This is a genomic window from Pseudomonas sp. NFPP25 (assembly GCF_900116505.1).
In the GTDB taxonomy this organism is placed as follows: domain Bacteria; phylum Pseudomonadota; class Gammaproteobacteria; order Pseudomonadales; family Pseudomonadaceae; genus Aquipseudomonas; species Aquipseudomonas protegens.
In genome coordinates, this window is record NZ_FPBG01000009.1 from 1 (window position 1) to 43,544 (window position 43,544).

The 43,544-nt window shown below is 60.5% G+C and carries 49 protein-coding genes and 1 pseudogene; 35 read left to right on the plus strand and 15 right to left on the minus strand.

Features of this window, described 5'->3' with window-relative positions; all coding sequences use genetic code 11:
* From BM382_RS28950 to bfr, 31 genes and pseudogenes are all read left to right on the plus strand, one after another.
* Nucleotides 1-372 (plus strand): annotated as a pseudogene (locus tag BM382_RS28950) (elongation factor Tu); the annotation flags it as partial.
* A 140-nt stretch (nucleotides 373-512) separates the two neighbouring features.
* The gene (gene rpsJ, locus BM382_RS28955; protein ID WP_003186070.1) at nucleotides 513-824 is read left to right on the plus strand and encodes a 30S ribosomal protein S10; all 312 of its coding nucleotides are present in this window, start codon (nucleotides 513-515) and stop codon (nucleotides 822-824) included.
* 80 nt (nucleotides 825-904) lie between these two features.
* Entirely contained in the window at nucleotides 905-1,540 is a 636-nt protein-coding gene (gene rplC / locus BM382_RS28960; RefSeq protein WP_007924205.1) for a 50S ribosomal protein L3, read from the plus strand.
* Between the two features lie 12 nt (nucleotides 1,541-1,552).
* A complete protein-coding gene (gene rplD / locus BM382_RS28965; RefSeq protein WP_007924200.1) occupies nucleotides 1,553-2,155 on the plus strand; it encodes a 50S ribosomal protein L4 in 603 nt (200 codons plus the stop codon).
* Entirely contained in the window at nucleotides 2,152-2,451 is a 300-nt protein-coding gene (gene rplW / locus BM382_RS28970; RefSeq protein ID WP_002555488.1) for a 50S ribosomal protein L23, read from the plus strand. The genes rplD and rplW overlap by 4 nt, the downstream gene beginning before the upstream one ends.
* Before the next feature lie 14 nt (nucleotides 2,452-2,465).
* Nucleotides 2,466-3,290 carry a 50S ribosomal protein L2 gene (gene rplB, locus BM382_RS28975; RefSeq protein WP_011063775.1) on the plus strand — a complete coding sequence of 275 codons (825 nt, stop codon included), beginning with the start codon at nucleotides 2,466-2,468 and terminating at the stop codon, nucleotides 3,288-3,290.
* Between the two features lie 16 nt (nucleotides 3,291-3,306).
* A complete protein-coding gene (rpsS, locus tag BM382_RS28980; protein ID WP_002555486.1) occupies nucleotides 3,307-3,582 on the plus strand; it encodes a 30S ribosomal protein S19 in 276 nt (91 codons plus the stop codon).
* Between the two features lie 13 nt (nucleotides 3,583-3,595).
* Nucleotides 3,596-3,928: a 50S ribosomal protein L22 gene (rplV, locus tag BM382_RS28985; RefSeq protein ID WP_003103908.1), complete on the plus strand. Its 333-nt coding sequence runs from the start codon at nucleotides 3,596-3,598 to the stop codon at nucleotides 3,926-3,928.
* A gap of 13 nt (nucleotides 3,929-3,941) precedes the next feature.
* Nucleotides 3,942-4,628, plus strand: coding sequence for a 30S ribosomal protein S3 (rpsC, locus tag BM382_RS28990; protein WP_007924192.1), 687 nt, complete (start codon nucleotides 3,942-3,944; stop codon nucleotides 4,626-4,628).
* Nucleotides 4,629-4,640: 12 nt separating this feature from the next.
* Complete coding sequence (gene rplP, locus BM382_RS28995; RefSeq protein ID WP_003228729.1) at nucleotides 4,641-5,054, plus strand: 50S ribosomal protein L16; 414 nt, start codon at nucleotides 4,641-4,643, stop codon at nucleotides 5,052-5,054.
* Entirely contained in the window at nucleotides 5,054-5,245 is a 192-nt protein-coding gene (gene rpmC / locus BM382_RS29000; protein ID WP_002555481.1) for a 50S ribosomal protein L29, read from the plus strand. Before rplP ends, rpmC begins: the two co-directional genes overlap by 1 nt.
* Before the next feature lie 2 nt (nucleotides 5,246-5,247).
* Nucleotides 5,248-5,514 (plus strand): 30S ribosomal protein S17, encoded by a 267-nt coding sequence (gene rpsQ, locus BM382_RS29005; protein ID WP_003194644.1) that lies wholly within the window; start codon nucleotides 5,248-5,250, stop codon nucleotides 5,512-5,514.
* Nucleotides 5,515-5,537: 23 nt separating this feature from the next.
* On the plus strand, nucleotides 5,538-5,906 hold the full coding sequence (gene rplN / locus BM382_RS29010) for a 50S ribosomal protein L14 (protein ID WP_011063774.1): 369 nt from the start codon (nucleotides 5,538-5,540) through the stop codon (nucleotides 5,904-5,906).
* Nucleotides 5,907-5,917: 11 nt separating this feature from the next.
* A complete protein-coding gene (gene rplX, locus BM382_RS29015) occupies nucleotides 5,918-6,232 on the plus strand; it encodes a 50S ribosomal protein L24 (protein ID WP_010443924.1) in 315 nt (104 codons plus the stop codon).
* 20 nt (nucleotides 6,233-6,252) lie between these two features.
* Complete coding sequence (rplE, locus tag BM382_RS29020) at nucleotides 6,253-6,792, plus strand: 50S ribosomal protein L5 (RefSeq protein WP_003210069.1); 540 nt, start codon at nucleotides 6,253-6,255, stop codon at nucleotides 6,790-6,792.
* A 13-nt stretch (nucleotides 6,793-6,805) separates the two neighbouring features.
* Entirely contained in the window at nucleotides 6,806-7,111 is a 306-nt protein-coding gene (rpsN, locus tag BM382_RS29025; RefSeq protein WP_003228726.1) for a 30S ribosomal protein S14, read from the plus strand.
* Nucleotides 7,112-7,318: 207 nt separating this feature from the next.
* Nucleotides 7,319-7,711, plus strand: coding sequence for a 30S ribosomal protein S8 (rpsH, locus tag BM382_RS29030; RefSeq protein ID WP_011063773.1), 393 nt, complete (start codon nucleotides 7,319-7,321; stop codon nucleotides 7,709-7,711).
* A gap of 12 nt (nucleotides 7,712-7,723) precedes the next feature.
* Nucleotides 7,724-8,257: a 50S ribosomal protein L6 gene (gene rplF, locus BM382_RS29035; RefSeq protein ID WP_007924185.1), complete on the plus strand. Its 534-nt coding sequence runs from the start codon at nucleotides 7,724-7,726 to the stop codon at nucleotides 8,255-8,257.
* A gap of 10 nt (nucleotides 8,258-8,267) precedes the next feature.
* The gene (gene rplR, locus BM382_RS29040; RefSeq protein WP_003186037.1) at nucleotides 8,268-8,618 is read left to right on the plus strand and encodes a 50S ribosomal protein L18; all 351 of its coding nucleotides are present in this window, start codon (nucleotides 8,268-8,270) and stop codon (nucleotides 8,616-8,618) included.
* A 3-nt stretch (nucleotides 8,619-8,621) separates the two neighbouring features.
* A complete protein-coding gene (gene rpsE, locus BM382_RS29045; RefSeq protein ID WP_007924184.1) occupies nucleotides 8,622-9,122 on the plus strand; it encodes a 30S ribosomal protein S5 in 501 nt (166 codons plus the stop codon).
* 2 nt (nucleotides 9,123-9,124) lie between these two features.
* Complete coding sequence (gene rpmD, locus BM382_RS29050; protein ID WP_003176408.1) at nucleotides 9,125-9,301, plus strand: 50S ribosomal protein L30; 177 nt, start codon at nucleotides 9,125-9,127, stop codon at nucleotides 9,299-9,301.
* 3 nt (nucleotides 9,302-9,304) lie between these two features.
* A complete protein-coding gene (rplO, locus tag BM382_RS29055) occupies nucleotides 9,305-9,739 on the plus strand; it encodes a 50S ribosomal protein L15 (protein WP_007924183.1) in 435 nt (144 codons plus the stop codon).
* Entirely contained in the window at nucleotides 9,740-11,068 is a 1,329-nt protein-coding gene (gene secY, locus BM382_RS29060; protein WP_003210064.1) for a preprotein translocase subunit SecY, read from the plus strand.
* A gap of 24 nt (nucleotides 11,069-11,092) precedes the next feature.
* Complete coding sequence (gene rpmJ, locus BM382_RS29065; protein ID WP_002555468.1) at nucleotides 11,093-11,209, plus strand: 50S ribosomal protein L36; 117 nt, start codon at nucleotides 11,093-11,095, stop codon at nucleotides 11,207-11,209.
* A 130-nt stretch (nucleotides 11,210-11,339) separates the two neighbouring features.
* Nucleotides 11,340-11,696 carry a 30S ribosomal protein S13 gene (gene rpsM / locus BM382_RS29070; protein WP_003186020.1) on the plus strand — a complete coding sequence of 119 codons (357 nt, stop codon included), beginning with the start codon at nucleotides 11,340-11,342 and terminating at the stop codon, nucleotides 11,694-11,696.
* A 30-nt stretch (nucleotides 11,697-11,726) separates the two neighbouring features.
* Nucleotides 11,727-12,116 (plus strand): 30S ribosomal protein S11, encoded by a 390-nt coding sequence (gene rpsK, locus BM382_RS29075; protein ID WP_007924177.1) that lies wholly within the window; start codon nucleotides 11,727-11,729, stop codon nucleotides 12,114-12,116.
* A gap of 18 nt (nucleotides 12,117-12,134) precedes the next feature.
* Nucleotides 12,135-12,755: a 30S ribosomal protein S4 gene (gene rpsD / locus BM382_RS29080; protein WP_011063772.1), complete on the plus strand. Its 621-nt coding sequence runs from the start codon at nucleotides 12,135-12,137 to the stop codon at nucleotides 12,753-12,755.
* A 22-nt stretch (nucleotides 12,756-12,777) separates the two neighbouring features.
* On the plus strand, nucleotides 12,778-13,779 hold the full coding sequence (rpoA, locus tag BM382_RS29085) for a DNA-directed RNA polymerase subunit alpha (protein ID WP_007970428.1): 1,002 nt from the start codon (nucleotides 12,778-12,780) through the stop codon (nucleotides 13,777-13,779).
* A 42-nt stretch (nucleotides 13,780-13,821) separates the two neighbouring features.
* Nucleotides 13,822-14,208 (plus strand): 50S ribosomal protein L17, encoded by a 387-nt coding sequence (rplQ, locus tag BM382_RS29090; protein ID WP_007924175.1) that lies wholly within the window; start codon nucleotides 13,822-13,824, stop codon nucleotides 14,206-14,208.
* A 176-nt stretch (nucleotides 14,209-14,384) separates the two neighbouring features.
* Complete coding sequence (locus BM382_RS29095; RefSeq protein WP_019094236.1) at nucleotides 14,385-15,833, plus strand: catalase; 1,449 nt, start codon at nucleotides 14,385-14,387, stop codon at nucleotides 15,831-15,833.
* A 155-nt stretch (nucleotides 15,834-15,988) separates the two neighbouring features.
* Nucleotides 15,989-16,453, plus strand: coding sequence for a bacterioferritin (gene bfr, locus BM382_RS29100; protein ID WP_011063770.1), 465 nt, complete (start codon nucleotides 15,989-15,991; stop codon nucleotides 16,451-16,453).
* Between the two features lie 118 nt (nucleotides 16,454-16,571).
* Here bfr and uvrA read toward each other — a convergent pair whose 3' ends face one another.
* Entirely contained in the window at nucleotides 16,572-19,406 is a 2,835-nt protein-coding gene (uvrA, locus tag BM382_RS29105; RefSeq protein WP_019094235.1) for an excinuclease ABC subunit UvrA, read from the minus strand.
* Between the two features lie 178 nt (nucleotides 19,407-19,584).
* On the opposite strand from uvrA, the gene BM382_RS29110 reads away from it, so the two are divergent.
* Complete coding sequence (locus BM382_RS29110) at nucleotides 19,585-20,979, plus strand: MFS transporter (RefSeq protein ID WP_011063768.1); 1,395 nt, start codon at nucleotides 19,585-19,587, stop codon at nucleotides 20,977-20,979.
* Nucleotides 20,980-20,988: 9 nt separating this feature from the next.
* Nucleotides 20,989-21,498: a single-stranded DNA-binding protein gene (locus BM382_RS29115; protein WP_011063767.1), complete on the plus strand. Its 510-nt coding sequence runs from the start codon at nucleotides 20,989-20,991 to the stop codon at nucleotides 21,496-21,498.
* A gap of 97 nt (nucleotides 21,499-21,595) precedes the next feature.
* Here the strand turns inward: BM382_RS29115 and BM382_RS29120 are convergent, their stop codons facing one another.
* The 13 genes from BM382_RS29120 to BM382_RS29180 form a co-directional block, all read right to left on the minus strand.
* Nucleotides 21,596-22,648 carry a hypothetical protein gene (locus BM382_RS29120; RefSeq protein ID WP_072444860.1) on the minus strand — a complete coding sequence of 351 codons (1,053 nt, stop codon included), beginning with the start codon at nucleotides 22,646-22,648 and terminating at the stop codon, nucleotides 21,596-21,598.
* Nucleotides 22,649-22,662: 14 nt separating this feature from the next.
* Entirely contained in the window at nucleotides 22,663-24,489 is a 1,827-nt protein-coding gene (locus BM382_RS29125; RefSeq protein WP_019094233.1) for a hypothetical protein, read from the minus strand.
* A gap of 3 nt (nucleotides 24,490-24,492) precedes the next feature.
* Entirely contained in the window at nucleotides 24,493-25,779 is a 1,287-nt protein-coding gene (locus BM382_RS29130; protein ID WP_072444862.1) for a hypothetical protein, read from the minus strand.
* Nucleotides 25,780-25,792: 13 nt separating this feature from the next.
* Nucleotides 25,793-26,734, minus strand: coding sequence for a hypothetical protein (locus tag BM382_RS29135; protein ID WP_011063763.1), 942 nt, complete (start codon nucleotides 26,732-26,734; stop codon nucleotides 25,793-25,795).
* Between the two features lie 66 nt (nucleotides 26,735-26,800).
* Nucleotides 26,801-29,212 carry a hypothetical protein gene (locus BM382_RS29140; RefSeq protein ID WP_072444864.1) on the minus strand — a complete coding sequence of 804 codons (2,412 nt, stop codon included), beginning with the start codon at nucleotides 29,210-29,212 and terminating at the stop codon, nucleotides 26,801-26,803.
* Nucleotides 29,213-29,222: 10 nt separating this feature from the next.
* A complete protein-coding gene (locus tag BM382_RS29145; RefSeq protein WP_019094230.1) occupies nucleotides 29,223-30,404 on the minus strand; it encodes a hypothetical protein in 1,182 nt (393 codons plus the stop codon).
* On the minus strand, nucleotides 30,383-31,828 hold the full coding sequence (locus tag BM382_RS29150; RefSeq protein WP_072444866.1) for an alkaline phosphatase family protein: 1,446 nt from the start codon (nucleotides 31,826-31,828) through the stop codon (nucleotides 30,383-30,385). Before BM382_RS29150 ends, BM382_RS29145 begins: the two co-directional genes overlap by 22 nt.
* The gene (gene eboE / locus BM382_RS29155) at nucleotides 31,818-33,056 is read right to left on the minus strand and encodes a metabolite traffic protein EboE (RefSeq protein ID WP_072444868.1); all 1,239 of its coding nucleotides are present in this window, start codon (nucleotides 33,054-33,056) and stop codon (nucleotides 31,818-31,820) included. Before eboE ends, BM382_RS29150 begins: the two co-directional genes overlap by 11 nt.
* A complete protein-coding gene (locus BM382_RS29160; RefSeq protein WP_011063758.1) occupies nucleotides 33,053-33,937 on the minus strand; it encodes a TatD family hydrolase in 885 nt (294 codons plus the stop codon). The genes eboE and BM382_RS29160 overlap by 4 nt, the downstream gene beginning before the upstream one ends.
* Before the next feature lie 51 nt (nucleotides 33,938-33,988).
* Nucleotides 33,989-34,756 (minus strand): EboA domain-containing protein, encoded by a 768-nt coding sequence (locus BM382_RS29165; RefSeq protein ID WP_072444871.1) that lies wholly within the window; start codon nucleotides 34,754-34,756, stop codon nucleotides 33,989-33,991.
* Nucleotides 34,753-35,637: a UbiA family prenyltransferase gene (locus BM382_RS29170; protein ID WP_015637217.1), complete on the minus strand. Its 885-nt coding sequence runs from the start codon at nucleotides 35,635-35,637 to the stop codon at nucleotides 34,753-34,755. Before BM382_RS29170 ends, BM382_RS29165 begins: the two co-directional genes overlap by 4 nt.
* The gene (locus BM382_RS29175; protein ID WP_072444873.1) at nucleotides 35,634-37,517 is read right to left on the minus strand and encodes a 3-dehydroquinate synthase; all 1,884 of its coding nucleotides are present in this window, start codon (nucleotides 37,515-37,517) and stop codon (nucleotides 35,634-35,636) included. Before BM382_RS29175 ends, BM382_RS29170 begins: the two co-directional genes overlap by 4 nt.
* Nucleotides 37,518-38,247: 730 nt before the next feature.
* Nucleotides 38,248-38,814 (minus strand): cysteine hydrolase family protein, encoded by a 567-nt coding sequence (locus tag BM382_RS29180; RefSeq protein WP_072444875.1) that lies wholly within the window; start codon nucleotides 38,812-38,814, stop codon nucleotides 38,248-38,250.
* Between the two features lie 102 nt (nucleotides 38,815-38,916).
* On the opposite strand from BM382_RS29180, the gene BM382_RS29185 reads away from it, so the two are divergent.
* Entirely contained in the window at nucleotides 38,917-39,915 is a 999-nt protein-coding gene (locus BM382_RS29185; protein WP_011063753.1) for a GlxA family transcriptional regulator, read from the plus strand.
* A gap of 16 nt (nucleotides 39,916-39,931) precedes the next feature.
* On the opposite strand, the gene BM382_RS29190 is transcribed toward BM382_RS29185, so the two are convergent.
* On the minus strand, nucleotides 39,932-41,143 hold the full coding sequence (locus BM382_RS29190) for an MFS transporter (protein WP_072444877.1): 1,212 nt from the start codon (nucleotides 41,141-41,143) through the stop codon (nucleotides 39,932-39,934).
* A 213-nt stretch (nucleotides 41,144-41,356) separates the two neighbouring features.
* Between BM382_RS29190 and BM382_RS29195 the strand changes: the two genes are divergently transcribed.
* Nucleotides 41,357-43,462: a mechanosensitive ion channel family protein gene (locus tag BM382_RS29195; RefSeq protein WP_041120721.1), complete on the plus strand. Its 2,106-nt coding sequence runs from the start codon at nucleotides 41,357-41,359 to the stop codon at nucleotides 43,460-43,462.
* Nucleotides 43,463-43,544: the final 82 nt, after the last annotated feature.

Consider the following 43,544-nt stretch of genomic DNA (forward strand, 5'->3'; position numbering starts at 1 on the left):
GGCGAGAACTGCGGCGTTCTGCTGCGTGGTACCAAGCGTGACGACGTTGAGCGTGGCCAGGTTCTGGTTAAGCCAGGCACCGTTAAGCCGCACACCAAGTTCACCGCTGAAGTTTACGTTCTGAGCAAGGAAGAAGGCGGCCGTCATACTCCGTTCTTCAAAGGCTACCGTCCACAGTTCTACTTCCGTACTACTGACGTGACTGGTAACTGCGAGCTGCCAGAAGGCGTTGAAATGGTAATGCCAGGTGACAACATCCAGATGACTGTCACTCTGATCAAAACCATCGCGATGGAAGATGGTCTGCGTTTCGCTATCCGTGAAGGCGGTCGTACCGTCGGCGCTGGCGTCGTAGCCAAAGTCATCGAGTAATCGACGACTCATGAAGAAGCCCCCGCTTGCGGGGGCTTTTTTATTGGGTTGACACTCTGTGGGGCCGTCTATAGAATTGCGCCTCCTTTTAACGGGCGTATTGCGCCCGGTGGGAATAGCAGCCTGGAGTCTGAAATCCAATGCAAAATCAGCAAATCCGTATCAGGTTGAAGGCTTTCGACCATCGCCTGATCGACCAATCCACCCAGGAAATCGTGGAAACCGCGAAACGTACTGGTGCTCAAGTGCGTGGTCCAATTCCACTGCCTACCCGTAAAGAGCGGTTCACCGTTCTGGTCTCCCCGCACGTCAACAAAGACGCGCGTGACCAGTACGAGATCCGTACTCATAAGCGCGTACTGGACATCGTCCAGCCAACGGATAAAACCGTTGATGCTCTTATGAAGCTTGATCTTGCGGCAGGTGTGGAAGTGCAGATCAGCCTCGGCTAAGACTCGGTCTTAGTCGTGTAACGCTCTGAAATGGGCGGCCATAGCGGGTGAAAGCCCCGTACACTCATGAGGTTTACAACATGACTATTGGTGTAGTCGGTCGTAAATGCGGTATGACCCGTATTTTCACCGAAGAAGGTGTCTCCATTCCGGTCACGGTCATTGAGATCGAGCCGAATCGCGTCACCCAGTTCAAAACTGAAGAAACCGATGGCTATCGTGCAGTGCAGGTCACTGTAGGTGAGCGTCGTGCTTCGCGCGTGACTGCTGCTCAAGCAGGTCACTTCGCTAAAGCGAACGTTGCTGCCGGTCGTGGCGTTTGGGAATTCCGTCTTGAAGAAGGCGAGTACCAAGCTGGCGATCTGATCAATGCAGAAATCTTCGCTGCTGGCCAACTGGTAGACGTTACCGGTCAGTCGAAAGGTAAAGGCTTCGCCGGTACCATCAAGCGTTGGAATTTCCGCGGTCAAGATAACACCCACGGTAACTCCGTTTCCCACCGCGTCCCGGGCTCTATTGGCCAGTGCCAGACTCCTGGTCGTGTATTCAAGGGCAAAAAAATGTCCGGTCATATGGGCGCTGAGCGCGTGACCGTGCAGTCCCTGGAAGTAGTGCGCGTCGACGCTGAACGCAATCTGTTGTTGGTCAAGGGTGCTGTTCCTGGCGCTACTGGCGGCAACCTGGTTGTACGTCCGGCGGCCAAGGCTCGCGGTTAAGGGGAAGCTGACATGCAATTAAATGTAAATGACGCTCAAGCGATCGAAGTTTCCGAACTGACATTTGGCGGCGAATTCAACGAGACGCTGGTTCACCAAGCAGTCGTGGCCTACATGGCCGGCGGCCGTCAAGGTAGCAAGCAGCAAAAGACCCGTTCCGACGTTTCCGGTGGCGGCAAGCGCCCATGGCGTCAGAAAGGTACTGGCCGTGCTCGTGCCGGTACTATCCGTAGCCCAATCTGGCGTGGCGGCGGTACCACTTTCGCAGCTCGTCCTCAGGATCACTCCCAGAAGCTGAACAAGAAGATGTATCGCGCAGCAATGCGTTCCATCCTTGCTGAGCTGGTGCGTACTGATCGTCTGGTCGTGGTTCAGGATTTCGCTGTTGAAACTCCGAAAACCAAAGATCTGCTGGGCAAGCTGAACAACATGAGCCTGACCGACGTTCTGATCGTGTCGGACGCTGTTGATCAGAACCTGTACCTGGCTGCTCGTAACCTGCCACACGTTGATGTTCGTGACGTGCAAGGTTCCGATCCAGTTAGTCTGATCGCATACGACAAAGTGTTGATCACTGTGTCGGCCGTGAAGAAATTCGAGGAGCTGCTGGGATGAACCAGGAACGCGTATTTAAAGTTCTGCTTGGCCCGCACGTTTCCGAGAAGGCTACGGTTCTGGCAGACAAGAAAGGCCAGTTCGTTTTCAAGGTTGCTACTGACGCAACCAAGCTGGAAATCAAGAAGGCCGTCGAAAGCCTGTTCAGCGTGAAAGTGGAACGCGTTACTACCCTGAACGTTCTGGGTAAGAGCAAGCGTACCGCTCGCGGTCTGGGCAAGCGTAATGACTGGAAGAAGGCAGTTATCTCCCTTCAGCCAGGCCAAGATCTCGATTTCAGCAGCAGTGCTGAGTAAGGAAGGGGTGCATCATGGCAATCGTTAAATGCAAACCGACTTCCCCTGGCCGCCGTTTTGTGGTCAAGGTGGTCAACCAGGAGCTGCATAAAGGCGCTCCTCACGCACCGCTGCTCGAGAAGAAATCGAAGTCTGGTGGTCGTAACAACAATGGCCGCATTACCACTCGTCACGTTGGTGGTGGTCATAAGCAGCATTACCGTCTGGTCGACTTCCGTCGCAACGACAAAGATGGCATCGCTGCCACTGTCGAGCGTATCGAATACGATCCAAACCGTACTGCTCACATCGCTCTGCTGCTGTACGCAGATGGCGAGCGTCGCTACATCATCGCCCCTAAAGGCGTGAGCGCTGGCGACCAGCTGATCGCAGGTGCTCTGGCACCGATCAAGCCGGGCAACGCTCTGCAACTGCGCAACATTCCAGTTGGTAGCACCGTACACGGCATCGAACTGAAGCCAGGTAAAGGCGCGCAAATCGCTCGTTCGGCTGGTGCTTCGGCTCAGCTGGTCGCTCGTGAAGGTGTCTACGTGACCCTGCGTCTGCGTTCTGGTGAGATGCGTAAAGTGCTGGCTGAATGCCGCGCGACCCTGGGCGAAGTCTCGAACTCCGAGCACAGCCTGCGTTCGCTGGGTAAAGCTGGTGCCAAACGCTGGCGTGGCGTTCGCCCAACCGTTCGTGGTGTTGCCATGAACCCGGTTGACCACCCACATGGTGGTGGTGAAGGTCGTACCTCTGGTGGTCGTCATCCGGTATCGCCATGGGGCTTCCCGACTAAGGGCGCGAAGACTCGTGGTAATAAGCGTACCGACAAAATGATCGTCCGTCGTCGCAAGTAAATAGAGGGATACGACAGTGCCACGTTCTCTGAAAAAAGGTCCTTTTATTGATCTTCACCTACTGAAGAAGATCGAAGTGGCGGCGGAAAAGAACGATCGCAAACCAGTTAAGACCTGGTCGCGCCGTTCCATGATCCTGCCACAAATGGTCGGTCTGACCATTGCTGTGCATAACGGTCGTCAACATGTTCCAGTTCTCGTGAACGAAGACATGGTCGGCCACAAACTGGGCGAGTTCGCCGGTACCCGTACATATCGCGGGCACGTGGCTGACAAGAAAGCCAAGCGTTAAGGGGTAAGGAATGATGGAAGTAGCCGCTAAGTTGTCGGGCGCTCGAATCTCCGCCCAGAAAGCCCGCTTGGTCGCCGACCAGATCCGCGGGAAGAAGGTGGGCGAAGCGCTCAACCTGTTGGCTTTCAGCAGTAAGAAAGCCGCCGAGATCATGAAGAAAGTGCTGGAGTCGGCCGTAGCCAACGCCGAGCATAACGAAGGCGCAGACGTTGATGACCTGAAGGTCTCCACCGTTTTCGTCAACGAAGGGCGTTCGCTGAAGCGCATCATGCCACGTGCCAAAGGCCGTGCTGATCGCATCGTCAAGCGGTCTTGCCATATCACTGTCAAGGTTGCTGACAAGTAACGGAGTCGAAGAGATGGGTCAGAAAGTACATCCCATTGGCATTCGCCTGGGAATCGTCAAGGAGCACACCTCCGTCTGGTACGCAGACGGTCGGACTTATGCGGACTATTTGCTCGCAGATCTGAATGTGCGTGAGTATCTCCAAGACAAACTAAAAAGCGCGTCCGTAAGCCGTATCGATATCCATCGTCCGGCTCAAACTGCACGCATCACCATCCACACCGCTCGTCCCGGCATCGTGATCGGCAAGAAAGGTGAAGATGTTGAGAAGCTGCGTCAGGACCTGACCAAGCAAATGGGTGTGCCTGTGCACATCAATATCGAAGAGATCCGCAAGCCGGAGCTCGACGGTATGCTGGTTGCGCAGAGCGTAGCTCAGCAGCTGGAGCGTCGCGTAATGTTCCGTCGTGCTATGAAGCGCGCCGTACAGAACGCCATGCGCATTGGTGCCAAAGGCATCAAAATCCAAGTGAGCGGTCGTCTCGGCGGTGCTGAAATCGCACGTACTGAATGGTATCGCGAAGGTCGTGTGCCACTGCACACCCTGCGTGCCGATATCGACTATGCCACCTACGAAGCTCACACCACTTACGGTGTGATCGGTGTGAAGGTTTGGATCTTCAAAGGCGAAGTAATTGGTGGTCGCCAAGAAGAGCTGAAGCCGCAAGCACCTGCGCCTCGTAAAAAAGCTGCTAAGTAAGGGGTACGCCAAATGTTGCAACCAAAGCGTACGAAGTTCCGCAAGCAAATGACCGGCCACAACCGTGGTCTGGCATTGCGCGGTAGCAAAGTCAGCTTCGGCGAGTTCGCGCTGAAGTCTGTTGCTCGTGGTCGTCTCACCGCTCGTCAGATCGAGTCAGCGCGTCGTGCTCTGACCCGTCACGTAAAACGTGGTGGCAAGATCTGGATCCGTGTATTCCCGGACAAGCCTATTTCCAAAAAGCCTCTCGAAGTTCGGATGGGTAAAGGTAAGGGTAACGTCGAATACTGGGTAGCCCAGATTCAGCCAGGCAAAGTCCTGTATGAAATCGAGGGTGTTTCTGAAGAGCTGGCGCGTGAGGCTTTCGCCCTGGCTGCTGCAAAGCTGCCGCTCGCCACCTCCTTTGTTAAACGGACGGTGATGTGATGAAAGCGAATGAACTTCGTGAAAAATCCGCACAGCAGCTGAACGAGCAACTGCTCGGCCTGCTGCGCGACCAGTTCAATCTGCGTATGCAGAAAGCAACTGGCCAGTTGGGGCAGTCTCATCTGCTCTCGCAAGTTAAGCGTGACATCGCTCGCGTGAAGACTGTGCTCAACCAGCAGGCAGGTAAGTAATCATGGCTGAAGCCGAAAAAACTGTCCGTACGCTGACTGGCCGTGTTGTCAGCGACAAGATGGACAAGACCATCACCGTTCTGATCGAGCGTCGCGTTAAGCACCCTATCTACGGTAAATACGTTAAGCGTTCGACTAAGCTGCACGCGCACGACGAAACCAATCAGTGCCACATCGGCGACAAAGTCACTATTCGTGAAACTCGTCCGATGGCCAAGACCAAGTCTTGGGCCCTGGTTGATGTTCTCGAACGCGCTGTGGAAGTCTAAGGGCTAGGGGTCGGAGAAATTATATGATTCAGACTCAATCCATGCTCGATGTGGCCGATAACAGCGGCGCTCGCCGCGTTATGTGCATCAAGGTGCTGGGTGGCTCCCATCGTCGTTACGCTGGTATCGGTGACATCATCAAAGTTACCGTCAAGGAAGCAATTCCTCGCGGTAAGGTGAAAAAAGGCCAAGTGATGACTGCTGTTGTAGTCCGCACTCGCCATGGTGTTCGTCGTGCAGACGGCTCCATCATCCGCTTTGATGGCAACGCTGCTGTTCTGTTGAACAACAAGCAAGAGCCGATCGGCACCCGTATCTTTGGGCCAGTGACCCGTGAACTTCGCAACGAGAAGTTCATGAAGATCGTCTCGCTCGCCCCAGAAGTGCTGTAAGGAGATCCGACATGCAAAAGATTCGTCGTGACGACGAGATCATCGTGATCGCCGGCAAAGACAAAGGTAAGCGCGGTAAGGTGCTTAAGGTTCTGGCTGACGACCGTCTGGTCGTCGGTGGCCTGAACCTGGTCAAGCGTCATACCAAGCCTAACCCGATGTCGGGCGTACAGGGCGGTATCGTCGAGAAAGAAGCGCCACTGCACGCTTCCAACGTCGCCATTTTCAACAGCGAAACCAACAAGGCTGACCGCGTTGGTTTCAAAGTAGAAGACGGCAAAAAAATTCGTGTCTTCAAGTCGACCCAAAAAGCGGTTGATGCTTGAACACTGCTAGGTAGAAGACCATGGCACGACTAAAAGAGATTTACCGGAAGGAAATCGCTCCGAAACTTAAGGAAGAACTTAAGCTTTCGAACGTGATGGAAGTTCCGCGCGTTACCAAAATCACCCTGAACATGGGTCTGGGCGAAGCAATCGGCGACAAAAAAGTCATCGAGCATGCTGTTGCTGACCTGGAAAAGATCACCGGCCAGAAAGTCGTTGTGACCTACGCTCGTAAATCCATCGCTGGCTTCAAAGTCCGCGAAGGATGGCCGATCGGCGTCAAAGTGACCCTGCGCCGTGAGCGTATGTACGAGTTCCTGGATCGTCTGCTGTCGATCTCCCTGCCTCGGGTTCGCGACTTCCGCGGCCTGAATGCCAAGTCCTTCGACGGTCGTGGCAACTACAGCATGGGCGTTAAAGAGCAGATCATTTTCCCGGAAATCGATTACGACAAGATCGATGCTCTCCGCGGTCTGGACATTACCCTGACCACCACTGCTAAGAACGATGATGAAGGCCGCGCTCTGCTGCGTGCTTTCAAATTCCCGTTCCGCAACTGATTGGAGTAGGAAAATGGCCAAGAAGAGCATGAAGAACCGTGAGCTGAAGCGTCAGCTCACCGTTGCCAAGTACGCCACCAAGCGTGCAGCGCTGAAAGCTATCATCGTGGATCTGAACGCAAGTCCAGAAGCTCGTTGGGAAGCTACCGTAGCTCTGCAGAAGCAGCCACGTGATGCAAGCGCTTCGCGCATGCGTAACCGCTGCCGCCTGACTGGTCGTCCGCACGGCGTTTACCGCAAGTTCGGCCTGGGCCGTAACAAGCTGCGTGAAGCTGCAATGCGTGGTGACGTACCAGGTCTGGTTAAAGCCAGCTGGTAATAGCTATCAAAGTCTCGGTGTTCGGGCTCGCAAGATCCCGATCGCCGGTGGCCTTGAACGTGAATCAAGCCCCTTTTGGGGCTTGATTCATTTCTGGGGTGTGTCTAGAATGACCGGCTCGCCTGAGCCCGTGTTTTTTGCCCGGAATTTCTCGGCGACAGTTGTAGCCGCAAGGCTAATTCTTTTTGTATCAGGAGCATCTAGCCCATGAGTATGCAGGACCCGTTAGCGGACATGCTAACTCGAATCCGTAATGCCCAGATGGCTGAAAAGTCCGTCGTAAGCATGCCGTCTTCCACGCTGAAGGTGGCTGTAGCAAAAGTCCTGAAGGACGAAGGTTACATCGCGGGTTATCAGATCAGCAGCGAAATCAAACCTCTGCTGTCCATCGAGCTGAAGTACTTCGAAGGCCGTCCGGTCATCGAAGAAGTGAAGCGCGTTAGCCGTCCAGGCCTGCGTCAGTACAAGTCCGTTGAAGAACTGCCGAAAGTACGTGGCGGTCTTGGCGTGTCTATCGTCTCCACCAACAAAGGTGTGATGACTGATCGTGCTGCGCGCGCTGCCGGTGTCGGCGGCGAAGTTCTTTGCACTGTGTTCTAAGGGGGGATAAGCATGTCTCGCGTCGCTAAGAACCCCGTTAAGCTGCCAGCTGGTGTCGAAGTCAAATTCGCCGGCCAACAGCTTTCGGTGAAGGGTGCCAAGGGCACTCTCGAACTGAACGTACACTCGTCCGTTGAAATTGTTCAGGAAGCTGGTGAGCTGCGTTTCGCTGCTCGCAACGGCGACCAACAAACTCGCGCAATGGCCGGTACCACTCGTGCTCTGGTAAACAACATGGTCCAAGGCGTAAGCCAAGGCTTCGAGCGTAAGCTCCAGCTGGTCGGTGTTGGTTACAAGGCACAGGCAAAAGGCACAGTGCTGAACCTGGCCCTCGGCTTCTCGCATCCAGTGGATTACGAACTGCCGGAAGGCATCACCGCTGAGACTCCTAGCCAGACCGATATCCTGATCAAGGGCATCGATAAGCAGCTGGTAGGTCAAGTGGCCGCTGAGATCCGCGACTTCCGTCCACCAGAGCCTTACAAAGGCAAAGGTGTGCGCTACGCGGACGAAGTCGTCCGTCGTAAAGAAGCCAAGAAGAAGTAGGGCATAGCAAATGACCGACAAAAAAGTTACTCGACTGCGTCGCGCTCGCAAAGCACGCCTGAAAATGCACGAACTCGAAGTCGTGCGTCTCTGCGTGTTCCGCTCTTCGCAGCACATCTACGCCCAGGTCATTTCGGCCGACGGCAACAAAGTCCTGGCAAGTGCCTCGACTTTGGATAAAGAACTGCGTGATGGCGCCACTGGCAACATCGACGCGGCCACTAAGGTTGGCCAGCTGGTCGCTACGCGTGCGAAAGCCGCTGGCGTCTCGCAGGTGGCTTTCGACCGCTCTGGCTTCAAGTACCACGGCCGCGTCAAGGCGCTGGCTGATGCTGCTCGTGAAGCTGGGCTGGAGTTCTAAGTTATGTCAAATAACGACCAAAAGCGCGACGAAGGCTACATCGAGAAGCTGGTTCAAGTTAACCGCGTAGCCAAAACCGTAAAAGGCGGCCGTATCTTCACTTTCACCGCGTTGACCGTGGTTGGTGATGGTAAGGGCCGTGTTGGCTTCGGCCGTGGCAAGTCGCGTGAAGTGCCTGCTGCGATCCAGAAGGCAATGGAAGCTGCTCGCCGCAACATGATCCAAGTTGACCTGAACGGCACCACTCTGCAGTACGCAATGAAGTCCGCTCACGGCGCTTCCAAGGTGTACATGCAGCCTGCTTCTGAAGGTACCGGTATCATCGCTGGCGGCGCTATGCGTGCTGTCCTCGAGGTAGCTGGCGTTCAGAACGTTCTGGCCAAGTGCTACGGCTCGACTAACCCAGTAAACGTGGTTCACGCCACTTTCAAGGGTTTGAAAGCAATGCAGTCCCCTGAATCCATTGCCGCCAAGCGTGGCAAAAGCGTCCAGGAGATCATCTGATCATGGCTACCGTAAAAGTAACGCTGATCAAAAGCATGACCGGCCGTATCCCTAACCACAAACTGTGCGTTAAGGGTCTGGGTCTGCGTCGCATCGGTCACACTGTAGAAGTCCAGGATACTCCCGAGAATCGCGGGATGATCAACAAGGCTTACTACATGCTGCGTGTCGAGGGTTAATCGATGAAACTCAATGATCTGAGTCCAGCGCCGGGTTCCCGTCGCGAAAAGCATCGTCCGGGCCGTGGTATCGGTAGTGGTTTGGGTAAGACTGGTGGCCGTGGTCACAAAGGTCAGACTTCCCGCTCCGGTGGCACCATTGCTCCAGGCTTTGAAGGCGGTCAACAGCCGCTGCATCGTCGCCTGCCGAAGTTCGGTTTCGTTTCCCTGAAGGCCATGGATCGCGCAGAAGTGCGTCTGTCCGAGCTGGCTAAAGTGGAAGGCGACATCGTCACCGTGCAGTCCCTGAAAGATGCCAACGTGATTAACCAAAACGTTCAGCGTGTGAAAATCATGCTGTCCGGCGAAGTTACTCGCGCTGTGACCATCAAGGGTATCGCAGCCACCAAAGGTGCGCGTGCGGCTATCGAAGCAGCTGGCGGCAAGTTCGAGGAATAAATGGCTAAGCAAGGTGCTCTCTCTGCGCTCGGCAAAGGCGGTATGTCTGAACTTTGGGCTCGTCTGCGTTTTCTGTTCTTGGCGATTATCGTCTACCGAATAGGCGCACACATCCCGGTTCCAGGTATCAACCCTGACCGACTCGCGGACCTGTTTCGACAGAATGAGGGGACCATTCTTAGCTTGTTCAACATGTTTTCCGGCGGCGCGCTGGAACGGATGAGCATCTTTGCACTGGGGATCATGCCGTATATCTCGGCATCGATCATCATGCAGCTGATGACAGCCGTCAGCCCGCAGTTGGAGCAGTTGAAGAAGGAAGGTGAAGCTGGCCGTCGCAAGATCAGCCAGTACACCCGCTACGGCACTGTCATCCTGGCCCTGGTTCAAGCTATCGGCATGTCCGTTGGCTTGGCGGGTCAGGGTGTTGCGTTCACTGGTGACTTTGGCTTCCATTTCGTCGCGGTATCCACTTTTGTGGCTGGTGCGATGTTCATGATGTGGCTGGGTGAGCAGATTACTGAGCGTGGTGTTGGCAACGGTATCTCGATGTTGATTTTCGCAGGTATCGTCGCCGGTCTTCCGAGAGCGATCGGGCAGTCTTTCGAGTCTGCACGTCAGGGTGATATCAACATTTTTGCCCTGGTTGCGATCGGTTTGCTGGCAGTAGCGATTATCGGTTTTGTGGTGTTCATTGAGCGTGGTCAGCGTCGTATTGCTGTTCATTACGCCAAGCGTCAGCAGGGCCGCAAGGTATTTGCTGCGCAGACCAGCCACTTGCCGCTGAAAGTGAATATGGCCGGTGTTATTCCTGCTATCTTCGCGAGCAGCATTTTGCTGTTTCCGGCTTCGTTGGGTGCCTGGTTCGGTCAGTCTGAAGGTATGGGCTGGTTGCAGGACATCTCGCAGTCGATCGCTCCTGGTCAGCCGTTGAATATTCTGCTGTTTAGTGCAGGGATTATTTTCTTCTGCTTCTTCTATACGGCGTTGATGTTCAATCCGAAAGACGTAGCGGAAAACCTGAAGAAGTCCGGTGCCTTTATTCCGGGCATCCGTCCAGGTGAGCAGTCGGCGCGCTACATTGATGGCGTTCTGACTCGTTTGACCATGTTCGGTGCTCTATATATGACGGCCGTCTGCCTGTTGCCCCAGTTCCTGGTGGTTGCTGCAAACGTTCCGTTCTACCTTGGCGGGACCTCGTTGCTGATCGTGGTCGTGGTTGTTATGGACTTTATGTCGCAAGTACAATCGCACCTCGTTTCCCACCAGTACGAATCCCTGATGAAGAAAGCCAACCTGAAGGGTTACGGCAGCGGCATGCTGCGCTAATCCATAAGGTTCGAGGAGTTGGTGATGAAAGTTCGTGCATCGGTGAAAAAGCTGTGCCGTAACTGCAAGATTATTCGCCGCGAAGGTGTTGTTCGAGTAATTTGCAGCGCGGAACCGCGTCACAAACAGCGCCAAGGCTGAGTGTGATTGTGCTTCAAGCCCGGCAGCTAGTGCGCTGCCGGGTTGATTATTTGTTATTACAGCGATATTATCTCGCGCCCTATTTCTTGGCTTCCGGGGCGTAGGTAGCTGTCAATTGGAGTCCCACTGAATGGCCCGTATTGCAGGCGTTAACATTCCAGATAACAAGCATACTGTTATCTCGCTGACCTACATCTATGGTGTTGGTCGCACTACTGCGCAGAAAATCTGCGCGGTGACTGGGGTCAACCCAGCTGCGAAGATCAAGGATCTGAGCGACGAGCAAATTGAACAGCTGCGTGGCGAAGTGGCGAAGTTCACCACTGAAGGTGACCTGCGTCGCGAAATCAACATGAAAATCAAACGCTTGATGGATCTGGGCTGCTACCGCGGTCTGCGCCATCGTCGTGGTCTTCCAGTGCGCGGTCAGCGTACCAAGACCAACGCGCGTACTCGCAAAGGTCCGCGTAAGCCGATCCGCAAGTAATCGCACCAGCGAATCGACAGGAATTTAGTCATGGCAAAACCTGCTGCTCGTCCTCGTAAAAAGATTAAAAAGACAGTGGTTGATGGCATCGCCCACATCCACGCGTCTTTCAACAACACCATCGTGACCATCACCGACCGTCAAGGTAACGCTCTTTCCTGGGCAACCTCCGGTGGTTCGGGTTTCCGCGGTTCTCGCAAGTCCACCCCGTTCGCTGCTCAAGTAGCTGCTGAGCGTGCTGGTCAAGCTGCGCTGGAATATGGCCTGAAAAACCTCGACGTCAACGTCAAGGGTCCAGGTCCAGGTCGTGAATCCGCAGTCCGCGCTTTGAACGGCTGTGGCTACAAGATCGCCAGCATCACCGACGTGACGCCAATCCCGCACAACGGGTGCCGTCCGCCGAAGAAGCGCCGCGTGTAATCCAGGAGATTGTAAAGAATGGCTCGTTACATTGGTCCAAAATGCAAACTGGCTCGTCGCGAAGGCACCGATCTCTTCCTGAAGAGCGGCGTGCGCGCTATCGAATCCAAGTGCAACATCGAAGCAGCTCCTGGCATCCACGGCCAGCGTCGCGGTCGTCAATCCGACTACGGCACCCAGCTGCGTGAAAAGCAAAAAGTTCGTCGTATCTACGGCGTACTCGAGCGTCAATTCAGCGGCTACTACAAACAAGCAGCTGGCAAGAAGGGCGCAACCGGCGAAAACCTGTTGCAACTGCTCGAATGCCGTCTGGACAACGTTGTGTACCGCATGGGCTTCGGTTCTACTCGTGCCGAATCCCGTCAGCTGGTATCGCACAAGTCGATCAGCGTAAACGGTCAGACCGTTAACGTTCCGTCCTACCAGGTTCGTGCTGGTGACGTGGTCGCTGTTCGCGAGAAAGCAAAAAATCAACTTCGCATTGTCCAAGCTCTCGATCTGTGTGCTCAACGTGGCCGCGTAGAATGGGTAGAAGTAGACACTGAGAAGAAGTCGGGCGTTTTCAAGAACGTTCCAGCTCGCAGTGATCTGTCCGCCGACATCAACGAAAGCCTGATTGTCGAGCTCTACTCCAAGTAAGGGCTAGAAAATAGGTGCATCCATGCAGATTTCGGTAAATGAGTTCCTGACACCCCGCCACATTGATGTGCAGGTTGTCAGTCCAACCCGCGCCAAGATCACCCTCGAGCCTCTCGAGCGTGGTTTTGGCCACACCCTGGGCAACGCGCTGCGCCGCATCCTGTTGTCCTCAATGCCCGGCTGTGCAGTAGTCGAGGCCGAGATTGACGGTGTGCTCCACGAGTACAGCGCCATCGAAGGTGTACAGGAAGACGTAATTGAAATCCTGTTGAACCTTAAAGGTCTGGCTATCAAGCTGCACGGCCGTGACGAAGTTACGCTGACCTTGTCGAAGAAGGGTTCGGGGGTGGTTACCGCTGCCGATATTCAGCTGGATCATGATGTCGAGATCGTTAATCCCGATCACGTAATCGCTAACCTGGCGTCTAACGGCGCCCTGAACATGAAGCTCGTAGTAGCTCGTGGTCGTGGTTATGAACCGGCCGACTCGCGTCAGAGCGATGAAGACGAAAGCCGCAGCATTGGTCGCTTGCAGCTCGACTCTTCGTTCAGCCCGGTTCGCCGTATCGCATACGTGGTGGAAAACGCCCGTGTCGAGCAGCGTACTAACCTGGACAAGCTGGTTATTGATCTGGAAACCAACGGTACTCTGGATCCTGAAGAGGCTATCCGTCGTGCTGCAACCATCCTGCAACAGCAGTTGGCTGCGTTCGTCGACCTCAAGGGTGACAGTGAGCCAGTGGTAGTCGAGCAGGAAGACGAGATCGATCCGATCCTGCTTCGCCCGGTTGACGATCTGGAACTGACTGTACGTTCGGCTAACTGCCTTAAGGCGGAAAACATTTACTACATCGGCGACCTGATTCAGCGTACCGAAGTAGAACTGTTGAAGACTCCGAACCTGGGCAAGAAATCCTTGACTGAAATCAAGGACGTTCTGGCCTCCCGCGGTCTGTCCCTCGGCATGCGCCTCGACAACTGGCCGCCTGCAAGTCTTAAGAAGGACGACAAGGCGACTGCCTGATCGTCGTAATCACCGAACGTTGTGTTTGGTAAGGAATGAACCATGCGTCATCGTAAAAGTGGGCGTCACCTGAGCCGCACCAGCTCGCACCGCAAGGCCATGTTCCAGAACATGGCGGTGTCGCTGTTCGAGCACGAGCTGATCAAAACTACACTGCCGAAAGCTAAAGAACTGCGCCGCGTTGCCGAGCCGCTGATCACTTTGGCCAAGACAGACAGCCTGGCTAACCGCCGTCTGGCTTTCGACCGTACTCGTTCGAAAGCTATCGTTGGTAAGCTCTTCAACGACCTGGGCAAGCGCTACGCTACCCGTGAGGGTGGCTACCTGCGCATCCTCAAGTGCGGTTTCCGCGCTGGCGACAACGCTCCTATGGCGTACGTTGAACTGGTTGATCGTGCTGTCGGCGGTGAAGCTGTATCCGCTGAGTAAGACGTCAGTCTGAAACAAGGAACCGGGCCTAGCGCCCGGTTTTTTGTGTCTGCCTATATTGGATATTTCTATCGTTAGCTAATGTGTAATGCATTGGATGTTGTAACACTGGTGGTCAATACTCTTTGTCAGCCGATTAGCCGGCAGTTTCACAGACTGACAGAGGAAGATTGAGCATGAGCCAGACCAAAACTCTTACTACCGCAAGTGGCGCTCCTGTCGCTGATAACCAGAACTCTCGTTCCGCCGGCCCCCGGGGCCCTCTGCTTCTCGACGATTTTCACCTGATCGAAAAGCTCGCCCATTTCAACCGCGAGAATATTCCCGAGCGTCGCGTGCACGCCAAGGGTTCAGGCGCCTATGGCACTTTCACCGTTTCTCGTGATATCACCGAGTACACCAGCGCCAAGTTGTTTGAGGCGGTAGGCAAGAAGACTCCGACCTTCCTGCGTTTTTCCACGGTAGGCGGCGAGCGTGGTTCGGCAGACACCGAGCGGGACCCACGCGGCTTTGCCCTCAAGTTCTACACCGAAGAAGGCAACTGGGACATCGTAGGCAACAACACCCCGGTGTTCTTCATTCGCGACCCGCTGAAGTTTCCCGACTTTATCCACACCCAGAAGCGCCTGCCCCAGAGCAATCTGAAAAGTGCCCAGATGATGTGGGATTTCTGGTCCCATTCGCCCGAGGCGCTGCACCAGGTAACCATTCTGTTTTCCGATCGGGGTATTCCGGATGGCTACCGCCACATGCATGGCTTTGGCAGCCACACCTACAGCCTGATCAACGCCAAGGGTGAGCGGCACTGGGTCAAGTGGCACTACAAGACCAAGCAGGGCATCAAGAACCTGGCGCCGGCTGACGCAGCGCGCCTGGCCGGTACCGATCCTGATTACGCCCAGCGCGACCTGTTCAATGCGATCGAGCGCGGTGAGTTTCCGAAATGGAGCGTGTGCATCCAGGTCATGACCGAAGCTCAAGCCGCCGCGCATTACGAGAACCCCTTCGATGTGACCAAGACCTGGTCGCAGAAAGAGTTCCCGTTGATCGAAGTGGGTGAGCTGGAACTGAACCGCAACCCGTTGAATTACTTTGCAGAAGTCGAGCAGGCTGCATTCGGCCCTAGCAACATGGTACCTGGGGTAGGTCTTTCGCCGGACCGCATGCTGCAAGGCCGGGTATTCGCATACGCCGACGCGCATCGCTACCGTGTGGGTACCAACCACCAACAGTTGCCGGTGAACGCTCCATTGAGCCCGGTGAACAGCTACCAGCGCGACGGCTCCATGGCTTTCGGTACCAATGGTGGTGCGGCGCCTAACTACGAGCCCAACAGCTATGGCGATGCGCCGAAGCAGGCTCCACGTTATGCCGAGCCGGCCCTGGCACTCAGCGGTGCTGCGGACCGCTACGATCATCGTGAAGACACCGACTACTACAGCCACGCTGGTGCGTTGTTCCGCCTGATGAACGATGAGCAGAAGGCATTGCTGATCAATAACATCGCGGGCGCCATGGCTGGAGTGACGGCTGATGTGGTTGATCGGCAGTTGCAGCATTTCTACAAGGCCGACCCGGCTTACGGCGAAGGCATCGCCAAAGCTTTGGGCGTATCGCTCAAGTAAGTCTAAATAAGAAGCAGAACCGCCCTCAGTTGGGCGGTTTTTGCGTTATTTCTACTGGTTTTCTCAGATATTCTTCACTTTTTCAGCTATTTCTAAGTGACCTGCAAGTCAGCTTGGTTCAAACTATCCACTTTCAAGCAGGGAGATGTAGGGCGATGCAAGGTCACCCGGACGTAATCGATTACCTCAACACGTTGCTGACGGGCGAACTGGCAGCACGCGACCAATATTTCATCCACTCGCGGATGTACGAAGACTGGGGCTTTACCAAGCTCTATGAGCGTATCAACCATGAAATGGAAGAAGAGGCGCAACACGCCGACGCCCTGATGCGCCGCATCCTGATGCTCGAAGGCACTCCGCGCATGCGCCCTGACGATCTCGACACCGGAACCACGGTGCCGGAGATGCTGGCCAGCGACCTGCGCCTGGAATACAAGGTGCGCGCCGCGTTGTGCAAAGGCATCGAGCTGTGCGAGTTGCACAAGGACTATGTCAGCCGCGACATCTTGCGCATCCAGCTGGCGGATACCGAGGAAGATCACACCTACTGGCTGGAGAAGCAGTTGGGCCTGATCAAGTCCATCGGCCTGGAGAACTACCTGCAATCGCAGTTCTGATTGCCTTAGGTTTTGCTGCCTGTTCGCGAGCAAAGCTCGCTTCTGCGGGAAGCGCAGCAACCCCTAGAGACAAAAAAGCCCCTGGCACCGTCAAGTGCCAGGGGCTTTTTCATGGGCCTCAGGCGCGGTCGCGGGTCAGCAACGGCTTGAGGTAGTGCCCGGTATGGGACTGCGGCATCTCCGCAACCTGCTCCGGGGTGCCCACGGCAATGATCTGGCCGCCCTTGGAACCGCCTTCCGGCCCCAGGTCCACCAGCCAGTCGGCGGTCTTGATCACATCCAGGTTGTGTTCGATCACCACCACGGTGTTGCCGTGATCGCGCAGGCGGTGCAGTACGTCCAGCAACTGCTGGATATCCGCAAAGTGCAGGCCCGTGGTCGGCTCATCAAGGATATACAGAGTCTTGCCGGTGTCGCGCTTGGACAGCTCGCGAGACAACTTGACCCGCTGCGCTTCGCCACCGGACAGGGTCGTCGCCGACTGCCCCAACTTGATGTAGGACAGGCCCACATCCATCAGGGTCTGCAGCTTGCGCGCCAGGGCAGGCACCGGGTCGAAGAACTCCCTGGCTTCCTCGATGGTCATTTCCAGCACCTCGTGGATGCTCTTGCCCTTGTACTTGATTTCCAGGGTTTCGCGGTTGTAGCGCTTGCTCTTGCACACGTCGCAGGGCACGTAGATGTCCGGCAGGAAGTGCATTTCCACCTTGATCAGGCCATCACCCTGGCAAGCCTCGCAGCGCCCACCCTTGACGTTGAAGGAGAAGCGACCGGGCCCGTAGCCGCGGGAGCGCGACTCGGGTACCCCGGCGAACAGCTCGCGGATCGGGGTGAACAGCCCGGTGTAGGTCGCCGGGTTGGAGCGCGGAGTCCGGCCGATCGGGCTCTGGTCGATATCCACTACCTTGTCCAGGTGCTGCAGGCCGTTGATGCTGTCGTGTGGCGCGGCTTCCAGGGTGGTGGCGCCATTCAGTGCGGTGGCGCTCAAGGGGAACAGGGTGTTGTTGATCAGGGTCGACTTGCCCGAGCCCGATACCCCAGTGACGCAGGTCAGCAGGCCGATAGGGATCTCCAGGTCGACATTGCGCAGGTTGTTGCCGCGAGCGCCCTTGAGGGTTAGGGAGAGCTTCTTGTTGCGCGGCGTGCGCTTGGCCGGCACCACGATCTTCACCCGGCCCGAGAGGTATTTGCCGGTCAGGGAGTCCGGATGGGCCATGACCTCTGCGGCGGTGCCTTCGGCAACGATTCGCCCGCCGTGCACACCGGCCCCCGGGCCGATATCGACGACATAGTCGGCCAGGCGAATGGCGTCTTCATCGTGTTCAACCACGATCACCGTGTTGCCGATATCGCGCAGGTGTTTCAGGGTTCCCAGCAGGCGATCGTTGTCCCGCTGGTGCAGGCCGATGGACGGCTCGTCGAGGATGTACATCACCCCCACCAGGCCGGCGCCGATCTGGCTGGCCAGGCGGATACGCTGGGCTTCGCCGCCGGACAGGGTGTCCGCGCTGCGGTCCAGGGTCAGGTAGTCGAGCCCGACGTTGACCAGGAACTGCAGGCGCTCGCGGATTTCCTTGAGGATCTTGTCGGCGATTTCGCCACGGCGCCCGGTGAGTTTCAAGGTGCCGAAATAATCGGTGGCGTCGCCGATGGGCAGGCTGGTGACTGCCGGCAGGGTTTTCTCGCCCACCCAGACGTGCCGCGCTTCGCGACGCAGGCGGGTGCCACGGCAATCCGGGCAGGGCTGGGTGCTGAGGAACTTGGCCAGCTCTTCACGCACGGTGGCCGACTCGGTTTCCCGGTAGCGGCGCTCCAGATTCGGCACTATCCCTTCGAACGGGTGGGAGCGCTTGACGATGTCGCCCCGGTCGTTGAGGTATTTGAAGTCGACGTTCTGGGTGCCGCTGCCGTGCAGGATGACCTTCTGCTGATCCGCCGGCAGTTGGTTGAACGGTACTTCCAGGCTGAAGCCGTAATGAGAGGCCAGCGAACCGAGCATCTGGAAGTAATAGACGTTGCGCCGGTCCCAGCCGCGTATCGCCCCTTCGGCCAGGGTCAGCTCGCCATTGACCAGGCGCTTGATGTCGAAGAACTGCTTGACCCCCAGCCCGTCGCAGGTCGGGCAGGCACCGGCCGGGTTGTTGAAGGAGAACAGTTTGGGTTCCAGTTCGCTGATGGCGTGGCCGCAGATCGGGCAGGCGAAGCGCGCGGAGAAGATCATCTCCTCTCCCGGCTCGTCGTCCATCGGCGCCACCAGGGCAATCCCGTCCGCCAGTTTCAAGGCGGTTTCAAAGGATTCGGCCAGGCGCTGCTGCAGGTCGGCGCGGACCTTGAAGCGGTCGACCACCACATCGATGGAGTGCTTCTTCTGTTTATCCAGCTTCGGCAGCTCGTCCAGCTCGAACAGCTTGCCGTTGACCCGGGCGCGAACGAAGCCCTGGGCTCGCAGCTCTTCGAAGACCGACAGATGTTCGCCCTTGCGCTCGCGGATCACCGGGGCCAGCAGCATCAGCTTGCTGCCTTCGGGCTGGGCCAGCACCAGGTCGACCATCTGGCTGACGGTCTGGGCTTCCAGCGGGATGTCGTGGTCCGGGCAGCGTGGAGTACCGACGCGGGCATAGAGCAGGCGCAGGTAGTCGTAGATCTCGGTGATGGTGCCGACGGTGGAGCGCGGGTTGTGGGAGGTGGATTTCTGTTCGATGGAAATCGCCGGCGAGAGGCCTTCGATGGTGTCGACATCGGGCTTTTCCATCATCGACAGGAACTGTCGGGCATAGGCCGAGAGCGACTCGACATAGCGGCGCTGGCCTTCGGCATACAGCGTGTCGAAAGCCAGGGACGACTTGCCGGACCCAGACAGCCCGGTGATGACGATCAACTTGTCCCGCGGCAGGGTCAGGTCGATGTTCTTCAGGTTGTGGGTGCGGGCCCCACGAATCAGAATCTTGTCCAAAAGTGGCCTCGATCGGCGGGCGTAAAGGCAGGAGTATAAAACCAAACACTGGATGGATGCACACTATCGTTCGGCGCTTTTTTGATCGCTGGTATGGGCTGCGCGGCAAAGCGTCGCCATATACCCCCTCAATCGATCCGACTGGTAGAATCGCCGCCGGTTCACATGAGGTTTATCCATGCACGATCCCCACAACGAACGCATGAGTGGCAGCGAGACCCGCGCGGCAAGCGGGCTGGCCCTGGTGTTCGCCTTCCGTATGCTTGGCATGTTCATGGTACTGCCGGTCCTGGCGACCTATGGAATGGATCTCGCAGGAGCGACCCCGACCCTGATCGGGCTGGCGATTGGTGCCTATGGCCTGACCCAGGCAGTGTTCCAGATTCCCTTCGGGATCATTTCCGACCGTATCGGTCGTCGTCCGGTTATCTACCTGGGGTTGATCGTGTTCGCCCTGGGCAGTGTGCTGGCGGCCAACGCCGATTCGATCTGGGGGGTGATCGCCGGGCGTATCCTGCAGGGCGCCGGCGCAATTTCCGCGGCGGTGATGGCGCTGCTTTCCGACCTGACCCGCGAACAGCACCGGACCAAGGCCATGGCCATGATTGGCATGACCATCGGTCTGTCATTTGCCGTGGCCATGGTGGTTGGCCCGCTGCTGACCCGCAGTTTCGGGCTTTCGGGGCTGTTCCTGGCCACCGGGGCCATGGCCCTGGTGGGCATTCTGATCATCGCCTTCATGGTGCCGCGCTCAACCGGGCCGCTGCAGCACCGGGAATCCGGAGTGGCGCGTCAGGCGCTGATCCCGACCCTCAAACACCCCGATCTGCTGCGCCTGGATCTTGGTATCTTCGTGTTGCACGCGATGCTCATGTCGAGCTTCGTGGCCTTGCCCCTGGCGCTGGTGGAAAAAGCCGGCCTGCCCAAGGAGCAGCACTGGTGGGTCTACCTCACCGCACTGCTGATTTCGTTCTTCGCCATGATCCCGTTCATCATCTACGGCGAGAAGAAACGCAAAATGAAACGAGTTCTGTTGGGCGCGGTCAGTACGCTGCTGCTCACCGAGCTATTCTTCTGGGAGTTCGGCGACAGCCTGCGGGCGCTGGTGATTGGTACCGTGGTGTTCTTCACCGCGTTCAACCTGCTGGAAGCGTCCTTGCCGTCGCTGATCAGCAAGGTTTCGCCGGCGGGTGGTAAAGGAACGGCAATGGGGGTGTATTCCACCAGCCAGTTCCTCGGTTCGGCACTGGGCGGCATCCTCGGCGGCTGGTTGTTCCAGCATGGCGGTTTGTCGGCTGTGTTCCTTGGATGCGCAGTCCTGGCTGCACTCTGGCTGGCCTTTGCTGTTACCATGCGCGAGCCCCCGTATGTGACGAGCCTGCGCTTGCCGTTATCGCCCGAAGCGATCCGCGAAGCCGGCCTGGTCGAGCGCCTGAAGGCCGTTGTTGGGGTAACAGATGCCGTAGTGGTGGCCGAAGAGGCCGCCATTTACATCAAATTGGACACCGAATTATTGGATCGCACGACCCTCGAGCAACTGGTCAATCCAGCGCCGTCGGCGAGCGAAGCCTAGGAGAACGTTATGGCCCGTGGGGTTAACAAAGTCATATTGGTCGGCACTTGCGGCCAGGATCCCGAAGTTCGCTACCTGCCTAACGGTAACGCCGTGACCAACCTGAGTCTGGCCACCAGCGAGCAGTGGACCGACAAGCAGACCGGTCAGAAGGTTGAGCGCACCGAGTGGCACCGCGTGTCGATGTTCGGCAAGGTCGCGGAGATCGCCGGTGAATACCTGCGCAAAGGTTCGCAGGTCTACATCGAGGGCAAGCTGCAGACCCGCGAGTGGGAAAAAGACGGTATCAAGCGCTACACCACCGAAATCATCGTCGACATGCAGGGCACCATGCAGCTGCTGGGTGGCCGTCCACAGGGCGACCAGCAAGGCCAGGGCGGCATGTCCAACTCGGCACCGCGTCCACAGCAGTCCCGTCCTGCTCCGCAGCCTCAGCGTGAGTCGCGTCCAGCGCCACAGCAGGCCGCTCCGCAGCCGGCTCCGGACTTCGACAGCTTCGATGACGATATTCCGTTCTGATCGCTGTTTTCAGCGTTCAGCATCGATAAAAACGGGGCCATGCAGATGGCCCCGTTTTTTTATGCCCGGGTTTAACCGGTGTGCCGCATCACTCAGCTCAAAGCGCCACTCGCCGCAGTCGGCCGCTCAGTGCGACCACCTGCTGCTCCGGCGTCGGAATCGGCCGCCCACTCAGGCCCATGCCTTCACTCACCAGCACCGCGTCTCCGACGCAGCACAGGTTGGAAGGCGTATCCAGGCCCTTGGCGAGTACTTGCACGCTGCGTTGCTGCAAATCGCAGCGCAGCAGGCGGCCGCTGAAGCGGGCGAAGCCGCCGTGCAGGACTTCGCCGGCCCAGTCCGGCGGCAACGGTTGCAGCAGCCGGTCGCACAGTTCCAGCACCAGGATCCGCTCCTGCGGGTCCAGCGCCAGCCCGGTAGGCAGTTGCAGTCCGCGAATCAGCACCTCGATCCTGCCGCTCTCGGGCCAGACCCGGATCACCTGGCCCGCCTTGTCGGCGAAGTCGATACCCATCCGCGCCGGGTCCCGGCGCAGCTCGCCGGAGAACAGGCTGACCAGCACGGCATCGGTCTGCGGCTCGTGCACCAGGGTCACGGGAACGGCTTCCTGGCCTTGATCCAGATCGGGCAGTTGCGCCAGGACTTGTTCACCGCCCTCGCTGAACTCCACCAGTTGGTTGCTATCGGGCTTGACCGCCAGCCAGCTGCGGCGCGACGGGTGATAGCACAGCGAGTTGAGGTTGCCGCGACTATGGAACAGCGGCTCGGGCGGGTTGTATTGCAGGTCCAGCAGCTTGGAGCCGGCGACGTAATCGGTTTGGCTGGCCAGGCAGTGCCCGTCGCCCAGGGCGATGTCCGACAGGCCCATGATTTCGTCGCGAAGCATGCGTGATTGCATGTTCATCGAACGAAAACCCTGGGCCACGACCTGGGGCGGCAGGTAGGCGCCCGGCTGGCCCGGATCCGGACGCAGGCAGCTGATGCGGCCGCTGAACGGCTGGTCCGGCAGGCCTGAGCCGGCTTCCGCCAGCAGCAGGCTGCCATCGCCTTGCAGGCAAACCCCGCGAGGGTTGAGCAGGCCCTCGGCGATGACGTGATCCGGTCGCAGCACCTGCTCGAGCTGGGTGGGAATATGCAGAGCAACGGGCATGGTCTTCTCCTTGTTCAAGGCTGCCAGGGCGTGCCATTGAGATAGGCGGTCAGCAGGGAGCGTTGGCTCGGCGACATCGAACGCACCACGGACATGTACAAGGTGGTGTTCTGGTACTCGGGGGATATCCGGGCCAGGATCGCCTGTTTGTAACCCATCACCGCGTCGGGCTGATTGAGCTGGATGTAGCGCGACATGGCGGGGAAGGCCAGGTAATGAAAGCGCAGCACGTTTTGAAACGCCTGTTCCCAGGTGACGATGCTGCCTGTTGGAACGCCGAAGTCGCTCCAGGCGTACTTGCGGAAGTTGCTGAAGCTCTGGGTAAGAGGGTTGTTGTCGATGGTGTAGGTCAGTGTGGTGAAGCCAGCCTGGGTATTGGAACCGGCGACGGGAACGACGTTGAAACTCACCGAAGGTTGACCGGCCGGCACCGTTACCGAGTTCGGAAGCTCCAGGAAGTTCCAGTAGCGGTTGGCTTGATAGACGGCGGTCGCCGAGGCATCGATGCTGATCGGCGTAGCCTTCTGCACCGGCGCTCCCAGATAACGTACTTGCAAGGTGATCTGCACGCCTGTGCTGTCGGGATCGAGGTAGGTGTTGCGCTGATCGCTGTAGACCCGATAGGGGCATTCGGGGGCCGACAGCGCCGGGTTGCGGGTGGTCCCGGGGGCACTAATGCACAAGGGCGTGCTCTGCACCAACTGTGTCTGGGTCGAGTTGAGCGGCACGTCGATGATGCCGCCGTACCGGTAGTAGTCTTGCAGCAGCGGATTGCTGGGCTCGAAGCTCGCCAGGGGCGTGGTTCCGGCCGCGATGGTGACGGTCCCGAAGTCGGCGTTGGGGCCGATGGGGCTGGTGATGTCGTCGCGTACAGCCCTGAACGTCTGCTTGGGGATCAGGTTGACCATGTCGATGCTCAGTTGCCCGTTGGCGACCTCGGCATAGGCCACGCTGTTGATGTTCAGGTCTTTGTCGGCATTGATGATTTGGCGGCCCGGCGGACAGATCTGCGGCTCATCGGTAAACGCCGTGGCCAGGGTACCGATGACCCGGCCGATGCTCGGGTTCGGGCTGAACTGGTTGGCTGCGTAGTCGGCATTCAGTTGCTCGGTGGTCAGGGTCGGACACATTTCGAACATCACGAAACGCAGCACGATCCCGGTAGCGTTGGGCGCCTCGATCAGGGCCCGGAGTCCGGCACTTTCCTTGTTGTAGCTGACGATGCTGCTCAGCGGAAAGGTCAGTTGAAAGGTGCCGCTGGCGTGGAAGGAGCCCGGCGAGTCCATGGTTGCAGGCTCCAGCACCCGGGTATTGAGGTCGAAACTGCTGCACACGGTATCCCAGCGAATCAAGAGCTGAGGCGTGTTGCCGTTGCCGATCTGCAGGCCTCCGACAAAGATCTGGGTCGTGGTGCTGGCTGTGGGGTCCAGGTCGACCATCATTGGGCCGGAGTAGGGACCTTGTCCGGTGCCGGGGGTCACGGAGCCGAGCAGGTAAACCGGCTGTCCGACCATATCCCCTTCCAGCGCAATGTTGCCCGGGGTGCCTTGGGAACTGATCAGCGCGTTGTGCAGCGTCACCACGTGTTCGCCATAGTGGTTCCAGCCGCCGGCCGTGTACCGGCTGTTGGGGCCGATTCTCGGGTCCGGGGCGTTGATCAGTTGGTACAGGTGCTCATCGCTATAGGTCTTGGCCTGGTCCGCCACGGTCGAGGTGGTCAGGTCGAACAGCTCAAGGGAGGTGGCGATGCCATTGGGCAAGGTCGGTGAGTTGTTTGGCACGCTGACGTCGGTAGAGATGCCGCCCCAGAAGTTCAGTCGGGGTCCATTCAATATGCTCATGATCTATTCCTTATCCTTGGCGACGCTGGTGACTGGGGCTTGGGCGAATCTGAACAGGAAGGAGAAGTCGCTCTTGTACTGGCTGTTGAGCGGTGCGGCCATGGAATGGCAGTTCATGCAGCTGCTGTTGGTCTGGATGTAACTTTCCATGGTGACGTTGGCCGACAGTGATGGCGTTGGTTGCCCCAAGGGGTTGCCGGGGTTATCCGGCGACTGCGGGCGTTGGGTGGTGATCAACTGGTAGTACTTGAACACGCTTTGCTGTACCTGCGGATCGCCCTGGTATTGGGTATTGATCTGCTGGGTGACGTCCGTGATCGGGGTGACCCGGTTCAGCGGGTCCGGGGTACTGAAGCTGTTACCGGGTTTTGGGGTACAGACCATTTGTCCAGCTTGTTGCTGCCACAGGCAGGGGGATTGGTTGAGGCTTTCGGCGGGCGCCTTGGCGTTGAAGTAGGAGTAGAAAATCCCCGAGACCGGTTGGTCCACCCAACGGCCCCCCAGCTGGGTCTTGGGAGGCACGTTGTCGACCTGCTCGAAGGTCGACCAGATCCACTGCGGGAACCCCTCCACCTTGCTGATTATGTGCAACCCCACCAATCCCAAAGTGGCCTCGGTGGTGCCGTTGGGCTGTCCCTGACTGTCGAACTGGGTGACCAGGGCCTTCATTGTCAGATAGCGGCTGCTGTCGTCGGCGCTGCTGAGGATGCGCCAACTGCTCTTGATCTCGCCGGCGTTGTTGGGAAAGCTGATGTTCTTCGCTGCGTTGACGACCACCGCGTTGTAGAAGTCGTTATCGACGATGTAGTTGTAGGAGACCTCGTTGGCGGCGATGTCGTAGTAGGTCGGGTTGCCGCGCTGGTCAATCAGCCAGCCGCCCACCGCCTGGTTGTCCGATTGCACCACCTGGGTGTTCTTGACCGCGGCGATGTTGATCAGGCTGAGATTTCTGCGGGGCAGTTGCGAGTTCCAGAGGCCCGGATTCTTGGCCCCGGGGAGGAAGGTCTCGCTGACGCTCTTGTAGGTCTGCCACACGGTATCGCCAGGGCTGCCCAGGGGCTTGCTGCAATCGGCCACTCCGCGCTGTCCCGCCTGGGCCGGCCAGTTCAGGTTGATGAACATCTTCCAGCTGTATTGATCGAAAGCCTGCTGCGACGCGCCCGCAGCAGGCACCGCAGCCGTGGGTGGGCAGCTGGTCTGCGGCGCCGCTGCGCTGGGTTGCAGGGCGCTGGCCTGCTGGCTGCCCAGGCCAAGCAACAACAGGGCGGTGAAACGGCTCCAAGGGTTCATGAGGCGGCTCCTGTCATGGCGAGGGGGGCGAAAGTTGGTTCCACTGCGGCCGCGCACCGTTCTTCAGCGATGGCGGTGGCGTGAAGAGCTGGCAGTCCGGCGGGTTGGCCGGGCACATCTTCGCCACCTGGTCCCAGGTCGTGGCCGGATTTGGTTTCTCGGTGCGCCAGTTGAGGTAGTTCTGGCTGACGATTGGCGCGTTGGCGACGCTCTCGTCACCGGAGAAATAGAACGATTGCGGATGCTGATAGGCCGGCTGGCCCGGGCCGTCGCTGCTGGCTTTCTTGTAGAACGCATAGCCGAACAGAATCGGGCTCGGCTGGACCGGGATCTCCAGCGCGTAGGCCTGCACGCTGCCATCCAGATGCTGGCTGCGGGCGGCGCTGTAGGGCAGGTGCTTGATGAAGTCCCGGCGCGGCGGGTGGTTCATCGGCGAGAACATGCAGCAGGCCGGCATGTCCTTTGGCCGGTCCTCGGGGTAGGTGAGGAAGTAGGCCTTGTTGCCCAGGGAAACGAAGGAGCAGGTGTAGTTGTTGTCCTTGATCGGGAAGATCGGCAGGCAGTACTTCTCGTAGTGCTCCATCATCGCCCCGGTGCCGTCCTTGTCGGCCGGCACATAGTCGTTGTCGTAGTAGCTGGTGCCCCGGGACACGGTGTAGTCGGCCGGTTCCAGGGTGCTGGGCGGGCTGCTGTAGGGCGGTGGGTTCTTCACGTAGTTGGCGGTGACCCGGTACATGATCCAGTCACTGACCCAGGTTGCCGGGTAGAGCGGATCGGCCGGCTCGCCGGGTTTGCGCTTGGCGATGCAGTTGTTGGTCTTGGCGTCGCACCCCCGGTCGTTGTGCACGCCCATGTTGAAGTAGACGTTGTCGGGGTAGGTCTCGGCCCATAGCGTTTGGCTGGCGCTCAGCAGGCTGGCGGCCAACAGCAGTTGCTTGAAGAGACTGGCGTTCATCTGACACTCCTTTGAAAGCGCCGGGCGACGGGGTCGCCCGGCATTCCATGGGCTGGCCTTTGCGGCTCAGCCGTGGGGGTAGTCGTTGAGTTTCAGCGGGATCGGTGGGTAGCCCTTGCTCACCAGGTCCTGGGCCCAGATTTCCAGCACCCTGCGCCGGCTTTGCGGCAGGTCCCGGGTGATCGGCATGGCCAGGGTGCTTTCCTCCTGGTAGTCCTTGCTGATCAGTACGATGAACTGGTTGATCGCGCCCTCGATGCGTTGCAGGGAGTTGAGCGGCATGAACTTGTTCATGATCGGGTAGAGGTAATAGAAGGGCTGGAGGATTCTGGGGAAGATGAACTCCTTCCAGATCCGCACGCTGGCGTCGTCCTGGGTGCACACCCGGTTCCAGCAGTCGATGAAGTCCTTGAGCATCTCCGGCTCCTGGGGCAGGACCCGCAGGGGCGCAAGGAAGTCGGTGTAGGCATCGGTGTAGTTGAAGCTGAAGGGCACCGTCGGTTGCTGCTGGCCGTCCTGGATGAAGAAGCGCAAGGTCGGGAAGCCGGCCGCCACGGCCTTGACCGATACCTGGGCGATGCCATTGGCGTCGGTCAGGATCTGCGCCAGGCTGTACTGCACGGTGGCGTTCAGCGGGTCTGCCAGGGTGCCGCTGCATGCCTGCCCATTGGTGAACTGCAGGCGGGGGCTCAGGGCCGCGGCCGAGGGCGTGGTCAGGAAGCTCTGGTAGAGCATGGGCTCGGATGGCTCGCTGTCCTCGACGTTCAGCACCGCGCTGAGCCGGCGGCCGCTGCCCACGTGCAACAGGCTTTCAGCGCTCTGGGTGCCGACGAACTGCGGTCGGTTCGACGTGTTGCTCCCGGGGTCCTTCGGGTAGTTGTTGAACAGGGTGAAGTTGGCCGCGTTACTGAAGGCCAGGTAATAGTCGCTGGTGGTCAGCATGTAGGCGTTGTTGTACTCCGCCACCCACAGCGCGGTGCCCGCGGGCGCGGGCTGGCCGTCGTACTGCACCATGATGCTCAGGACCCGAGTGTCGCCCACATCGATGAAGCAGCCGCTGTCGAGGACCTCGGCGGTCCACATATTCTGGGCGGCGGCGACCAGTTCCTGGCTGCCCTGCAACTGCAGCTCCAGGGCGCCCTGTTGCAACGCGGCCTGGTCGGCGGGGCTGATGGGCAGGTCCAGCAGGCCGGCGCGCTTGTCGAAGGCGGTCTGGCGATACTGTTCGAAGCCAAAACTGGCGACTTTGTGGAAAGCGCCGCCAGTGGGCCGTACCCCGATGTCGTAATCACCGGCCAGGTATTTCCCGGGCACCGGAATTCCCTGGCTCAGGTCAGTGTTGGTGGGCGGCAGTGCGGCGCTGTCTCCGGCGGGATAGAACGGAAAGGTATTGCCCAGGTCCAGGGACAGGGTGTTGTCGTGCACTTGGGCGCTGATCACCCCCAGGGTCATGGCCGCAGGCTTGGTGTCTCTGGGAACCGCCTTGCACACCGGTACCGGGGCCTTGGGTTCCAGGCGCCGGCCAGCCGGAGCGGTGGGGTATTCATTGTCGAACCACAGGCCCAGAGTACCGGCGGTGCGGCTGTAGGCCGGGTTGAAGAAGATGTCGGCGACGTTATCCAGGCCCTTCTGGTACATCGCCTGCAGTGCGGCCATGGCTTCGGGCGTCTTGGAGTGGCTGTCCACCACCGGGAAGTCGTTGAAGATGCCGTTCTTGTCGTAGAAGGTCAGGTAGGTGGTGAACCGGAACATCAGGCCCTTGGCGTTCTGGTTGATCATCTCCTGTTGCAGGGTCTTCAGCAGTTGCGAGTCGCCGACGATCCACTGCAACTGGTCTTTCGGGAAGCAGGTCTGCCAGGTGGTAGTCACGTAGCTCAAGCCGCCGAAGGCCCCCCAGTTGAAGTTGAGGAAGCGGTCGAGCATGCGGTACCGGCGCTTCAAGGTCAGGCCGCAGGTGGCGTCCCCCAGTACCAGTTTGTCGAAGTACAGGGCGGTGAAGGTGTTCTGCCAGGGGCTGATATCGACGAAGCGCGCGGCTGTCGGCGCGGCGCTGCCGAACGGGTTGCCCTGCAACTGGTAACACTTGTTCACCAGCGGGTCGTTGTCGATGTAGGTGTTGGCCTGGAACTCGCCACCGACGATCACCGAGCGGGTCTGCTCGTAGTCGACCAAGCCGCAGGCGTTGTCGCCGAACAGGTCCCATTCGGCGGGAATCATCGGGTAGCCACTGGGCGAGCCATTGGTGGGCACCTGCAGCACGTAGTCCGGCACGTTCTCGTAGGCCAGCGGGGCGATGGTCCAGGGCATCAGCTGTTGCGGGGCGTTCTGGTCGTTGATCCCGTAGTAGGACAGGAACGGCCAGTTCATGCGCATCTTCACCGCGTCATATAGCGGGAAAACGTCGTTGTTGTTGGCCGTCGGTGGGTTCCAGAACATGTGGCCATTGAAGTAGATCCGGGGAAAGTTCAAGACGCTCATGAGCTGCTCCTTAGCGCTGCCACTGGGCGCGTTTGAGCGACCAGACGTAGTCCAGTTTCTGGTAGCCGACGAAGTCGGAGTCCGGTAGTACGGTGGTGGGGTAGACGATCCCGCCATCCTCTTTCAGGGCGAAGTTGAAGTAGGTGTTGTTGCTCGAATAGGCCGCGGTGTTGTGGCAGGCCAGGCACGAGGAGTGGCTCTGGAAGGCCGATTCCAGCTGGGAGTTGGCCAGCAGCTTGGGCTCGGCCTGGGCCTGGTCGTACTGCACGCCGATCAACTCGTACTGGGCCAGCGTGGGGTTCTGCTGCTGGAAGGTGGCATTCACCGGCTGGGCCGCGTCAGTGGGCCCGGTGATGTTGGTCATGGGCTTGGCCGGCGTGCCGTTGGTCACGGTGTACTTGCTGTTGTTGCGGTTCTCGAAGGTGGTCCAGACCCAGTCGTGGGTCAGCTTGTTGATGACGTGCATGCCGCTGAGGCCGGCGTAGCCGGTGTGGTATTGGCCCTGCTTGTCGACGTAGTAGGCCTGGGCGATGAAGTAGCCATCCTTTGCCAGTTGCGCCTGGAAGGTGCTATCGCTGCCGATCCACAACCAGGAGGTCTTCAGCTCCCAGGCCGTGGCGGGAAAGTTCAGGCTGCTGGTCAGGGCGGCAATGCCGTTCCGGTTGTAGATCTTCTGCTGGACGATGTAGTTGAAGGTGTCCTGGCCCATCAACATGTGAAAACGCACCGACTGGCCCCGTTGCGCTTCCGGCACCTGGTTGCCCATTTCCAGGGCTAGGCCATCGACCTGCTGGGTGCCGTTGTCGGTGCTGCCGTCGGTGTCGTTGCCCAGGTTGAGGAACAGCCCGCTGGTGTTCATGCCCGGGATCTTCTGCGCCTGGGTCTGCACCTGGCTCGGCAGGTTGGCCTGGGTGCTGTAGGGCTGGGGAGCCTGCCCCTTGCTCAGGTAGACCTCATCGGATGGTTTGAACGTCTCCCAGAGCCGCTCCGGGCTACCGGAGCCGGCCGGCTGGTTGAGGCACACAAACCAGTTCCATGCCATGGTTTCCGGGCTCTGCTTGAAGGTGCTCAGGGTGCCGGCCTGGTCACCATTGAACGTCAGGAAGTTGCTGCAACTGAAGGCGGGCGTGGTCTGTGCGTGAGCGAGGCCGCTCAACACACCGAGCACGACTATAGGGATGGTTCGCCGCATGGAATCTCCTTGGCCTGAGCCGTATCGTCATAGGGGCGCCCTAGGAAATGCTCTAGGAGCAGGTGCTTTACCGCGGTGGCCGGCAGGTGCGCCGGCAGGGGTAAATCGCAATCGGTGATGAGCAGGGGCCCTGCCTCGGCACTGCTGGGCAAGCGTCCGTGGCTGCCGCGAATCAGTGAGGTGTCCAGGGGAATCAGGTCCATGTAGTAGCGAAAGCCGAGCTTCTTCTGCAGTAGCCGGCGAGCGACCCGCAGCTTGGGAAAGCGGATCGCCGGGTCGATGAACAGCTCCAGTGGGTCGTAGCCCGGCTTGCGGTGGATATCCACAGTGCGGGCGAAATCCGGGGCTAGGCGGTCGTAGAACCAGTAGTAGTAATCGAACCAGAAGCCCGGGGCGGCCACCGCCACCAGCTCGCCGCTGCGTGGGTGATCGAGCTGGCAGGCCTGCTGCTCGCTCCTGTCCAGCACCTGCTCGATACCGGGCTGGCGCAGCAGCAGGGCCTTGACCCGGGCAATGTCCTCGGGCTGGCGCACATAGACGTGGGCGATCTGGTGGTCGACCACGGCGAAGGCCGCGCTGGCGCCGGGGTCCAGCAGCTCCCAGCTCAGTGAACGACGTACCTGCAGCAGACCTTGCTCGCGCAGCACGCGGTTGATCGAGATGGACTGCTGCACCGCCTCGATGCCGTATTCGGAGACCAGCATCACGGCCGCGCCTTGCTGCTGGGCAAAATCCAGCAGGCGCCCGACTTCATGGTCGATGGCCCGCACTTCGTCGCTGATGGACGGATGCTCCGGCCCCAGGCGTTGCAGGCTGTAGTCCAGGTGCGGCAGGTAGATCAGTTGCAGGTCGGGGCGGCTGATCTGGAACTCGGCGATGGCGCAGTCGACGATCCAGCGGCTGGAGGCAATCCCCGCGGCCGGGCCCCAGAAGCTCGGAAAGGGGAACTCGCCGATCTGCTGTTCGATGCGTTCGTGCAGCCCCGGAGGCGACGAATAGAGGCCGAACATCTTGCGCCCGTCGGCCGGGTAGTGGGGGCGCGGGGTGATGGCTGCCTCCACCTGGGCATACATGTTGAACCACCAGAACAGCTGGCTGCAGCGCAGGCCGGGGATCTCCCGTTGCAGCGCCTGCCAGACCTTTTCACCCTGGATCAGCGCGTTGGGCTGCAGCCAGAAACGCACCTCGGCCTGATCGCGGAAATACCAGCCGTTGCCGACGATGCCGTGTTCCGAAGGCGGCAGCCCGGTGAGGATCGAGGCCTGCACGGTGGAGGTCACGGCGGGGAACACGGGGCGCAGCCGGGCCATTCGCGCCCGTTGCAGCAGGTTGTTGATCCGCGGCGTGGCCGGCCCCAGCAGGCTGGGTGTCAGGCCCACCACATTGATCAGCAGCAAGGGCTGGCGCGGGCGTTCAGAAGGCATGGGCCGGAGCCTCCAGGGCAGACGAGTGGGTACGCAGCAGATGCCGCTGGCGCAGTTGGCCCTCGACCCATTGCAGCTCGGCGGCGATGCCTTGCAGCAAGGCCTGCTCGCTGTCCGGGCGCAGCGCACCGGGCAGTACGTTCCAGCTGTAGGTTTCCACCTCCAGCACCGGCTGGAAGTTCGGGTGCGCGGCGAGAAAGTCGAAGGTGCGCAGCAAGGCCTGCTGGCTGCCGCTGAGCTCGGCCAGTAGAAACTGTTCGCTGAACAGCGGCACATGAAAGTGAATGCGCAACTCGGGGCATTGCCCCTGGGCCGGCTCGGCGGCGTCCAGGGCCCCGGGCAGGTCGGCCCAGGCCAGTAGCTGCCCGGCCATATCCCGGGCCTTGACCTGATGCAGGTAGGTGGCTTCGGCGAAGTTGCCCAGGGCCTGCAGTACCTGCTGGCGGCGTGGGCGATCGGCAAACGGCAACTGGCAGATCAGGGCGTTGGACAGCTGGATCTTGCCCACCGGAACCCGCGCATCCAGCAGCCGTTGCAGGGATTGATAGCAGTCTTCGAAGACCACCGCCTGATGGCAGACGTCGAAGCACAGCGCCAGGTAGCCATGATGGGGATCGGTGGCCTGCCAGTGCTTGAAAAAGGCCAGGGCCTGATCGGTGTTTTCCAGCACGCAATCCGGCTCCATCTCCAGGCACACCAGGATCTTCCTGCCGCTGCTGCGATGCAGGTTGGCCAGCTCGGCGGTCAGTTGCCGCAGGTGGGTTTCGGCCTGTTGCTGCTGGGCATCGTCCCAGGTGGCGGCATAACCGAAGGGCACGCTGGAAATCACCCCCTGCTGGCAATCCAGGGGCAGAGCGGCGGCCAGCAGATGCGCCAGTTGCAGGCTGTATTCCAGGCGCTGGGGTTCGGCCCAGGTGGGCCGGTAGACCTCGGCCTTAACTGCGCCTTCATGGAACTGGCCATAGGGGAAACCGTTGAGCGAGGTCAGGCGCAGGCCACAATCGTGCAGCAGTTCGATGAAGGCCTCGCGCACCTCTGGCACCTGTAGTTCGGCGGCGGCCTGGGCGCTGATCCACAGGCCGCTGTCCTGCACCGCCAGCCCACGCTGACGCCGCACGCCCTGGAAATGTTCCTGGATCGACGCCCGCAGGCCTGCCACGTCACGGGCCGGGTGCACGTTGCTGCAGTAGCCGATCTGCGCGGCGTTCCAGCCGGCCCGGGCACTCATTTGACCACCGGTTCCTGGCCCCTCAGGGCCGAGTTGTCCTGCCACTGGCGGCGCTGGTCGATCGGCAGCGGGGTGCTCACCAGTTGCTTGTCCAACTGCCCGCTCTGGGCGAAGAAATCCACCGGGTTGTGGAACAGCACCTGCTCCACCTGGGCTTCGCTGAAGCCGGCGGCGAGCATGGCCTGGCCGGTCTTGGGCACTTTGAGCGGGTCGCTGATGCCCCAGTCGGCAGCGCTGTTGACCACCATTTTTTCGCTGCCGTATTCCTGCAGCAGGGCCACCATGCGCTGTTCCGACATCTTGGTGTTGGGGTAGATCGAGTGCCCGCGCCAGCAGTCGCTGTCCAGCACCAGGGGCAGGGTCAGTTCGTTGAGGTGGTCGATGATCACCAGGTTTTCGGCGATGCCCACCTCGCGGATCACCGCCAGGGTGCGCTTGGTGCCGCCGATCTTGTCGCGGTGCGGGGTGTGCACCAGCACCGGCAGGTTGAACTGTCTGGCCAGTTCCAGTTGCGCGGCGAGAAAGCGATCTTCTTCCGGGGTGATGTCGTCGTAGCCGATTTCCCCTACCGCTACCACGCCGTCCTTGACCAGGTAGCGCGGCAGGATCTCCAGCACTTCGTTAGCCACCGACAGGTCGTTGGCTTCCTTGGGGTTGAGGCCGATGGTGCAGAAATGGTGGATGCCGAACATGCTGGCGCGAAAGCGCTCCCAGCCCAGCAGGGTGTCGAAGTAGTCGATGAAGCTGCCGACGCTGGTGCGCGCCTGGCCTTGCCAGAACGCAGGCTCGATGACCCCGGTGATGCCGGCGGCGGCCATGTTCTGGTAGTCGTCGGTGGTGCGGCTGACCATATGAATGTGCGGGTCGAAGTACTTCGCCATGGTGGCTCCTTGCTTGAGTGCGGGAAAAATCGTGGGCTCAGCTGCCGGGGGTCAACCGCCTGCCGGGAAGTGGTCGCGCCAGTGCGCAGGCAATCGTCCCTGCTGGTACAGGCCTCGCAGGCGCTGCAGCTGGGCCAGGCTCAACAGCTCGAAGGCAATGGCCTGGGGCAGGCCGTCGGCGACCTCGCGCTCGGCGGCCAGCTGTTCTTCCATCAGGTCCAGGGCCAACTGGTTGAGGTCGACGCTGCGCCGTTCTGCCAGGCCGTGGATGTGGCGGCTGTCCAGGCCCATGCCCAGGGTCTTGAGCACCAGCTGGTGGAAGGCCCGTTCCGGGTAGTGGCGCGCGGCAAAGGGGTTGTCCAGGGCGATGGCGGCGAACACCTCGCGGTTGTTGGTGCGCCCGGCCTGGAGCGCCAGGTCGAGGCTGGCCCCCTGGCTGTCGAGGTCATCCAGGGCCTTGAGCAGGGCAGCCTTTTCCTGGTCGTCGCCCCAGAGAAACAGCTGGCGTAACAGGGCCAGTTGCCCGGCGCCGGCCTGCTGCTCCAGCAACTGGGCCAGCAGCAGCGCCCGGGCCAGTTGAGTGCGGTTGCAGTCCGGGCTGGGGGCCAGCGGTGCGTTGGCCAAGCGGCGCCGACACTGACTGCTGAGCAGCATCAGGGTGTTGGCCGAGGGCTGTCGGGCCAGTTGTTCCCGGGCTTGCTGCCACCAGCTTCGGCTGTCGTCGTCCAGATGCCGTTCCAGCAATTGCTGGCGCTCGGCGAAGGCACCATGGCGAATGGCAAGCGCCCGCGGCGCAGGGGCGATGGGATCCATGTTCATGTCGGCTTGATCCAGCGTTGAAGGTGGGGAAGCAGAAAGAACACCAGCACACACAGCAGGCTGCCCAAGGGCTGGTTGGCCACCGCCAGCACCAGGGCGTCGAACAGCGGCAGGGCGGCCAGCCCGGCACCGATGAAGGCGCGGACCTGCCGTTGTTGCGGGTTGGCCAGGTGGCGCTGGTAGTGCCAGCCCAACCAGCCCAGCCACAGCAGCAGAACCAGCCAGAACACGCTGTTGCCGGCATAGGCGGCCAGGAGCAGAGGGCTGAGCATGAGCAGCAGCGGCAGGCGGCTGAGCAACTGGTTGCGATGCTCCAGGCGGGCCAGGTAGGTCAAGCCGGCGATGTAGGTGCCCAGCAGCGCGGCGCACAGCCACAATGGCTGGGGCGGCATGGCCAGGCTGGCGGCGGCGGTCAGGTACAGCGCCGAGCGGCAGCCGCCCATCAGCCAGACGCTGTGGGGATATTTCTTGTGCAGAAGGTTGTAGCCAAGGATAAACAGCAGCAGCAATCCGGCGCTGGCCAGCAGCCAGTGGGGCTGGGCAATCATCCGGCTCAGGCCGAGGACCGCCAGCGCCGCCAGCAGCAGCAGCGCGGCAGTGGCCAGGCGGACCTGGGCGCGGCTGACCAGGCCGAGAACGATCGGCCGCGGGTTGTGGTGCTGCTGGTCCCAGTCGGCGTCCATCAGGTCGTTGAGCAGCATGCCCGCCAGGTACAGCGCCGAGAGCGCCACCAGCAGCAGGGTCCAGACCAGCGGCGAGGGCGGCGCCAGGGTGGTAGCGCTGCTGGCCAGCAGCGCGGCGGCCAGGGCATTGGTCCATACCGTTGGCAGGTTGGAGACCCGGCCCAGGGTCAGCCAGGTGGTCAGCGACGATTGGGTCATTGCGCGCACCCCGGGCCCCAGGCGAAATCCGGCCCGCCGAAACCTGCCAGGCGCAGCAGGGCCTGTTCCATCAGCGGCATGTCGATCTGGTGCACATCCACCGACTGGCCCAGGCGGTTGAGCATCGGGATCGACAGCTGGCCCCCCAGGTGCTGGCGGAACTCTTCCAGGCCCACCAGGATCGGCGAACGCCCCTGGCTGTCCCGCAGGCTCAGTTCCGGCGGGCAGAGGTTGAAGCCGAGCCTGTCCAGCAGTCGCAGCAGGCGCTGGCAGTCGGCGCCGGACAGCAGGCCGCTGGCGTTGGCATACAGCGCATCCAGGGCCATGCCCACGGCCACCGCTTCACCGTGGCGCAAGCGATGCTGGCTGAGATTCTCCAGCTTGTGGGCTGCCCAGTGCCCGTAGTCCAGGGGGCGGCCATTGCCCCGTTCGAACGGATCGCCGGCACCGGTGATATGGCCCAGGTGCAGTTCGGCGCAGCGGTGAATGGCGTAGCGGCTGGCGTTGTGCTCGAAACCGGCCAGGGCTTCGGCCTGCTGCTCCATCCACTGGAAGAACGCGGCATCCTTGATCACCGCGACCTTGACCGCTTCGGCCAGGCCGGCAATCTGGTCCCGGTGGGAAAGGCTGAGCAGCAGCTGGAAGTCGTTGATCACCGCTGTGGCCGGGTAGAAGGCCCCCAGCAGGTTTTTCTGGGCGAAGGCGTTGATGCCATTCTTCACCCCGATGCCGGCATCGTTCTGCGCCAGCACGGTGGACGGGATGCGGATCAGGCGCATGCCCCGATGGAAGGTGGCGCAGGCATAGCCCACTGCGTCCAGCACTGCGCCGCCGCCCAGGGCCAGCACATAGCAGTGGCGATCCAGGCCGTGTTCCAGCATCTGCGCGTACAGCTGCTGGAGCACGTCCGGGGTCTTGCTCAATTCGCCGGCCGGCACCGCGATCGGTGCGGCCTGCAGATGCAGGTCGGCGGCGTGGGCGCTGAAGTAGTGGTCGATCTGCAGCGGCAACTGGGGCGAGCACAGCAGCAGTTGTTCATCGACAAACACCAGCACCGTGGTGCGCCCCGGGTTCTGCCGGGTCAGTTGCTGGTGCAGGCAGGGGTTGTCGGCCTGGAAGATGTGATCGGTGAACAGCACCGGGTAGTGGTAGCTCACCTGGAAGCGGCCCTCCAGAGACTGCGCCTGATCGTACCGGGGCTGGGCCAGGCGGCTCTTGAACAGGCTGCGGGTGCCGAGGAACAGCCCGGGCAGCACCATGCTGGCGAGAATGGTTGCCAGCAGGGCGTTCTGTTCCACCAGTAGGCTGCCGATGGCGGCATAGGCCAGGGCCAGCCCGGCGTTGGCCAGGGTGGTGACCAGAAGAAACTGGCGCAGCGGATAACGTTGCATGCCGGCGGCCAGCACCGAGGTTTCTGCCAGCACCGGCACGCCACGCAGGCACACGAGCGACAGGGTGCTGAGGCGATAGGCCAGTTGCCCGGGTTGCCAGGTCCTGAGCCCCAGCCAATTGGACAGCAGGCGGAAGTAGCCGGCCCCCAGCCAGTAGCCAAGGCTGGCCCCCAGGCACAGGCCGATGAAGATCACCAGGTAGCCGCCAATGGCGCCCAGGGCCGCCACGGCCAGCAGTGCCACCAGGCTGGAGGGCACGGGCAGCAGCACGTCCAGGGCCAACAGGGTTACCAGCAACAGGGCCAGGCTCAGGCGCTGTACGGGATCGGTGGGAAGGAAGGTGCCCAGGTGACTCAGCAGCTGTTGGATCTGCTGTTCAAACAACAGGAAACTGGCGATAACCAGGATCGAGAATAGTAATAACGAGAGCCAGTAATTTTCGGCCGCACCCTTGAGTGAAAAGGCACGAGACAACGAGCTGCGCTTCATCAAGCGTCCCTCTTGATTGATATGACTGGATTCCGTGTCAGTGTCAGCTGGGTAGGGCAGGAGGGCGTCTGGTTATTGAATTCCTCGACGGTTTTTATTGATCTTCTGGCGGCTGAAGAACACTTCAGTGGCGAGTAGCTATCAACTTAGTCAAGGCCGAGGGTTTTGCAAGTAAGTTGAATGAAGTGGCCTGCAAGGCACTTTTATGGCTTCAGGGGAAAGTGCGTGTTTAGTCCGGGGCGGCTCCGCTGAACGTCTTGCAAGAAGTCTGGTGGAGCCTGTTCTTGCTCAATGAATGCTGGGGATGGTATAGGCGGTGGGGCTGTTTTTTACTTTGCTATAAAGATTATGAAAATTGGATATATAGAAAAATCGTTTCATGAAAGCGCACTAAATCATGTGCGAGGGCAGCTCTTGATGGATTTTTACAAATGTTTCAAATCAGGTTTTGAAATAACGGATTAACCCTTGATTACTATTAGTCAGCTATTTAATGGCTTGCTTATTAATGGGGTGTTATTTAGTTGTTCCATAGAGCTGTCCGAGCGGGTTGTCGGGGAGTGTTTTTTTGTTAATGGGAATCATTCGTGCGCATTATGGTTAACTTGTAGGTCCTGCAACTATTGGCATTTGCCGCTATTAACCTCTCGGTAAACAGCGGCGAACTTAATCCGGGAAATGCCTGGTGCCATGAAGTTGCGGTGAGCCACGGCTCACCGCTTGCGGGTGATCAAGCCGCAGGGGCCTGCCCGGCCGCCAGAAACTGCTCGGTGGACAGCACGCTGGCATAGGCAAACGCCAGTGCCGCCATCACCGCACTTTGTACCTGGGCGGCGGGCACGCGCTGGTCAGCGAACTCCAGGTCGAGAGTGGCACAGGCGTCATGGATCACCTTGACCGGGTAGCCCAGGTCGGCAGCGGCCCGGGCAGTGCCTTCCACACACATGTGGCTCATGTTGCCGACGATCACCAGTTCCTCGATGCCCTGCCGCGTGAGCAGCGATTGCAGCTCTGTGTCGCGGAACGCGTTGACGAAATGCTTGAGCACCACCGGCTCATCGGCGTGGTTCTGGACCTTGGGGTGCAACTGCGCACCGGGGGAACCGGGAGTGAAGAAGGGAGCGTCGTCGGAGGTGAATTCGTGGCGGATGTGCACCACAGGTTCAGCGTTCTGGCGAAATGCCTGGATCAGCCGGGCGGCGTTGTCCGCTGCAGCGTCGACGCCGATCAGGGGCCACTTGCCGTCGGCGAAGTAGTCGTTCTGGATATCGATTACGATGAGTGCCTGTCTGGCCATGGGTAATACCTGCGGGTGAGTGATTGACGTGGGAGCCAGTATCGCCACCGGTCGTTCCTTCGAGGATTGGCCGCACCGACATTAACCGGGGGAAAACTGACAGTGGGTATTCAAGGCACGCACGCCGAATTGGGGGTACTGCTCTATCCCGGTGTGCAGATGGCGGCGGTACATGGCCTGAGCGACTTGTTCGAGGTGGCCAACCGGATTGCCGGCGAACAGCCGCAGGCGCAGTTGCCGCGGTTGCGCGTCAGCCACTGGCAGGCCAGCGGCGAACTGCCTCCGGTGCGGGTCCACGACAGCCTGGCCGAAGCCCCCGGGGCCTTGCTGGCGGTATTGATCCCGCCTTCGCTGGCGGGCTTCTCAAGCCATCAGTCATCTGCCGCCCTGATGGATTGGCTGCGCCAGCAACACGCCGCCGGAGCCACCCTGGGCGGGGTCTGTGTGGGCTCGATCCTGCTGGCCGAAAGCGGCCTGCTCGATGGCCGCAGCGCCACCACCCACTGGACCTCGGCCCAGGCCTTCGCCGAGCGTTACCCACAGGTGCGCCTGGAAGCGGACAAACCCATTGTCGATGACGGCGACCTGATCACCAGCGCCGGGCTGATGGCCTGGGCCGAGCTTGGTCTGCGCCTGGTGAACCGCTTGCTGGGGCCGAGCATCGCCAGTGCCACGGCGCGCTTTCTGGTGATGGAACACAGTGCCAGCGCGAGCCAGTGCGGCAGCAATTTCGCACCGATCCTCAGCCACGGCGACGGGGCGATTCTCAAGCTCCAGCACTGGCTGCAGGCCAATGGCGCGGTGGATGTTTCGCTGCCGGTGATGGCGCAGCAGGCGGGGCTTGAGCCGCGCACCTTGCTGCGGCGCTTCCGGGCGGCCACCGGCCTCAAGCCGACCCAGTACTGTCAGCACCTGCGGGTGGGCAAGGCCCGGGAACTGCTGGAGTTCACCAACGGCAGCATCGATCACATCGCCTGGACCGTGGGTTATCAGGACCCTGCCACCTTTCGCAGCCTGTTCCGGAAAATCACCGGGCTGGCGCCCAGTGAATATCGCAATCGCTTCGGTGCCACCTCAACGGCTGCAAGCCGGGTACCGTAACCCGGCTGCGGCCTGTTCAGTGGCCGGCCACTGCCCGGGCGCTGCCGCCGGCCGGCGCGAACGCTAGCGGGTTGCGGCGATCCAGGTGGCCGCTCAAGACGGTCAGGGCCAGGGCCACCAGCACCACCAGCGCGCCGATCCAGGCGGTGTGGATCAGCCCCAGGTGAGCGACGATCAAGCCCCCCAGCCAGGCTCCACCGGCAATCCCCAGGTTGAAGGCGGCAATGTTCAGGCCGGACGCCACATCCACCGCCTGGGGTGTGTAGTGCTCGGCCTGACGTACCACATAGACCTGCAGCCCCGGTACGTTGCCAAACGCCACCGCGCCCCACAGCAGTACGGTCAGCAGCGCCAGCCATGGGTTGCCGGCGGTGAGGCTGAGCATCAGCAGCACCGCGGCGAGCAGGGCGAAGATGATCTTCAGGGCGCCGATCGGTCCGCGCCGGTCCGCCAGCTTGCCGCCCCAGATATTGCCCTCCGCCACCGAGACGCCGTACACCAGCAGCACCAGGCTCACGGTGCCGGCGCTGAAGCCGGAAATGTCCTGGAGGATCGGCGCCAGGAAGGTGAAGGCGATGAACGAGCCGCCGTAGCCCACCGCGGTCATGGCGTACACCAGCAGCAGGCGCGGTTGCTTGAGCACCTGCAGTTGTTGCAGCAGCGACGCCGGCGGGCGGTGGGTAATGTTCTTCGGCACGAACAGCAGGCTGCCGATAAAGGCGATCACCCCCAGGGCGGACACTGCGAGGAAGGTTTCGCGCCAGCCCAGATGCTGGCCGATAAAGGTGCCCAGGGGTACGCCGGTGACCAGGGCCACGGTGAGCCCGGTGAACATGATGGCGATCGCGCTGGCGGCTTTTTCCTTGGGCACCAGGCTGGTGGCGATGGTCGAGCCGATGGAGAAGAACACCCCGTGGGCCAGGCCCGTGACAATCCGTGCCAGCACCAGGGATTCATACCCGGGTGCTTTCCAGGCCAGCAGGTTGCCAAGGGTGAACAGCACCATCAGCGACAGCAGCAACAGCTTGCGCGGCACCTTGCCGCTGAGGGCGGTGAGCACCGGGGCGCCAATCGCCACGCCCAGAGCGTAGAGGCTGACCAGCAGGCCGGCGGACGGTAGGCTGACCCCGAGGTCGGTACCTATGGTGGGTAGCAGGCCAACGATAACGAACTCGGTCGTGCCGATGGCGAATGCGCTGAGGGTCAGCGCGAGCAGGGCAATGGGCATCACTGCAACTCCGGTGAAAGTGGGATTGGCGCGCAGTGTCCGGGTTTGACTCGTGCGGAAAAATAGCCCTATCGGCACAAGATATTTGCCTGTGGGTCAAGGATCCCGGAGCCCGTCGTTCACCGGCGCGCCGGCCCCGGGGGCAACTGAAGCGAACTTGCCGGGCGTTTGCTGATCAGTTCCTTACAGACCCTGCTGAAGGAGCCCTGCGTTGTGTTGAATTTCAAGACCGCGATCTTGCTCGGGATGCTGCTCGTTCTGGGCAGCAGCGAGCTCTGCGCCGCCACTGCCGCAACAGCCCCGGCGGCGGCCCCGGCCAAGCCGGAACTGCTGGTGGAAGGGGGCCTGCTGGGCGCCATCAGTTCGAGCATCGACGATGTCCAGGACAAGCTCGACCTCAATGAAAACCTGATCGACGCCTGGCGCCTGCGGGCCGACCGTGCGGCGGATGAAGTGGGGCGCCTGGTGAACCAGCCCTCGGACCGTTCGGGCTGGAGCGTGGCCGGAGATTTCCTCACCTTGTCCGGCACCTGGCTGGGCAGCTTCGCCCTGCTCACGGTGCTGGCCGGGCTGCTGGTACGGCGGCTGAGCCAGCGGCCCTGGCTGCAAGCCCGGCCCCGAGGCCAGGGCCTGTTGGAATACCTGCTGCCTTACACCTTGCCGGCCTTGGTCTGCCTGCCGCTGACGCTTTACGTCAGCCATTCCCTGAACGGTTCGGTGGGGCGGGCGCTGGCCCTGTGCCTGGCCTATGCCACCAGCAGCGGCATCGTCTCGACCTCGGTGCTGTTGTGCCTGATCGTGATGTTCAACGTCGGGCACAAGCGGCCCGCGGTGCGGATCATCCGTGGCTACTGCCCGAAACCGCTGTTTCTGATCGGTTTCCTTGCGGCTCTCAGCGATGCCCTGACCAGCCCGCAGATCGCTCGCCAGCTGGGGGGCAATATCACCAGCAGCGTGGCGGTGTTCACCGGCCTGCTGGCCTCGCTGATCTTCGCGGTGCTGGTGATCCGCCTGCGCCGGCCGGTGGCGCACCTGATCCGCAACCGCTCCCTGGCCCAGCGTCTGAAACAGCCGGCGTTGCAGGAGTCGCTGCGGATCTTTTCCGGGCTCTGGTACTGGCCGATCCTGCTGATGGTGCTGGTCTCGGCGGTGAGCCTGATCGGTGCCGGCGAGGACAGCCAGCAGGCCCTGCGCTGCGCCTTGCTGACCACGGTGCTGCTGATCGCCACGGTGTTCCTCAGCACCGTGCTGCAGCACCTGTTCAAGTCCCGTAGCGCCCAGACGATTCAGCGCAGCAGCGCCTACAAGGAGCGTTTCCTGAGCCTGTTGCACGCCCTGCTGCGGATCGTCATGGCCATCGCCTTCATCGAGATCCTTGGGCGCATCTGGGGGATCTCGCTGTTCGAGTTCGCCCAGCGCAATACCGTGGGCCGGGCCATCAGCGACTCCCTGAGCAGCATCGGCCTGATCTTCCTGGTGACCTGGCTGCTGTGGGTGGTGCTCGACACGGCGATCCAGGAGGCCCTCAAGCCACCGGCCAACAAGCGTTCGGCGCGTCAGCCCAGTACCCGGGTCAAGACCATCCTGCCGCTGCTGCGCAATGCGATCAAAATCATCCTGGTGGTGATCTGCGCGATCACCACCATGGCCAACCTGGGGATCAACGTCGCGCCGCTGCTGGCCGGTGCCGGGGTGGTAGGCCTGGCCATCGGTTTCGGTTCCCAGCAACTGGTGCAGGACGTGATCACCGGCCTGTTCATCATCATCGAAGACACCCTGTCCATTGGTGACTGGGTGGTGCTCGACTCCGGCCATGCCGGCACCGTCGAGGGCCTGACCATCCGCACCCTGCGCCTGCGCGACGGCAAGGGTTTCGTGCATTCGGTGCCGTTCGGCCAGATCAAGGCGGTCACCAACCAGTCGCGGCAGTTCGCCTATGCCTTCTTCTCGGTGCAGTTCACCTACGACACCGACGTCGACAAGGCCATCGAACTGATCCGCGAAGCCGGGCGTTCCATCAGCGAGGACAGCTTCCTGCGCTACAACCTGCAAGGCGGCCTGGACGTGTTCGGGGTGGACAAGATGGACCTCAACGGCGTGGTGCTGACGGCCCAGTTCCGCACGGTGTCCGGCGGCCAGTACGCGGTGAGCCGGGCCTTCAACCAGCGTCTGAAAAAGCTTGTGGATAACTGCCCCTGGGTGCATTTCGCCCAGACTTATCCACAGCCGGTGGTGCTGCCGGCGCGGCGGGTGCATGAAGACGAACCGGAACAGGACGACTCGGCGCTGCTGCTCCCCGAATCCCCACGCCCGCAATGATTGCGCAACGACGGCCAGCGCAAGGGCCGCTGGATCTGGCGCAGGGCTCACGAGCCTTTTCGCCGGCAAGCCGGCTCCTACG

What these genes read in the sequence shown, in the direction of transcription:
- rplN (WP_011063774.1), top strand. Translation starts at nt 5,538, where the DNA reads ATGATTCAGACTCAATCCATGCTCGATGTGGCCGATAACAGCGGCGCT.
- rplO (WP_007924183.1), top strand. Translation starts at nt 9,305, where the DNA reads ATGAAACTCAATGATCTGAGTCCAGCGCCGGGTTCCCGTCGCGAAAAG.
- eboE (WP_072444868.1), bottom strand. Translation starts at nt 33,056, where the DNA reads ATGAGTGCCCGGGCCGGCTGGAACGCCGCGCAGATCGGCTACTGCAGC.
- BM382_RS29135 (WP_011063763.1), bottom strand. Translation starts at nt 26,734, where the DNA reads ATGAACGCCAGTCTCTTCAAGCAACTGCTGTTGGCCGCCAGCCTGCTG.
- secY (WP_003210064.1), top strand. Translation starts at nt 9,740, where the DNA reads ATGGCTAAGCAAGGTGCTCTCTCTGCGCTCGGCAAAGGCGGTATGTCT.
- rplF (WP_007924185.1), top strand. Translation starts at nt 7,724, where the DNA reads ATGTCTCGCGTCGCTAAGAACCCCGTTAAGCTGCCAGCTGGTGTCGAA.
- rplQ (WP_007924175.1), top strand. Translation starts at nt 13,822, where the DNA reads ATGCGTCATCGTAAAAGTGGGCGTCACCTGAGCCGCACCAGCTCGCAC.
- rpsC (WP_007924192.1), top strand. Translation starts at nt 3,942, where the DNA reads ATGGGTCAGAAAGTACATCCCATTGGCATTCGCCTGGGAATCGTCAAG.
- rpsK (WP_007924177.1), top strand. Translation starts at nt 11,727, where the DNA reads ATGGCAAAACCTGCTGCTCGTCCTCGTAAAAAGATTAAAAAGACAGTG.
- BM382_RS29115 (WP_011063767.1), top strand. Translation starts at nt 20,989, where the DNA reads ATGGCCCGTGGGGTTAACAAAGTCATATTGGTCGGCACTTGCGGCCAG.
- rplW (WP_002555488.1), top strand. Translation starts at nt 2,152, where the DNA reads ATGAACCAGGAACGCGTATTTAAAGTTCTGCTTGGCCCGCACGTTTCC.
- rpsD (WP_011063772.1), top strand. Translation starts at nt 12,135, where the DNA reads ATGGCTCGTTACATTGGTCCAAAATGCAAACTGGCTCGTCGCGAAGGC.
- BM382_RS29170 (WP_015637217.1), bottom strand. Translation starts at nt 35,637, where the DNA reads ATGACCCAATCGTCGCTGACCACCTGGCTGACCCTGGGCCGGGTCTCC.
- rpsM (WP_003186020.1), top strand. Translation starts at nt 11,340, where the DNA reads ATGGCCCGTATTGCAGGCGTTAACATTCCAGATAACAAGCATACTGTT.
- BM382_RS29160 (WP_011063758.1), bottom strand. Translation starts at nt 33,937, where the DNA reads ATGGCGAAGTACTTCGACCCGCACATTCATATGGTCAGCCGCACCACC.
- rplP (WP_003228729.1), top strand. Translation starts at nt 4,641, where the DNA reads ATGTTGCAACCAAAGCGTACGAAGTTCCGCAAGCAAATGACCGGCCAC.
- BM382_RS29125 (WP_019094233.1), bottom strand. Translation starts at nt 24,489, where the DNA reads ATGAGCATATTGAATGGACCCCGACTGAACTTCTGGGGCGGCATCTCT.
- rpsQ (WP_003194644.1), top strand. Translation starts at nt 5,248, where the DNA reads ATGGCTGAAGCCGAAAAAACTGTCCGTACGCTGACTGGCCGTGTTGTC.
- rpsE (WP_007924184.1), top strand. Translation starts at nt 8,622, where the DNA reads ATGTCAAATAACGACCAAAAGCGCGACGAAGGCTACATCGAGAAGCTG.
- BM382_RS29095 (WP_019094236.1), top strand. Translation starts at nt 14,385, where the DNA reads ATGAGCCAGACCAAAACTCTTACTACCGCAAGTGGCGCTCCTGTCGCT.
- rpmJ (WP_002555468.1), top strand. Translation starts at nt 11,093, where the DNA reads ATGAAAGTTCGTGCATCGGTGAAAAAGCTGTGCCGTAACTGCAAGATT.
- rplB (WP_011063775.1), top strand. Translation starts at nt 2,466, where the DNA reads ATGGCAATCGTTAAATGCAAACCGACTTCCCCTGGCCGCCGTTTTGTG.
- BM382_RS29180 (WP_072444875.1), bottom strand. Translation starts at nt 38,814, where the DNA reads ATGGCCAGACAGGCACTCATCGTAATCGATATCCAGAACGACTACTTC.
- BM382_RS29150 (WP_072444866.1), bottom strand. Translation starts at nt 31,828, where the DNA reads ATGCCTTCTGAACGCCCGCGCCAGCCCTTGCTGCTGATCAATGTGGTG.
- rplR (WP_003186037.1), top strand. Translation starts at nt 8,268, where the DNA reads ATGACCGACAAAAAAGTTACTCGACTGCGTCGCGCTCGCAAAGCACGC.
- rpsN (WP_003228726.1), top strand. Translation starts at nt 6,806, where the DNA reads ATGGCCAAGAAGAGCATGAAGAACCGTGAGCTGAAGCGTCAGCTCACC.
- rplD (WP_007924200.1), top strand. Translation starts at nt 1,553, where the DNA reads ATGCAATTAAATGTAAATGACGCTCAAGCGATCGAAGTTTCCGAACTG.
- BM382_RS29140 (WP_072444864.1), bottom strand. Translation starts at nt 29,212, where the DNA reads ATGAGCGTCTTGAACTTTCCCCGGATCTACTTCAATGGCCACATGTTC.
- BM382_RS29110 (WP_011063768.1), top strand. Translation starts at nt 19,585, where the DNA reads ATGCACGATCCCCACAACGAACGCATGAGTGGCAGCGAGACCCGCGCG.
- BM382_RS29145 (WP_019094230.1), bottom strand. Translation starts at nt 30,404, where the DNA reads ATGCGGCGAACCATCCCTATAGTCGTGCTCGGTGTGTTGAGCGGCCTC.
- rpmC (WP_002555481.1), top strand. Translation starts at nt 5,054, where the DNA reads ATGAAAGCGAATGAACTTCGTGAAAAATCCGCACAGCAGCTGAACGAG.
- BM382_RS29120 (WP_072444860.1), bottom strand. Translation starts at nt 22,648, where the DNA reads ATGCCCGTTGCTCTGCATATTCCCACCCAGCTCGAGCAGGTGCTGCGA.
- rpsJ (WP_003186070.1), top strand. Translation starts at nt 513, where the DNA reads ATGCAAAATCAGCAAATCCGTATCAGGTTGAAGGCTTTCGACCATCGC.
- bfr (WP_011063770.1), top strand. Translation starts at nt 15,989, where the DNA reads ATGCAAGGTCACCCGGACGTAATCGATTACCTCAACACGTTGCTGACG.
- rpoA (WP_007970428.1), top strand. Translation starts at nt 12,778, where the DNA reads ATGCAGATTTCGGTAAATGAGTTCCTGACACCCCGCCACATTGATGTG.
- rplV (WP_003103908.1), top strand. Translation starts at nt 3,596, where the DNA reads ATGGAAGTAGCCGCTAAGTTGTCGGGCGCTCGAATCTCCGCCCAGAAA.
- BM382_RS29130 (WP_072444862.1), bottom strand. Translation starts at nt 25,779, where the DNA reads ATGAACCCTTGGAGCCGTTTCACCGCCCTGTTGTTGCTTGGCCTGGGC.
- BM382_RS29190 (WP_072444877.1), bottom strand. Translation starts at nt 41,143, where the DNA reads ATGCCCATTGCCCTGCTCGCGCTGACCCTCAGCGCATTCGCCATCGGC.
- rpsH (WP_011063773.1), top strand. Translation starts at nt 7,319, where the DNA reads ATGAGTATGCAGGACCCGTTAGCGGACATGCTAACTCGAATCCGTAAT.
- rpmD (WP_003176408.1), top strand. Translation starts at nt 9,125, where the DNA reads ATGGCTACCGTAAAAGTAACGCTGATCAAAAGCATGACCGGCCGTATC.
- BM382_RS29175 (WP_072444873.1), bottom strand. Translation starts at nt 37,517, where the DNA reads ATGAAGCGCAGCTCGTTGTCTCGTGCCTTTTCACTCAAGGGTGCGGCC.
- rplE (WP_003210069.1), top strand. Translation starts at nt 6,253, where the DNA reads ATGGCACGACTAAAAGAGATTTACCGGAAGGAAATCGCTCCGAAACTT.
- rplC (WP_007924205.1), top strand. Translation starts at nt 905, where the DNA reads ATGACTATTGGTGTAGTCGGTCGTAAATGCGGTATGACCCGTATTTTC.
- rplX (WP_010443924.1), top strand. Translation starts at nt 5,918, where the DNA reads ATGCAAAAGATTCGTCGTGACGACGAGATCATCGTGATCGCCGGCAAA.
- BM382_RS29165 (WP_072444871.1), bottom strand. Translation starts at nt 34,756, where the DNA reads ATGAACATGGATCCCATCGCCCCTGCGCCGCGGGCGCTTGCCATTCGC.